This is a genomic window from Paenibacillus selenitireducens (assembly GCF_002021565.1).
In the GTDB taxonomy this organism is placed as follows: Bacteria; Bacillota; Bacilli; order Paenibacillales; family Paenibacillaceae; genus Paenibacillus_K; species Paenibacillus_K selenitireducens.
Genome location: NZ_MSZX01000009.1, coordinates 288,358 through 333,861 on the forward strand (window position 1 = coordinate 288,358; position 45,504 = coordinate 333,861).

The 45,504-nt window shown below is 41.6% G+C and carries 60 protein-coding genes, 1 pseudogene and 1 riboswitch (1 of these 62 only partly in view); of the genes and pseudogenes, 1 reads left to right on the forward strand and 60 read right to left on the reverse strand.

Going from position 1 to position 45,504, the window contains the following annotated elements; translation table 11 throughout:
• From BVG16_RS22275 to BVG16_RS22555, 60 genes and pseudogenes are all read right to left on the reverse strand, one after another.
• Window positions 1-533, reverse strand: partial view of a DUF2264 domain-containing protein gene (locus BVG16_RS22275; RefSeq protein WP_078501388.1) — the 5' portion only. The gene continues 607 nt to the left of window position 1, outside the view; 533 of the gene's 1,140 nt are visible here — the first part of the coding sequence; its start codon is at window positions 531-533; its stop codon lies off the left edge, out of view.
• A gap of 69 nt (window positions 534-602) precedes the next feature.
• Window positions 603-1,487, reverse strand: coding sequence for an ABC transporter permease subunit (locus tag BVG16_RS22280; protein ID WP_078501389.1), 885 nt, complete (start codon window positions 1,485-1,487; stop codon window positions 603-605).
• A complete protein-coding gene (locus BVG16_RS22285; RefSeq protein ID WP_078501390.1) occupies window positions 1,487-2,434 on the reverse strand; it encodes an ABC transporter ATP-binding protein in 948 nt (315 codons plus the stop codon). Before BVG16_RS22285 ends, BVG16_RS22280 begins: the two co-directional genes overlap by 1 nt.
• The gene (locus tag BVG16_RS22290) at window positions 2,431-3,543 is read right to left on the reverse strand and encodes a hypothetical protein (protein WP_078501391.1); all 1,113 of its coding nucleotides are present in this window, start codon (window positions 3,541-3,543) and stop codon (window positions 2,431-2,433) included. The genes BVG16_RS22285 and BVG16_RS22290 overlap by 4 nt, the downstream gene beginning before the upstream one ends.
• An 18-nt stretch (window positions 3,544-3,561) precedes the next feature.
• The gene (locus BVG16_RS22295) at window positions 3,562-4,089 is read right to left on the reverse strand and encodes a sigma-70 family RNA polymerase sigma factor (RefSeq protein ID WP_078501392.1); all 528 of its coding nucleotides are present in this window, start codon (window positions 4,087-4,089) and stop codon (window positions 3,562-3,564) included.
• Between the two features lie 172 nt (window positions 4,090-4,261).
• Window positions 4,262-4,849 (reverse strand): CDP-diacylglycerol--glycerol-3-phosphate 3-phosphatidyltransferase, encoded by a 588-nt coding sequence (gene pgsA / locus BVG16_RS22300; protein ID WP_078501393.1) that lies wholly within the window; start codon window positions 4,847-4,849, stop codon window positions 4,262-4,264.
• 95 nt (window positions 4,850-4,944) lie between these two features.
• Window positions 4,945-5,847: an alpha/beta fold hydrolase gene (locus BVG16_RS22305; protein WP_078501394.1), complete on the reverse strand. Its 903-nt coding sequence runs from the start codon at window positions 5,845-5,847 to the stop codon at window positions 4,945-4,947.
• 184 nt (window positions 5,848-6,031) lie between these two features.
• Window positions 6,032-6,742 (reverse strand): FAD-dependent thymidylate synthase, encoded by a 711-nt coding sequence (gene thyX, locus BVG16_RS22310; RefSeq protein WP_078501395.1) that lies wholly within the window; start codon window positions 6,740-6,742, stop codon window positions 6,032-6,034.
• Window positions 6,743-7,033: 291 nt separating this feature from the next.
• Window positions 7,034-7,384, reverse strand: coding sequence for a VOC family protein (locus BVG16_RS22315; protein ID WP_078501396.1), 351 nt, complete (start codon window positions 7,382-7,384; stop codon window positions 7,034-7,036).
• 37 nt (window positions 7,385-7,421) lie between these two features.
• Complete coding sequence (locus tag BVG16_RS22320) at window positions 7,422-7,913, reverse strand: GNAT family N-acetyltransferase (protein ID WP_078501397.1); 492 nt, start codon at window positions 7,911-7,913, stop codon at window positions 7,422-7,424.
• 18 nt (window positions 7,914-7,931) lie between these two features.
• Window positions 7,932-8,483, reverse strand: a complete 552-nt coding sequence (locus BVG16_RS22325) for a GNAT family N-acetyltransferase (RefSeq protein WP_078501398.1) — start codon at window positions 8,481-8,483, stop codon at window positions 7,932-7,934.
• 81 nt (window positions 8,484-8,564) lie between these two features.
• Entirely contained in the window at window positions 8,565-9,062 is a 498-nt protein-coding gene (locus BVG16_RS22330; RefSeq protein WP_078501399.1) for a GNAT family N-acetyltransferase, read from the reverse strand.
• Window positions 9,063-9,400: 338 nt separating this feature from the next.
• Window positions 9,401-10,033: a hypothetical protein gene (locus BVG16_RS22335; RefSeq protein ID WP_078501400.1), complete on the reverse strand. Its 633-nt coding sequence runs from the start codon at window positions 10,031-10,033 to the stop codon at window positions 9,401-9,403.
• Between the two features lie 264 nt (window positions 10,034-10,297).
• The gene (gene eutH, locus BVG16_RS22340) at window positions 10,298-11,413 is read right to left on the reverse strand and encodes an ethanolamine utilization protein EutH (RefSeq protein WP_078501401.1); all 1,116 of its coding nucleotides are present in this window, start codon (window positions 11,411-11,413) and stop codon (window positions 10,298-10,300) included.
• 19 nt (window positions 11,414-11,432) lie between these two features.
• Window positions 11,433-11,978: a BMC domain-containing protein gene (locus BVG16_RS22345; RefSeq protein ID WP_078501402.1), complete on the reverse strand. Its 546-nt coding sequence runs from the start codon at window positions 11,976-11,978 to the stop codon at window positions 11,433-11,435.
• Window positions 11,971-12,243 (reverse strand): EutN/CcmL family microcompartment protein, encoded by a 273-nt coding sequence (locus BVG16_RS22350; RefSeq protein ID WP_078501403.1) that lies wholly within the window; start codon window positions 12,241-12,243, stop codon window positions 11,971-11,973. The genes BVG16_RS22345 and BVG16_RS22350 overlap by 8 nt, the downstream gene beginning before the upstream one ends.
• A 12-nt stretch (window positions 12,244-12,255) precedes the next feature.
• Window positions 12,256-12,939, reverse strand: a complete 684-nt coding sequence (locus tag BVG16_RS22355; protein WP_078501404.1) for an ethanolamine utilization protein — start codon at window positions 12,937-12,939, stop codon at window positions 12,256-12,258.
• A gap of 18 nt (window positions 12,940-12,957) precedes the next feature.
• On the reverse strand, window positions 12,958-13,593 hold the full coding sequence (gene eutD / locus BVG16_RS22360; RefSeq protein WP_078501405.1) for an ethanolamine utilization phosphate acetyltransferase EutD: 636 nt from the start codon (window positions 13,591-13,593) through the stop codon (window positions 12,958-12,960).
• Window positions 13,594-13,603: 10 nt separating this feature from the next.
• Complete coding sequence (locus BVG16_RS22365; RefSeq protein ID WP_078501406.1) at window positions 13,604-14,395, reverse strand: cobalamin adenosyltransferase; 792 nt, start codon at window positions 14,393-14,395, stop codon at window positions 13,604-13,606.
• 128 nt (window positions 14,396-14,523) lie between these two features.
• The gene (locus BVG16_RS22370; protein ID WP_078501407.1) at window positions 14,524-14,814 is read right to left on the reverse strand and encodes a BMC domain-containing protein; all 291 of its coding nucleotides are present in this window, start codon (window positions 14,812-14,814) and stop codon (window positions 14,524-14,526) included.
• 48 nt (window positions 14,815-14,862) lie between these two features.
• The gene (locus tag BVG16_RS22375; RefSeq protein WP_078501408.1) at window positions 14,863-16,326 is read right to left on the reverse strand and encodes an acetaldehyde dehydrogenase (acetylating); all 1,464 of its coding nucleotides are present in this window, start codon (window positions 16,324-16,326) and stop codon (window positions 14,863-14,865) included.
• A gap of 26 nt (window positions 16,327-16,352) precedes the next feature.
• On the reverse strand, window positions 16,353-17,045 hold the full coding sequence (locus tag BVG16_RS33770; RefSeq protein WP_078501409.1) for a BMC domain-containing protein: 693 nt from the start codon (window positions 17,043-17,045) through the stop codon (window positions 16,353-16,355).
• Window positions 17,046-17,056: 11 nt separating this feature from the next.
• Window positions 17,057-17,710, reverse strand: a complete 654-nt coding sequence (gene eutL, locus BVG16_RS22385) for an ethanolamine utilization microcompartment protein EutL (protein WP_078501410.1) — start codon at window positions 17,708-17,710, stop codon at window positions 17,057-17,059.
• An 18-nt stretch (window positions 17,711-17,728) separates the two neighbouring features.
• Window positions 17,729-18,637 carry an ethanolamine ammonia-lyase subunit EutC gene (gene eutC, locus BVG16_RS22390; RefSeq protein WP_078501411.1) on the reverse strand — a complete coding sequence of 303 codons (909 nt, stop codon included), beginning with the start codon at window positions 18,635-18,637 and terminating at the stop codon, window positions 17,729-17,731.
• 18 nt (window positions 18,638-18,655) lie between these two features.
• Window positions 18,656-20,020 carry an ethanolamine ammonia-lyase subunit EutB gene (locus BVG16_RS22395; RefSeq protein ID WP_078501412.1) on the reverse strand — a complete coding sequence of 455 codons (1,365 nt, stop codon included), beginning with the start codon at window positions 20,018-20,020 and terminating at the stop codon, window positions 18,656-18,658.
• 29 nt (window positions 20,021-20,049) lie between these two features.
• Complete coding sequence (gene eutA / locus BVG16_RS22400) at window positions 20,050-21,480, reverse strand: ethanolamine ammonia-lyase reactivating factor EutA (RefSeq protein WP_078501413.1); 1,431 nt, start codon at window positions 21,478-21,480, stop codon at window positions 20,050-20,052.
• 132 nt (window positions 21,481-21,612) lie between these two features.
• Window positions 21,613-23,037 carry a sensor histidine kinase gene (locus BVG16_RS22405; RefSeq protein ID WP_078501414.1) on the reverse strand — a complete coding sequence of 475 codons (1,425 nt, stop codon included), beginning with the start codon at window positions 23,035-23,037 and terminating at the stop codon, window positions 21,613-21,615.
• The gene (locus tag BVG16_RS22410; RefSeq protein WP_078501415.1) at window positions 23,030-23,602 is read right to left on the reverse strand and encodes an ANTAR domain-containing response regulator; all 573 of its coding nucleotides are present in this window, start codon (window positions 23,600-23,602) and stop codon (window positions 23,030-23,032) included. Before BVG16_RS22410 ends, BVG16_RS22405 begins: the two co-directional genes overlap by 8 nt.
• Before the next feature lie 68 nt (window positions 23,603-23,670).
• Window positions 23,671-24,102, reverse strand: a complete 432-nt coding sequence (locus BVG16_RS22415; RefSeq protein ID WP_078501416.1) for a EutP/PduV family microcompartment system protein — start codon at window positions 24,100-24,102, stop codon at window positions 23,671-23,673.
• A gap of 12 nt (window positions 24,103-24,114) precedes the next feature.
• Window positions 24,115-24,468 carry an ethanolamine utilization microcompartment protein EutS gene (gene eutS, locus BVG16_RS22420; RefSeq protein ID WP_078501417.1) on the reverse strand — a complete coding sequence of 118 codons (354 nt, stop codon included), beginning with the start codon at window positions 24,466-24,468 and terminating at the stop codon, window positions 24,115-24,117.
• Window positions 24,469-24,637: 169 nt separating this feature from the next.
• Complete coding sequence (locus BVG16_RS22425; protein WP_078501418.1) at window positions 24,638-25,783, reverse strand: 1-propanol dehydrogenase PduQ; 1,146 nt, start codon at window positions 25,781-25,783, stop codon at window positions 24,638-24,640.
• A gap of 350 nt (window positions 25,784-26,133) precedes the next feature.
• A riboswitch (adenosylcobalamin (AdoCbl) riboswitch) is annotated at window positions 26,134-26,287 on the reverse strand.
• 77 nt (window positions 26,288-26,364) lie between these two features.
• Window positions 26,365-26,919 carry an NUDIX hydrolase gene (locus BVG16_RS22430; RefSeq protein WP_078501419.1) on the reverse strand — a complete coding sequence of 185 codons (555 nt, stop codon included), beginning with the start codon at window positions 26,917-26,919 and terminating at the stop codon, window positions 26,365-26,367.
• Between the two features lie 117 nt (window positions 26,920-27,036).
• Complete coding sequence (gene mtnN, locus BVG16_RS22435) at window positions 27,037-27,747, reverse strand: 5'-methylthioadenosine/S-adenosylhomocysteine nucleosidase (protein ID WP_078501420.1); 711 nt, start codon at window positions 27,745-27,747, stop codon at window positions 27,037-27,039.
• A 78-nt stretch (window positions 27,748-27,825) separates the two neighbouring features.
• Entirely contained in the window at window positions 27,826-28,566 is a 741-nt protein-coding gene (locus BVG16_RS22440; protein WP_158081756.1) for a class I SAM-dependent methyltransferase, read from the reverse strand.
• Between the two features lie 69 nt (window positions 28,567-28,635).
• On the reverse strand, window positions 28,636-29,496 hold the full coding sequence (locus BVG16_RS22445; protein ID WP_078501422.1) for an aminoglycoside phosphotransferase family protein: 861 nt from the start codon (window positions 29,494-29,496) through the stop codon (window positions 28,636-28,638).
• Between the two features lie 27 nt (window positions 29,497-29,523).
• Window positions 29,524-29,994, reverse strand: coding sequence for a hypothetical protein (locus BVG16_RS22450; RefSeq protein ID WP_078501423.1), 471 nt, complete (start codon window positions 29,992-29,994; stop codon window positions 29,524-29,526).
• Window positions 29,995-30,079: 85 nt separating this feature from the next.
• Window positions 30,080-30,433, reverse strand: coding sequence for a DNA-binding protein (locus tag BVG16_RS22455; protein ID WP_078501424.1), 354 nt, complete (start codon window positions 30,431-30,433; stop codon window positions 30,080-30,082).
• 53 nt (window positions 30,434-30,486) lie between these two features.
• Window positions 30,487-30,933 (reverse strand): DUF6678 family protein, encoded by a 447-nt coding sequence (locus BVG16_RS22460; protein ID WP_078501425.1) that lies wholly within the window; start codon window positions 30,931-30,933, stop codon window positions 30,487-30,489.
• Between the two features lie 9 nt (window positions 30,934-30,942).
• Window positions 30,943-31,371 (reverse strand): GNAT family N-acetyltransferase, encoded by a 429-nt coding sequence (locus tag BVG16_RS22465; protein WP_078501426.1) that lies wholly within the window; start codon window positions 31,369-31,371, stop codon window positions 30,943-30,945.
• A gap of 229 nt (window positions 31,372-31,600) precedes the next feature.
• Entirely contained in the window at window positions 31,601-32,044 is a 444-nt protein-coding gene (locus tag BVG16_RS22470) for a helix-hairpin-helix domain-containing protein (protein ID WP_078501427.1), read from the reverse strand.
• 62 nt (window positions 32,045-32,106) lie between these two features.
• The gene (locus BVG16_RS34065) at window positions 32,107-32,271 is read right to left on the reverse strand and encodes a hypothetical protein (RefSeq protein ID WP_408635365.1); all 165 of its coding nucleotides are present in this window, start codon (window positions 32,269-32,271) and stop codon (window positions 32,107-32,109) included.
• An 82-nt stretch (window positions 32,272-32,353) separates the two neighbouring features.
• A complete protein-coding gene (locus BVG16_RS34070; RefSeq protein ID WP_408635366.1) occupies window positions 32,354-32,566 on the reverse strand; it encodes an NUDIX domain-containing protein in 213 nt (70 codons plus the stop codon).
• Window positions 32,567-32,609: 43 nt separating this feature from the next.
• A complete protein-coding gene (locus BVG16_RS22480) occupies window positions 32,610-32,978 on the reverse strand; it encodes a DUF6508 domain-containing protein (RefSeq protein ID WP_078501428.1) in 369 nt (122 codons plus the stop codon).
• Window positions 32,979-32,992: 14 nt separating this feature from the next.
• The gene (locus BVG16_RS22485; RefSeq protein ID WP_078501429.1) at window positions 32,993-33,367 is read right to left on the reverse strand and encodes a VOC family protein; all 375 of its coding nucleotides are present in this window, start codon (window positions 33,365-33,367) and stop codon (window positions 32,993-32,995) included.
• Between the two features lie 243 nt (window positions 33,368-33,610).
• Window positions 33,611-34,166, reverse strand: a pseudogene (locus BVG16_RS22490) (N-acetyltransferase family protein).
• A 166-nt stretch (window positions 34,167-34,332) separates the two neighbouring features.
• Window positions 34,333-34,677 carry a RidA family protein gene (locus tag BVG16_RS22495; protein WP_078501430.1) on the reverse strand — a complete coding sequence of 115 codons (345 nt, stop codon included), beginning with the start codon at window positions 34,675-34,677 and terminating at the stop codon, window positions 34,333-34,335.
• Window positions 34,678-34,747: 70 nt separating this feature from the next.
• Window positions 34,748-35,206 (reverse strand): GyrI-like domain-containing protein, encoded by a 459-nt coding sequence (locus BVG16_RS22500; protein ID WP_078501431.1) that lies wholly within the window; start codon window positions 35,204-35,206, stop codon window positions 34,748-34,750.
• 38 nt (window positions 35,207-35,244) lie between these two features.
• A complete protein-coding gene (locus tag BVG16_RS22505; protein ID WP_078501432.1) occupies window positions 35,245-35,847 on the reverse strand; it encodes a class I SAM-dependent methyltransferase in 603 nt (200 codons plus the stop codon).
• A gap of 180 nt (window positions 35,848-36,027) precedes the next feature.
• Window positions 36,028-36,516 carry a GNAT family N-acetyltransferase gene (locus BVG16_RS22510; protein WP_332888802.1) on the reverse strand — a complete coding sequence of 163 codons (489 nt, stop codon included), beginning with the start codon at window positions 36,514-36,516 and terminating at the stop codon, window positions 36,028-36,030.
• Between the two features lie 207 nt (window positions 36,517-36,723).
• A complete protein-coding gene (locus tag BVG16_RS22515; protein WP_078501433.1) occupies window positions 36,724-37,242 on the reverse strand; it encodes a hypothetical protein in 519 nt (172 codons plus the stop codon).
• A 409-nt stretch (window positions 37,243-37,651) separates the two neighbouring features.
• Window positions 37,652-37,747, reverse strand: coding sequence for a competence inhibitor ComI (comI, locus tag BVG16_RS33455; protein WP_233147139.1), 96 nt, complete (start codon window positions 37,745-37,747; stop codon window positions 37,652-37,654).
• 251 nt (window positions 37,748-37,998) lie between these two features.
• Window positions 37,999-38,571 (reverse strand): histidine phosphatase family protein, encoded by a 573-nt coding sequence (locus BVG16_RS22520; protein WP_078501434.1) that lies wholly within the window; start codon window positions 38,569-38,571, stop codon window positions 37,999-38,001.
• Between the two features lie 190 nt (window positions 38,572-38,761).
• Window positions 38,762-38,923, reverse strand: coding sequence for a hypothetical protein (locus tag BVG16_RS32915; protein ID WP_158081757.1), 162 nt, complete (start codon window positions 38,921-38,923; stop codon window positions 38,762-38,764).
• 369 nt (window positions 38,924-39,292) lie between these two features.
• Entirely contained in the window at window positions 39,293-39,685 is a 393-nt protein-coding gene (locus tag BVG16_RS22525; protein ID WP_144027455.1) for a hypothetical protein, read from the reverse strand.
• A 171-nt stretch (window positions 39,686-39,856) separates the two neighbouring features.
• Complete coding sequence (locus BVG16_RS22530) at window positions 39,857-40,222, reverse strand: hypothetical protein (RefSeq protein WP_078501436.1); 366 nt, start codon at window positions 40,220-40,222, stop codon at window positions 39,857-39,859.
• 68 nt (window positions 40,223-40,290) lie between these two features.
• The gene (locus BVG16_RS22535; RefSeq protein ID WP_269845612.1) at window positions 40,291-40,626 is read right to left on the reverse strand and encodes an aminoacyl-tRNA deacylase; all 336 of its coding nucleotides are present in this window, start codon (window positions 40,624-40,626) and stop codon (window positions 40,291-40,293) included.
• A gap of 300 nt (window positions 40,627-40,926) precedes the next feature.
• Window positions 40,927-41,274 carry a DUF4181 domain-containing protein gene (locus BVG16_RS22540; RefSeq protein WP_078501437.1) on the reverse strand — a complete coding sequence of 116 codons (348 nt, stop codon included), beginning with the start codon at window positions 41,272-41,274 and terminating at the stop codon, window positions 40,927-40,929.
• Between the two features lie 159 nt (window positions 41,275-41,433).
• Window positions 41,434-41,814, reverse strand: a complete 381-nt coding sequence (locus BVG16_RS22545) for a DUF402 domain-containing protein (RefSeq protein WP_233147141.1) — start codon at window positions 41,812-41,814, stop codon at window positions 41,434-41,436.
• Window positions 41,815-41,911: 97 nt separating this feature from the next.
• Window positions 41,912-42,505 carry a class I SAM-dependent methyltransferase gene (locus BVG16_RS22550; RefSeq protein ID WP_078501438.1) on the reverse strand — a complete coding sequence of 198 codons (594 nt, stop codon included), beginning with the start codon at window positions 42,503-42,505 and terminating at the stop codon, window positions 41,912-41,914.
• A gap of 189 nt (window positions 42,506-42,694) precedes the next feature.
• Window positions 42,695-43,780 (reverse strand): CHAP domain-containing protein, encoded by a 1,086-nt coding sequence (locus tag BVG16_RS22555; RefSeq protein ID WP_233147146.1) that lies wholly within the window; start codon window positions 43,778-43,780, stop codon window positions 42,695-42,697.
• A gap of 393 nt (window positions 43,781-44,173) precedes the next feature.
• Between BVG16_RS22555 and BVG16_RS22560 the strand changes: the two genes are divergently transcribed.
• Window positions 44,174-45,382 carry an IS110 family RNA-guided transposase gene (locus BVG16_RS22560; RefSeq protein ID WP_078501439.1) on the forward strand — a complete coding sequence of 403 codons (1,209 nt, stop codon included), beginning with the start codon at window positions 44,174-44,176 and terminating at the stop codon, window positions 45,380-45,382.
• Window positions 45,383-45,504 lie beyond the last annotated feature (122 nt).

A 45,504-nucleotide genomic window follows, 5' to 3' on the forward strand; every position in this document is an offset into this window, starting at 1 on the left:
TAATCGATACGCATCGGATCCCAATCCGAACCCATTTTGTATAAAGCACATTCAATCATCGCTGAGAACAAGAGCCAGTTATTATATCCAGGCTTTCTTGTTCGCGTGGAACGTAGTGCTTCGATGACATGTTGTTGCACCTGAGGTTTTAACTTGAACCATAATTCGTTCGGCGCTCGCAGAATGGCATGAGCCAGAAAAGCCGCGTCTACAATCGGTTGGTAATCATATGAAAACACCATATAATCCGGGGATTCCGGATCTGTTCCAGCTTCAATCGACTGCCGCGCTAACTCGGCATAGGCTTCCCTGAGTTCACCTTCCCGCCCGACGGACTCACCTGACTCTAACCAAGGCGCGATTCCTGTCAGCGTCCGTCCCAAAGCTTCTAGCGGAGCATACAAGGAACGATCTTCATGACCGGCAGGCATGATCTGTTTCAATTCCCTATTTTTCAGTGCATGTAATACAGGATTTGCAATTTGACACATGGTCTCAACCCAATATAATCGATCCGAAGTTTCCATCTTCATATTCCTCCCATACCTCTGTCCACCTCAGTTTACCAGATTATGAGAGCGCTTCAACATCATTTTTCATGCTTAAAAATCTTTTTTGCCAAATCTTCGCATCCCCCATACGAATAAAACCAGCGTGTAGATGACCGTATACATAATAAACGTGGAGGAAGGGATTTGCCCCATGTCAAACATGCCTAAAGGGCTGTTCTGAGACGACATAAGTCCCCCTAGATCCTTGAAGCTGAACAATTCAGCTAACATTTTGCGTTGCAATGCATCCGCTGGCATGAGAAGCGACATGATACCCGATATATTGTTAAGCGGTTGGGCCAACGCAGCATCAAGTCGTATGGTACTGCTCACTTTCTCAATCATCCCGCCAAGCCACCCTGCTCCATATAGCATGGTCATGAAGACCCCGTTGCCAACAGCGGAGAAGAACCCTGAGCCCCACATCGATGCCGTAATGAGCAATGGGACAACGGATGCGAACAGCAGGAATGATTTGATTAACGAAGCTGGATCTTTTGGAATGGTTGCTTGGGCATTCGTGATTAGCAGGATAGCTATAAACAAGATAAGTGCATACAGCATACCGAGCGTTACATACCCTAGCCATCTGCCCAGATACCATTTCCATCGAGGAAGAGGTCGTGGCAATAACGATTGCATGACACCTTGCTCTGCTTCGCCGCTGATTACAGCAAAGGAACTAAAAATAGACAGAAACGCTACAACAAAGGCGCCAAAAAAGAATCCTAACATGAGGATAAAAGAACCGCGCATAAACCGATCAATAAGCACCTCCGTGCTATTTGGGTCAAATCGACTCGTCAGGTGTATCCCGCCAATGGTCTTAGCTATGAACCAGAACGCGATGAGGAATATCACCGTCATGATTAACGTGAGCAGCATGACCCGTTTGCGCATCATTTCTTTCCATGTCATGCCCATAATAATCATCATTACCGCTCACCTCTGTGACTCAGCCCGGAAACAGCACTCATGAACCATTTCTCTAAGCGTTCTTTTTTGCGCGACACTTCATAAAGTGTCATCCCTTGTCCGATGATTAGCGTATTGAACCATCCGACTTGCTCTTCATGCTCCATCACTACCTCCAACCATGCGGTGCCATCTGCTTCTTGCGACATCAATGTTACTTGGAACCCACTCGTATCACGAAGCCAAGAAAGCAAAAAAGGCGAGAATCCGCCGACTTTTAATTGCCAGCAAATTTTCGTCTGTAATACGTCCGATACATGCCCGGAGCGCAAAATTTGTCCATCATTCAATAATGCAATGCGGTCGCATATCACTTCAACATCTTCCAGGAGATGCGAATTCAGAAATATCGTCTTCCCTTCCGCTTTCAATTTCGCAAGAAGGGATCTCACTTCTTGGCGGCCAATCGGATCTAAAGCGGATGAAGGCTCGTCCAAAAACACAATATCCGGATCATTGATCAGCGCACAAGCGATTCCTAAACGCTGCTGCATTCCTTTAGAATAATGCTTCACCCGATCCTTACCCCTCAATCCGATGCCTACCTCTTCAAGCACTTGAGGCACGCGCTGCTTCATCACTTGTCGGTCCATCCCGCATAATTGCGCATGCAGCCGAACGACCTCTTCCCCCGTCAACCACTCTTGATATCGGTAAAGCTCGGGCAGATAACCGATACTCCTTTTGGCTTCAATGGAACCAATCGGTTCACCGAGTATAAATCCTTGTCCATCCGTCGGCGCTATCAAGCCCACGAGCATTTTGACGAACGTGCTCTTTCCTGCGCCGTTAGGGCCGAGGAAGCCGAAGGCTTCCCCTTTCCCCACTTGTATGGACACATCTCGGCAACCTCGGCCGTTATGAAACTCTTTCGTTAGCCCATCCGTTGCGATGGCGATACTGCTCATGAACCGATCAGCTCCTTGAGTTTATCCATAAAGGCTTCATGGGTTGCAAACATATTTCCGCCGTTAAACATATACAACTGACCGTCCTTCACCCATGTGCCTCTGAAATTCGTATAGTCACCGGAGGTCTCATCTTGTACAATCACTTCTGTCCCTTGAATCGTCGTCTTGGTTGTTTTATCGCCCGTAATAATCGGCATCGGGATGTCACCCGATAAGATACGGCTTTGCTGCAGGCTTTCTTTTAGATAGTCGGGTAATAATGGGAAATTGAGTACGGCATCCAATGCTTCCTCTACGGAAATGGAAGGGTCTACCGTCACTTTCGGTACGTTCAACTGACTTAAATTCGCCCACTGCTCGCCTTCCGACAAATTATAATTGACTTGTTCCGGAATTTCCAGCGTAATCGGCTTCCCATCCACGGATGTCGGCAAGAGCTTGGATGCGCCTAACTTTCGCAACGCTTTGTTAACCTCATCCACATGCAGGCTAAATGTCATCGATTGGGATGGCGAAATATAAGCCTTCGTAATTTGATTGTCTTTGACAATGGGTAACAGCGGATATCCGAGACGTTCCCCTGCTGCTTCCGGCGTGAATTCGCCTTGCAATGTACCATTAGTATGCTTGAAATCACCAAACAAATTGATGCTCTCGCTGATTTCACCATTCTCCGATATTTGATTAAAAATGTTACGGATATCACTTTCATTCACGGCCGCGACATTCTGCACTTTAAATTGATTGAAAATCGCGGCAAGAGCTTTATTGCCAACAGGCGTAGCTATGACAGCTCCCACGATGCAGCAAGCTGCAGCAAACCCTGCCCATTTGCGTCCCCGCGTCATGGGCTTCCTTTTTTTGTCACGCACATACTTCGGTTTGATTGTCGATATTGCATGGTTTTCTGAATGATCCGCTCCCGCTTCAAATGTTCCTTGTTGATCCAACTCCGTATTCAAATTCTGATTATTATCGTTATGAGCTGCCGTCCATGTCGCCCACGTTGGATTGATTGGCTCTTCTGCTAACTTTGCTTGAAATCTGTTCCAAGCTTCATCCGTCTGATGCTTGTCATCTTTAGGATGCAATGGATTGTTCGTCATCAGCTTCATCCCCCTACTTCATGATTTTATCTCGGATGGACTCATCGTCTTCACCGCGCTTTGTCTAAGTTTCTCTGTGGCTCGGCTAATCAATGTCCCCACCACCGGTGGTCTCACGTTAAGCTCGTGAGCAATTTCCGCATAACTGTACCCGGAATACCGGAGTAACAGCACCTGCCGATCCCTTTCGGGCAACGTATCCAGCCATTCTCTAACCTCTTCTTGATCCATCTTGCGTAGTAAAGCTTCCTCGCCCGACTGTAGTAACACATCACCTTCAAAATAGAGCTCCTGCTTATTCTGAAGTCGGCGTTCTCTTGCTAACTTATCCATATAGTCATATCCAACGCGTGTAAGTACACGGTGTAACCATGCCCCAACGGCAGCGGGATCATCAGGCGGATTACGGTACAGTTTAAGGAATACATCCTGTGCCAAATCATCTGCGGCTGCATCATCGCGAACAAGCGCAACTAATTTTCGCCTTACGATGGGATAGTGTTCATAAAATATACTTCGAAATGGGTTGGATTCCGGAATTTTCACTTGGTAAAGCCTCCTTTCGGCTGCAGCTATAAGTAAGACGGACGATCTTCTCGTTTTGTATCACATGCCTATCATTTTTTTAAAAAAATATGAAACGCCGCATGATGGCTGGAACCTCAATGGAAGTTCAAGCATCATGCGGCGTTCATCATATTGAACACCATACACTGGATTAAGAATCAAATTTGAGTATGCGATAATTGTTTTTGATGTAGTTATAACCTGAATACAACGTCACAATGACAGCTGCGTACATCAGAATTTGATCGATAGGCACCTGCGTAAAGTAACTGAAGGGACGATTCTTTAACATGACGGCTGCAATCGCAACGACTTGAAGCACCATTTTAATTTTACCGAATCGATCGGCTTGTAAAGCAATCTTGTGTGAAGAGGCCACAACCCGAATGTACGTGATCACAACTTCTCTACCGATCATAACGAACGCGATCCAGGCATAGATGAAATGCTGATTGACCAGTAAGATTAGCGCTGAAGTAACCAATAATTTATCTGCTAATGGATCCAATAGCTTCCCAAGATTCGTGATCTGATTATATTTCCTTGCAATATAACCATCTAATTTATCCGTGATTGACGCGAGTATAAACACAATCGAGGCATAATATATGCCGTAAGATTGTAGATGCTGAACAAGTGTAGATTTCTCAATGAGCCAATCCGGATAGATCGGAAACAGCATGATAAAAAGAGGAATGAATAATATACGAACGATCGTGATTTTATTCGCTAAATTCATAGGCTTCCTCCTTTCTGATGAATCCTTCACATCGCGTAGAATTCGGCTTGCATATAGCATATCAAAACTTAAGTCTAAACGAAAATCCATCGTGATTAGAAGGGCTCTTCACACAAAAATTGTTGAATTTTCATGTTCACAATGTCTGGGTTTTCTAGGTTAAGCAGATGACCTGTTCCTGGAATCACTTCCGCCTTCAAATCGATGCCTAATTGCGTCGCGCGCTGAAATGCCGCATTGTAGTCACTAATCACTTCCTGATCCCCGAGGAGCAGAAGGATGGGCATCGTTAGCTTGTGGAATTCATCGTCACCGTAAACGCCAGGCGGTACTCTCAATGAAAGAGTACCATATTTGAAGGCAGCATGAAATTGGTTTACCAATGCCTTGTTCAGTTGATGTTTGGATAACCATTTGATAAATAGGAGGACATGCCACTTGATTGGGATCGCTGACATCGCAATAATTCGATAAATGAATGTATTGTATAATGGCACAAACGTGGACGCAGGACTAAGCAGAAACAGCTTATTTACTTTATGTGGCGCATGAATTGCGTAATTGACGGCCAGAAATCCTCCATAAGAAATCCCGCCGAGGACTGCAGATGAGACTCCTAACGCATTTGTTACTTCATCTAACCATTCCGCGCACGCTTCCCGATTCGCAGGCAAGATGCTGGGTGCGCTTTTATTCAAGTCTCCGATAAAATCAATGGCATAGACTTTATACTTCTGGGCTAGCGGTTGAATATTGGGGTGCCAGACCGTAGAACTAAATCCCATCGCATGTAACAAAACCATCGGTTCTCCATCCTCAGGCCCACATGTCACGACATGAGTTGCTCCAAAACGAGTGGGAACATATTCAGTCGTATAGGGAACTGGCCATAACGAAAGACTCTGGTCGTATGCCGATTGATATTTCAGCTGTTTCTGTAAGGTTTTAAAGTGCATTGAGTTTGAGGTGATCTGCGTCTTAATCCCGTTAGTATCCATTCTACTCCTCCTGATTTACAGGTTATGATAGGCAAACGTTCCGGTTCTTATAGGCGATTAATTCGTGAGAAAGCCAATCCTCGTTGCCGATAATCTGTCTGCGTCATAATATCAGGTTCGACGTAACCTCCGCCTATATAGAAGGTGTTACATGCACTAACGAACCCCGATTCCTCTATGTGAATTAATCCCGCTTCACTAATAATTCTTGGATTGAGGCTGGATACAATGGTTTACTTAATTCTAATATGGCTTTGGCATAATCTTGTATTTCTTTCTGGGCATCATGTTCTAGTCTTTGATTTAGAAAATGGCATACGGATTGCAATGATGCCGTCCAATACCATCTGACATACATGCCGTAGGAAGGTAAAAAGAGCCTTGCTTGTTCCGCGCACAATCCCGCTTCTATTGCCGATTCATACTTTTGAACCCCTAACTCGATGTACTCTATCAATTCTTGAGTCAGTTGGGTCCCCACTTCATTTCCTAATACTTCACCGCTGCCTTGCTTCGAATTCTCTGGCTTGCTTCTCCACTCGTCTGAATTTGGTATGTAGAATGTCGGTTCCTCTGTAATATATCTGCGACTCGATTCATTCCATGCCTCAAGACTATCTCCCGTTCCTTCCGCATGCGCAGAACCAATGACATACTTCCACCATTGTCGAGCTACCATGAGCGGAGCGTAGATTTCATACTGTAACATGACATGTCTAAAAGGTGAGGTATGACCCTCTCTAGCGAGGAACTTAATAAGGCGAATATCTTTATCGGAAAGCTCATTGGATTCCTTGGCATAAGAAACGCGTGCGGCATTGACGACGCTCAAATCCGATCCCATATGGTTTACAAGTCTTACATACCCTTTATCTAGCACTTGATATAATGTCATTCAAATATCCTCCTTGATATGGATCCTCAGCATTCTGCCTCATCAACCCTAGTTTTCGATTCGAAATTACTCTTTACCTCCGCAAGAATCAACTTATGCCCTTCTTTTTCAGCTCATCGAGAATTTTCACGAGTACAATCCAAATCGCCCTTAAATATCCGATAACAAAGAAAAATCCGAGTAATATCACGATCAAAAACATGCCCTATTCACCTCACTTGGGGTCTCCATTTCTTATCTAAAACCCCGTAATTTCATCTAACATGAACTCATGATTGATAAGCTGTCTTATTAGACGTGCGCTAGGATATTGATTAGCTTCCCAAAAGGATCACGTACATAAAACCTACGAACTCCCCACGCCTCATTTACCGGCCCATATTCGATCGGAATACCAGCACTCTTCATTCGTTCCAACGCTTCATCGACATTGTCGACTTCAATGGATATATCAGGTGTTGGCGTATCTGAGCCCCCTTGTGACGCAAAGCTTATTTGTATGCTCATTTCTTCATGTGATCCATATGTTGCAATCCAACCTTGATCCATTAGTAACTCAAGACCGAGCACATCATGGTAGAATCTCTTCGCTGCCATAACTTCAGGAGTTTCGATGTTCGTGACGATACGTTTAACTTTCATCCCAAACCTCCAATTCTACAGAAATCATTTTTCATGCTTACATTTCTTTTTCTAAAACGTAACATTCATTTTGCAAATTCCTAGGGTCTCGGATCTTAACAATTTTAAATCCACATTTATTGACATAAAAATGATGATTTCTTTTGGAATACCCTGGGGTTTCAGTGATCCATTTTTTTGTATTCGGGTACTTCAGCTCGATAAATCTCCATATTTTCAGGCCTATCCCTTGATTATGTTCGATGGGATCCACATATAAATTCCCAAGGAAATTCTCGTTATTTTCGTTGATCCATACAATGACGGAACCCATTAACTTACCATTTAGCAAGACTTTATAGGATTGCGCTTGTGAATCTAATGCCCATTTTCGAAGGAATTCCCCTGTATCGTATCCTTCAGGTCCTCCTTTTTCCAAGCCAAGAAATTGTTTCGTATCTTGATCAAAGGCACGTGTCATGATCTCCGTTAATTGCTCGATATCTTCTTCAAAGATGGGTTGGAATTCTAAGTCTTCATATACCTCCATATCCATACCTCCCAAAAATTAATCGAACTTCAAATAATCGGTCTTTATGATCGAAAAAATAGCAGCATCTACAAAACTTTCCTTCTCATAAAAATAATCTTTTAATAACCCTTCATAATTAAATCTCGATTTTTCCAACACCTTGCGTGAACTAATGTTATCCGAATCAATGAGTGCCTCAATTCGGTTTAATCCAAGCTCTTGAAACCCATATTTAATTACAGAATGTAACACCTCGGTCATGATTCCCTCACGCCAATATTCAGGTGTTAATTCATATCCAATCTCAGCTTTGAAATGTTTCTTTGACCAATTATGAAATCCACATGTCCCAATAATCCGGTCGGAGGGTTTAAACGTGATTCCCCATCTTATCCCACGTTGTGTTTCAAATTTTTCATTCCAATTATGAATTAGAGCTTCTGCTTGTTTCGGATCTGTGAAACTCTGTAAATCATAAAACTTTGTTACCTCATCTTTTGAAAAGTAATGATAAAGATCATCGGTATCTTCGATTCGTAATTGACGGAGTATCAATCTTTCTGTTTCAAGTACTGGATAATTAGACATAGGTTTGTCCTCCCTTTGTAAACGATGGTTAGCTGAATTGTGGATTATGTCCTGATTCTTGATCGTTACTCTATTTCACTACTACTTTCTTCTTAAGGTGTAATAGACTAGATTGTCTCTTAATTCTTCTTCACGTGAAAAACCCATCTTATTGAGCAGCTGTTGCGATCGGACGTTATCTTGTTCAACTGTCGCTTCTACGAGATTAATTTCCATCACATCAAAACCAATTTTAATCATCTCCGTTAAAGCCTCTTGCATCAATCCGAGTCCCCAGTATCTACGAGATAAATCAAAACCAATTTCTGCTCTTGCATCGATCCCCTTCACCCAACAATGAAATCCACAGGTACCAACGAATTCACCATTTGTCCTATGGAAAAGGCCATACCTACAACCCGAATCATCCATATGAAATTGAATGATTTCCTCTGCTTCTTTCATATCTTTGCAAGGCTCTATATCCATAAACTGCGTTACTTCAGGGTCAGAAAAGTGTCTAAAGACCGACTCACAGTCCGATAAATTCAGTTCTCTAAGGAATAATCTTTGGGTCTCTATTTCTGGAAAATAGTTCATATAAAATTCATCCTTTTGTTTTTGAGTGTTCATTCTGAAGAAGGATACTTATTGCCAATTTGCTTGGACACTCCCTCTCCAAATAAGTTTCTTAAATGGTATTATAACCCAGTCCCTCCATTTCTGCTTTAACTTTATTCACAAAACAAAAAAGCTGCAGCGCGAATGACATTCATCCGAATTGCAACTCAGTAATGGAGGGTAAAAACGGTTTATCCGATCCTCCCTATTCCCAAACAATACTATTTTTTCATGATTCATTTTTAAATCTCTTTAATAATTGAAGTTCTTTCAGATCGATCCTTACATGTCCATTCCTATTCTACATGCACGTGAGATTAGCCTAATAAATCCATTATTTCGTTTGCATAGGCACTCCAATTCTTACTATCAGTACTTATTTCTATGGTTGGAAGGACAGAAAAACTAGATTGTTTACGTAGTTCTGATTGGGTATGTATAAATTCATCTGCTGACTTTCTGATTTCTTCTTCTGTTTTGTTCGTCCATTCGTGAGGTGTTCGACTTTGCATTCTTTGCTCTACGTTCTCTGAAGATACCGTTAATAATACACATTTAGCCCCAAGGTTTAGCATTTCATTTTCTAGAGATTCGATTTCATAGGAAGATTCTGTGGGAAATGCCACTCTGTGATTCAAATGAAATCTTTCCAGTATAAAAAATAATCCTCTCGATGCCCGAGATGCATCTGGACCGAGATATGTTGCCCATTCGTTTAATTGACGCAACATGCTAACCCGTTCTTTCAATAACTGAAGATGTTCATTACGATTCAAACGTTTAAACTCGCCATGAACATTGTTTAATACTTGGGAATAATGTTCACTAAGAACAATGATACTGCGCTCCGATGTTTCGTCTTGTGCTTGAAGTAGCTTTAGAGCTTTTAAAACAGACGTTTTTCCAGCATTTGAATACCCTTCTAGAATAATCCCTCTGATGTGGCTCACTGTGAAAACCTCCAACTAACCATGATTTGAAATCAATTATACTAAATATTATTATTCGGTTATTCACTTTATTTAAAGCAGCCATTAACTATTTTGTATTCTTTCCAATCCAATATACCTTCCAAGGTCTTTATAGGTGTATGAAATGTATCTTAATTTCAGATATAAAAAAAAGAGGTCAGTCTCCGAAGAGACCGACCTAATGGAAGTTGTGAGAGAGATAAAAATAGAGATTTCATTAAAAGTATATACTACGAATTGTTCTTACGCGCTCTGCTTCTGCTGCGCTTCCTGCTTTGGTTCTGCCATCATTTTTTTGGACAGATATATAGCAACGAATATTGCTGTGACGCCGCCAACCAATTTCCCCACAATCATCGGGAAAATCATTTCTTTGGCAACCCCTGCTGTAAATCCAAGGTGATCCCCGAATACAAATGCGGCAGATACCGCAAACGCGACGTTAATCACTTTACCACGACTATCCATATCTTTCATCATTCCGAACATCGGAATAACATTGGCTAGCGTGGCTACTAATCCCGCTGCTGCGACCTCATTCATGCCTAGCATTTTACCCATTTTCATCAACGGTTTGTTGAACACTTTTGTAATCACGAAGACCATCGCAAAGGCGCCAGCCAACACAATCGAAATATCTCCAACAATCTTGATTCCTTCATCAATTGGAGCAAGGCCAGGAATGATCGTGATGTCTGTAAGCTGCTGTACAATACTAGCCGCGAGTCCCAACGTTGCCACCATAACAATGAACTTTCCGAAGATGGTAAAGCCCTTGATCATGCCTTGTGGAAACCGCCATAAACCAAGCACGATTAGAGCAGCAAATAGGATGATCGGCACGAGGTTAGACAAAATCATGGTGATCGAGTAACCAGCAACCAATCCCCCTACCAAGCATCCAATCGGAATCGTGACGATACCAGCAAGCACGCCTGTCGCCATAAATTTATGATCTTCTTTCTTGATGATGCCGAGTGCAACCGGAATGATAAACACGATAGTCGGACCCAACATAGCGCCTAGGATAACTCCGGCAAACATACCTGCATCTGGACTATTAGCTAACTCTTGTGCAAGTGAAAATCCACCCATATCGTTCGCTAACAGCGTCGTCGCAAACATCGCCGGGTCCGCTCCTAACGCGGTATATAATGGGACGACAACGGGACTTAACAGCTTGGCCAATACAGGGGATAGCGAAATAATCCCTACCATCGCCAGTGTTAGCGACCCCATGGCCATAATCCCTTCATCAAATTGATGACCTAATCCAAATTTATACCCAATGCATTTATCGATGGCACCCAAAACCATGAAAATAACCATGATGTAAATGATAATTTCATTGATTTCCATATGTGATGCAACTCCATTCTCATTTGAAGTGGTTTATTATTTCTTCAGCTGGGGATGGTATCACGGAATAATGAACAATTCGTTTATCATCCATGGAAGATAAAATCACCTTCATCCCATGCTCCACGTCGCTGACTGTCCCTGTAAACACGGCGAGGAATTTCCCGCCAATCGCCATGCCGAGGTTCATTCTTTTGACATGGATATCGCTTTGTTTCAAGGCGTTGTTTAATGCAAAAATACCAGAAGATACCGTAGATGTTTCCAGTATTCCAATTGCTTCTACAGGCTGTAAGGAATAGCGCTTTTTCAACGCATCAACGATCTCCGAATGAACACCATGCAGTACAAAATCACTGATTCTGAACTCGTTCGCTTCTGTCTTCACGAAGTCCATCGCTTCCTGAACGTCCGCGGTATTCCCGCTGATGATAATCAAAAACTTCCCTGGACAAATGGGCTTCAGATGATGCACCTGCACAGATGAGATTTTCAGCATACGATCGGCGGTTTCATATCCTTTGCTGATGCTCCGTAGTTCGACGACACCGATCGCGCTATTCATGATCGATCTCGAGCGAGTCAACGATGCCCACGATAACAGCGTCAACAGGCGCGTCTGCATTTGCTAGCGATATTCTTGCAGCGCTCCCCTTCGTGACGAGAACGGTGTCGCCAATCCCTGCTCCCGCATTATCCACGGCAACAAAGTATTCTCGTTGATTTTGGTTATCATATGAGAACGGTTTCACGACCAGAAAGGTAAGTCCGTTTAGCTTCTTGTCTTTACGGGTCGCCCATAAGCTACCCACAACTTCTCCTACGATCATAAGCTCACCTCATTATCTTCTGTGTACATGCATCTGCTGCATTCTTATATAATCCTGTGCAAGCGGAGTAATAATACTGTTCCGATTAACCACAATCTCTCTGATGTTGCGGAAGTGGTATTTTTTCATCTCGGCTTCCGTAATCACTTTCTGAGACAGAACTTCTAATCCAGCGGCAGCCGGTGTGGATTCCACATGAACATCTGCCGCCTCTTCCTTGTCCAGACAAGCTAGAAGTAGATCCATGGTTGAGACCAATCGAATGCCGAAGCTGCGGAGTTTGTCCACATATCCTTCATACTGCTTGTACAGCATGACAGGCGCTGTAGACTTATATTTCTTGAAGACCAAACCTTCCTCCAAAACGACAACCTTTTTACCTTTTAGAAGCATCGTCAAAAGGAAACGTTCCCGATGGCCCGCACTTATGCCGTTGGCCAGATTGGCTAACAGCTGAATGCATATCTTCGGAACAACAATGAGCTCGCAGTCTCTGATGCTCTCATCGTAATACTGCACGTCATAATGTTCGTTCAGGATATTCGCCAGTTCAGGCATGGGCTCCGCTGATAGAAGAATCGCTTGCTGTTTGACAGTGGGCGTCGTTTGAGCTGCCTGACGCTGCTGCAATCGCTTATAGATTTCCTCCGTCATCATCTGAATGAATGCTTCCTTATCTAGACCTTCCATGTTCATTTTTTCACACTCCTAGACCTAGATACTCTTTTTCAAAATTTTACCCTTCGTACCTTTCACAAATCCGCAAGCATTGGCTTCGTCATAATCGATATGCATATACGTTTCGTAGTTCGGGCTGACCCGTACCATTACGTCGTCAAAGATTAGCGACCGATTACTCATGACCTTGACTTGTACGATTTCGCCATTCACCAGACCATATTTCTCCGCGTCTTCTGTCTTCACGTGGATATGGCGTTGTGCCGCGATCAGACCTTGATCCAATCGAATCATATGGGAACCGGATGCGATCACGATACCTGGGGTTCCATCCACTTTCCCGCTTTCTCTCACCGGCACGGGTACACCTAGTACGACGGCATCCGAATGCGAAACTTCAACCTGCGATTCCTTGCGTTCCGGTCCGAGTATAACGACATTGTGCAATGAGCCTTTAGGGCCGATCAGCGTGACGCGCTCCTTACATGCGTATTGTCCTGGCTGGGATAGATCGCGTGCTTTCGTTAATTGGTACCCTGTTCCGAACAAGGCATCAATGGCTTCACGATTCAAGTGAACATGCTTGCCTGACGCTTCGATTTCAATGTACGTCTCTTCTTGCACGCGTTTTATCACTTCATTCACGATGTTTTCTAGTAGTTGATTATCCAATTTCTTCACCTCATGAGTTGTAGTGTCCTACACGAATTCGAAACATGATGATCCAGAATAACGATGAGAGACGGTTGAGCGTCTGGATGATATCTTCACGCTCCACGCTGCCATGTTCCTTTTTAAAGGCTTGGTAAGCTAATAATTCCGTTTCTCTCGTCGATGTGCGCAACGCATTTATGACAACAACCGCTTCGCCCATATCATAGCTGGGTTGAAAATGTTCCAATCCAAAATACTTCTTGGGAAAATGGGATTGTTCGCGCAATTCCTTAGGCGACATCCCTAGCAAATGAAAATCGTCTATGCTTTCACTGAGTACTTCACAGCGTACGATTTTCCGAACAAACAATAAGATCTCTTCCAAATCATCGACCAACTTGGCCATATTCAGCTTGGAGCAGCTAATCTGCGCCTCCAAAATTTTCGTTTCCAACGAATCCAACTTGCCACGAAAAATAATTCGTGGATGATCTTTAAAAACAAGCATGTTGCCATATAAATGGGTCATGTGCTCTGGCTTGTTCTCTAAAAAACCGCCGTACATCGTGCGATAACGTTTTTTTCCTTCTACGGGTTCCTGCTCACTGTCCAAATTTTTGGTAATTTGAAGCTTAACTTCCTTTTCAGGTGTCGGAGCATCAGGTGCTACCAGATAACGAAGCTCAATCTTATGATCGTTCAAGAAGCTTTTGGCCGACGGAGTCAGAATCACTCCTTTAGGAACTTCGTATACCTTTATATCTTTCAGTTCTTGATTTCTGAACTGTTTGCGTAATTCGTTTTCAGTGATTACAGCCATGTTTTCACATCCTTCTACCCTCGGGAATGATCCGAGCCTCTCTGCAACATGCACCTAATCGACGGACAGTGAGATGGATGCGGTACACGCCGCATCCATCTTGTCCTTAATCTCTGCCCTGAATGTTATTATTCAGCTGATTTTGTCTTAGGAAGAATTGCATCTACTTCTGAATGTGGTCTTGGGATCACATGCACAGATAGCAATTCACCCACGCGCTCTGCCGCTGCCGCACCTGCGTCTGTTGCCGCTTTTACAGCACCTACGTCGCCGCGAACCATAACTGTTACAAGACCAGCACCGATTTGCTCCTTGCCGATTAATGTAACGTTTGCTGCTTTCACCATTGCGTCTGCTGCTTCGATTGCTCCAACTAAACCTTTTGTTTCTACCATTCCTAATGCGTTTGCGTTTGCCATTGTAAAATTCCTCCTAGGTATATGTTAATTTTTGGGGGTAAACGTTTTTTACATTTCTGCTAAAATTCTTTTGACAATCATGTTGATCAATTGCTCTGCATTGGCAGGATCGATCACTTCTTCTTTTGTTTGCGGTGCTTGTTCTACTAAATCTTCCAGTTCCTTCAAGCCATAAGCCACTCTTCTGATATTCATCAAATTGAGCGGGCTAATGTTGTCGGATGTCGAGCTGCCACCTACTGCGCCACAACCAAGCGTCAATGCAGGAACCAGCGCAGTTGTTGCGCCGATGCCACCCAATGTGCCGGATGTGTTCACCAACAGACGGGATACCGGCTTCTTCAATGCGAACTGACGAACGATTTCTTCATTTTCAGAGTGAATGACCATGGTATGCCCTGCGCCTTCACCATTCAGAATCTCGATACACCGTTCACAAGCCGCTTCCCAGCTATCTTCGGTATAGAACGCTAAGATAGGGGCTAGTTTCTCACGAGAATAAGGTACGTTATGACCAACACGAGTCTCTTCGGCCAATAATACGCGCGTGCCCGCTGGAATTTGGAGATTAGCCAGCTTTGCAATGTGATCCACGCTTTTTCCCACAATTTGCGGATTCATCGTGCCGTTAGCCCGCATGATGAATTTGCCTAGTTGTGCAGCTTCTTCCGTAGACAAGAAATATCCGCCTTGTTTTTTGAACTCAGCAACGACCGCGTCCTTGCTGCACGCTTCTACGACAACCGATTGTTCTGAAGCGCAGATGGTGCCATTGTCGAATGTTTTGGAATCCATGATCCGTTTGACCGACAATGGAATATTAGCACTCTTCTCAATGAAGGCCGGACCATTACCGGGGCCTACACCAATTGCTGGTGTACCGGATGAATACGCAGCTTTAACCATTGCCGTTCCGCCAGTTGCTAGGATCAAAGCCACATCTTTATGCTTCATTAATTGGTCGGTTCCTTGAATGGTCGGAACGGTCATCACAGCAATAGCTCCATCCGGGCATCCTGCTTGTTTTGCTGCTTCATTGATGACCTTCACCGTCTCCAAGATGCTTTTCAAAGCATTCGGATGCGGGGAAAATACGATGCTGTTCCCTGTCTTGAGCGCAATCAACGTTTTATAGATAACGGTTGATGTCGGGTTCGTCGATGGAATCAATCCAGCAACGACACCGACTGGAACAGCTACTTCCATAATTTTGTTGACTTTGTCTTCCTTTAGGACGCCAACAGTTTTCATATCCTTCATTGATTCATATACTTGCTTTGAAGCAAATGCATTTTTGATGATTTTATCCTGCCAGCGACCAAATCCCGTTTCTTCATTGGCCATTTTCGCTAGCTTTTCGCGATGTTCGTAACCCGCATCGGCAATCGCTTTGACAATCTTATCGATTTGTTCCTGCGACATCTCTGCTAGTTTGGCTTGTGCCTCTTTTGCATTTTTAATCAGGTTACGGACTTCTTGAATGGATCTTAGGTCTTTATCCAATGCTTCCATCTATACTCCTTCTCTCCATTATGTTTTTACATACGTGCTTTTTTGGTATTCGAGGTGCGATTTGTTGGTTTGGCAACAGGTTTCCTGCTTTTCATGCCAGATGTTGCATTCGGCGATCCTGCCTGTTCCTGGGCCTGCTCCTTCGGCAAATCAAAGGCTATGATTTGACTGGTGCTTTTGTTAACGGCTTGCACAGGCATCTCGGATACGTCAGCCACAGGCTGATCGACGCTGATTTCTCCAACATCGGACTTCGCTGTATCTTTTTCTTTGCATACAGCGTCAGCTTTCTCTTCTACAGAATCAGCTTCCACTTCTATAGCATCGTCTTTCACATCAACGCTATCTGCATTCGCGCCATAGGAGTCTTTTGGTACCGCCACTTCTGCTGCTTCTGCTGTTTCTTCTGCGGTTTCTTCTGCTTCTGCTTCAACGTCATCGTTCATCGAATTGTTCACGATAGACGCCGTCTCCTCGTGCACTCTGGCAATCACGTGACGAGCCCACAGAACGTTCATCTGTGCTGCTGTTTCTGCACCCGCCTCCACAGCAGCCTGCACCGCGCCAACATCGCCTGTTATTTTGACGGTGACTAATCCGCCGTTAATGATTTCCAGGCCAACACATGTAACACTTGCCGTCTTCAAGGCAGCATCTGCTGCGGCAATTGCCCCCAGATACCCTTTAACTTCAACAAGGCCTAACGCTTTATTTTTCATAGCCATCTACCTTAATAACTCGTCGGGTTATCTGCGACGAATTGTACGGCATCGGCAAATGCATCACATGCAGCCTGGCAAGCAGACTGGCTGCCCGTCAATAAGGCGCCGGCAAAGTTCGTTTCAGATGGTGGGCCAAAGAACGCGGCAACGGTAACATCGGCAGCCTTTAATGCAGAATCCAGCGCATACATCGCTTCAAGTGGCGGGGCAATGAGATAGGCAAGCGCTTCTCCTTCTCTGATGCCTGCCGTCTGAGACAAATAACTGCCTGAACGAGAGACACAATGAGCAAAATAAGTGATGCTGTTATCTTCATTGGCACTTACAAAATGCGCTCCGTTCTCGATGTAATCCACAGCTGCATTTAGTCCGCTGCGTACATCCGCGGGGTTTGGCCCGGCCAAAATCCCGATAACTTCACCCGCCAATTTTGTGGAAGCATTGCCTGCTCCGGCATACATACTTCTTGCGTACACAACATCCACGTCAACCATTTTGGTAGCTTCGTCCAGAGCTGTATAGGTGACATCATCACAGTCAGCAGTAATGATTCCCAAGCTTTTATGGTGCGGTTTTAGATCCAGCTTCGCCGCCATATCCGGACTTACATTGGAAATGAGCTTTACGCCCAATACGTTTGCATGAATCGGTTCGTTTCTCATACGGGCCTCCTTGCGTTCCTATAGTTTCAAATCAATACCCGATGCTTTTCGGTCAATCATCGTCTTAATCAACTCAGCGATATGTGCTCCCGCTTCAACCGCTGGCGTTCCGCCGGAGTGAATGTTGGAAATAACCGTCCGTCTCGCTTCCGGCATCCCTACAGTAGGCTTGTAAGCGATATAAGCACTCATCGATTCAGCCGTGACAAGACCCGGCCGTTCTCCTACCAATAGACAGACAACATCTGCTTCTGTTGCTTCTCCGACCATATCCATGGAAGGAACGCGGCAATGCTTGACGAACAAAATATTTCCAACCTCAATGCCGTACATCTTAAGTCCTTGTGCAATGGCCGGCACGATATCGCGTAGATTGGCTTCAATGGCGGCGGAGCTTAATCCATCTCCGACCATGATCTGCACCTTAGCCTTATTGGTGGTATGCTTCTTCATATATTCGATCGTGTCAGAGGAGAATTGACGACCCAGGTCTGGGCGTGTAATGTATTCATCCTTGTCACGGCACATCGTCTCTACCGCCACCAAATTCATTTCTTTTACAAAATCCTCGGACACGTAAGAGAACACGGCATCCTGCGCAGCAGCATGGTCAGCACGGAAACGCAGTGACGTAAATGTTTTATAGCGCGGTCCTGCACGCCACACCCCAAGCCGAGCCGGTGTCTTTTCTTTCATTTTCAGATAACCTTCGCGATCCTCGGGATCCGGAACTAGCAACAGCTTGCGAAGATCAACCTCCGTAATGTCATCCAGACATTCGCCGCTATCCTCTACTACTTCTGGTTCCGTAGGCCGATTCGTCTGGGCAGGCTCGGTAAGAACCGACTCCGTTGCTTCCTCTGATTTGTTTCCTACCATCTCCATGAGAATGGATTCAATCATCGATTTCAGGTCTTTCTCTTCCATATGAGCTTCCTCCCTTCCTTACTTGAGAAACACAGATGCGTCTCCGGCTTTTTTAGTCAACTTGCCATTTTCAATGAATCCCATTTTCTCCATCCATTGTTCGAACTCCCGAATCGGACGAAGACCCAACAATTCACGCAGCGTTGCAGTCTCGTGATATCCAGTCGTTTGATAATTCAACATGACATCGTCGCCATGTGGAATACCCATGAAGAAGTTGCATCCTGCTGTGGACAGCAATACCGCCAGATTTTCCAGATCGTTCTGGTCAGCTTTCATATGATTGGTGTAACAAGCGTCGCATCCCATGGAAATGCCCGATAATTTACCCATGAAATGATCTTCCAATCCGGCACGAACCACTTGCTTCGCATCATACAGATACTCAGGACCGATGAAACCAACCACGGTATTCACGAGGAACGGGTTATATTTCTTAGCAAATCCGTAGCAACGTGCTTCCATCGTTACTTGGTCGATCCCGTGATGGGCTTCGGAAGACAATTCGGAGCCTTGACCCGTCTCGAAATACATGACATCAGGACCTGCTACCTGTCCGTATTGCAGCACGAGCTGCTGAGCTTCCGCGATCGTGGCAGCATTGAATCCAAAGGCTTCATTCCCCTTCTGTGAGCCTGCGATCGATTGGAAAATCAAGCCTGTTGGCGCTCCCCGCTTCACAGCTTCCATCTGTGTCGTGACATGCGCCAGGACACAAGTTTGTGTTGGAATCTCCCATTTTTGTCTGAACTCTTCGAACCGTTTCAGGACACGCGTGACACTTTCCACGGAATCATCCACCGGGTTGAGTCCGAGTACCGCATCCCCGATACCAAAGGTCAAGCCTTCCATCAGAGAAGCCATGATGCCATCAGGATCATCTGTCGGGTGATTCGGCTGTAGACGAGCCGATAATGTACCTCGTCGACCGATCGTCGTGTTGGCAGTTGCCGTAATACTGATCTTACTTGCCCCATACATCAGATCGAGATTGGACATAAGCTTGGCCACGGCCGCAACCATCTCGGCGGTAAGTCCACGGGACACGCGCTTGATGTCCGATTCGGTCGTGTTATCATCCAAAATCCACTCGCGCAACTCTTCAACAGTCCAGTTTTTGATCTCACTATAGATAAGTTCATTGACCTGATCTTGAATAATGCGAGTAACTTCATCCTGTTCATAAGGAACCGCTGGATTGTTGCGTAAATCTGACAGTTTAATCTGAGACAGGACCACCTTAGCGGCTACGCGCTCTTCAGACGATTCAGCTGCCAGTCCGGCAAGCTTGTCCCCCGATTTTTCTTCATTTGCTTTTGCCATGACTTCCATCAGCGTCTGAAATTGATAGGTTCGACCAAACAATTTGGTTTTTAAAATCACAAAAGCTCCTCCTTTCGAGCACCACTTTATTAGTTAAATACAAGCGTTTTAATGACGACGGGCAATACCTTACCGCCCGCGATCGGCTTGCCGATGTCAATATAGTCGCCGTTGTCTACGTGCACACTATCGATGCAGACAACATCTTTCTTATAGTCAAGCCGTGCATACAACGTCTGTCCTAGCACCTTGGCCATATCGTGACGAACGATCACGATGAGCGGATACTCTTTTTCAAGCAACTCTGCCATTCCTTTGTGTAGCCCATTGGCATACTTCTGCACCTCCTGGAAGCTGGGATTCTTTTTCCCTTCCAGTGCAATCGCCACTTTCTGCAAATCATTATTCAGCTTAAACCAGTTCAATTTGTCAGAAATAGCGCTTGCTAGCACCTCAGCGCTTCCCGATTCGTCCGCCATTGAGAGCTTCAGAATCGGAATATTCTTGATCGGAAAGCTCTTCTCCGTATAGGTTATCGTGCTCCCGCTGATCTCTGTCGTATGGGAACCGGCACCCACGACGGTAGCTCGAATCGTTTCCACCGCTGTTGCCACCGTCATGAGCTGCGTCATGGAAGACGAAGCAATGGCTCTTCCTAACAAAATCCCGATATCTCCAAACTGGAAAACATCGTCCACTGAATCTTGGTAAATGTAGTCAGCGACCCCTCCGGAGAAGGAAATGCACGGAATGGCGCGATCCAGCTTCAGCCCTTTGTTCGTGACGATGATGTCATAGAAGTCGCCTGGCGGTCGGAGTCCGACGCTCTCTTCGAGCAGCGCAACCATTTCCTGAAGGATAGGCTCAAGATCGGTCGGTGTTACCTTCTGCCCGAGTGTCAACGGAATATCTCTGCGCGCAATGAGCTGTTTGATTTTAGGTGCGATATAGGTAATCTCTCGTGTCACCTGATCTACCCTAATCAGACGACCTCCAATGTCGAGACATCCTGTATCCAGTAATTCGCCGCTAGAGAACAATGCCAAATTGCTCGTACCGCCTCCAATGTCGATGTTCACAATGGAAGTCGAATGTTCCTTGGAGTACGTATGGGCTCCGGCACCTTTGGCAGCAATGATGCTTTCCAGGTCTGGACCGGCTGTCGCAACCACAAAATCTCCGGCAAATCCGCTTAACGACAGCAGAACTTCATTGGCGTTATCTTTTCGAGCCGTCTCACCCGTAATAATAACGGCACCTGTTTGAATCTCTTCTTTGCGAATGCCGGCTTTGCGGTACTGCTCTTGCACGAATGTCTGGATTTCCCCAACATCAATCCGGTTATCCTCAAGTACGGGCGTGAAGCAAATATCACTTCGATAGACCACTTCTTTATCTGTTATGACGAGACGCGGCACCGAAAAAGAGGAAGCCATATTCTGAATATGCAACTTGGACAGCACGAGTTGGGTCGTAGATGTCCCCATATCGATGCCAACACTAAGTAGTTCTTCGTTCATTTCACACACCTCCACTCCATGAATACTTTCATGTAAACAAAAAGGCTTAAAGTTATGTAAACTCCCGATTTACAGGAATTTATAACCTTAAGCCTCATTGCTTACATGACTACTTCTTTGTAGCCCGATTATTTATTTTTTGAAGGTAAACGTAACGGTTGTCCCGCTCGGATTGGATGATATTGCAAGCTTCCCTTTGAGCTTGTCCTTCACATAGCTGCGAACTATAGATAATCCCAAGCTGTTGCGCGAACATTCTTCTACAGGAAACCCGATCCCGTCATCCGTCACTTCCACGGTAACCAATCCGCCTTCAAGAAGCGCATGTACCGTAATATTGCCGTCGGAGCAGTCACCGAAGGCATGCTCATAACAATTTTGCAAGAGTTCATTCACAATCAGCGCAATTGCTACCGTGCGATCGCTATCGAGATAAATGCTTTGTGCTGCTTTGATTTCTATATTAATACTTTTGCAATCGACAAAACATCGTTGAATATTAGAAGCAATCAATCGAATGACATCCAGTAAATCCACATGAGCTTCGATCTCCGTAGACAGCAACTCATGCGTAGCCGCGATGGCGAGCACCCGGCTCACGCTTTCGTTCAAGCATTTTTTGGCTTCCGGGCTTTCACTCTGCCTACCCTGGATACGAAGCAGCGACGCCACCGTCTGCAAATTATTTTTCACCCGGTGATGGATTTCGCGGATGGCCACCGACTTGGAGACAATTTCTGCTTCCTTGTCTTTGATTTCCGTCACATCATGCAAGATGACGCCTACGCGAAAATCCCGCTCCTGAATAAACAACCGTTTGACCTGATAATAGTAGCCGGCTACCTTCACATCTGTCCTCAAGGAACAGGAAGGGGACGTAGAGTACTCCTTGATCACGCCCGAGAAAGTCGTCTGATCCAGCGACAGGTTGTCATAGTGCAGCCCCTGAATATCTTCCAAATAACCAAGCTGCCTGTAATAAGCATCTGCCTTCTTGTTCTTCAGCCTTACGAATCCGTACTTGTCGAAGATAAGGACTGCATCCTCCAGCTGATTAATAATGGTATCATTGAATCGCAGCATAGCGGTCAACGTTGAAGATATCTCGCCATCTTCATATTCTGTGCTGGTCACATCGAAGTGAGCTTGAATATTGGCGCTTACATCTTTTTCATAGATGATTACCGCAATGATACCCTCTTGATTTTTGATCGGATACACGGTTTGTCGGACGAGATGGTTTTCTTGCGTTTTGGCGACAAGCCCCTGTGACATGATTCCCGTCTCCAGCGTTCTTAGCACGCCGGGTTCGTTCTCGCGCAGAGCCCGCTCTCCGCAGACCGACCGCCGATAAAGCGATTTGTCCGAGCTCGGACGGTAATGATACACCACGACAGCCTCATTAACCACACTGGATAGCACATCGATGAACACATCATCCTGGCCTTTAGACATTTCAAAGGATTCGGCAATTTCGGTCAGCCGCACGATATCCGCTTCAGCCAACGTCGTATGCTGTTTGCACAAACGTGCAATCTTGCCTTTGTAATTAATCATAGGACACGACGATTGTTGTTGCGATTTCCATCATCGGACACCGTCGATCCATACTAAGTTTGCGTAGGGTCTGATAGGCCTCCTCTTCGGTGCAGCCGTTTTCCTTCATCAAGATCCCTTTCGCTTTCTCAACCGCTTTTCGTTCTTCCATCTTTTGAGTCAGCTTCGAAAAGTTTTGTTCCAACTTACGTATTTCCTTGCCTTTGGCAATCGTTACTTCCACCATAGGTATCAACGATTTTTCGTCGAGCGGTTTCACCAGATAACCAATCGCACCAATAGAGGATGCTTTTTCAATCGTCTGTTTGTCACTGAAAGCGGTTAAAAGAATAACTCCGCCAGCCAGTTGCTCTGAAATGATTCGTTTACCCGCCTTCAACCCATCCAAGATAGGCATTTGAATATCCATGATAACCAAGTCAGGCAGGTGCTTCTTACATAACTCGATGGCCTCAAAACCATCTGAAGCTTCACCTACTACTTTGTAGTCCGCTTCTTCAAGCATCTCACGAATATCCATTCTTGTAATAGGTTCGTCATCGACTATTACAATTTTTCCATTCATGTGTCATGCACCTCATTGTCTGCGATTTTTGCATGTATCTTGTGAAAACTCTACCAAATCACGTATATCTAACCTTCCAAATAGCCCTGCAGCTCTGTTAGTCCTACATTTTCCATGGAAGAAACCTCAAAAATGCGTTCTACACCAGCTGCTTGTAAATACTCTCTCGCTCGCGTGATGTTTTCATCGACTTGGGCGAGTTCCACCTTGGTTACAATCCCAATGACTGGTTTGGCGAACATCGTCGCGAAAGCTGGAGGAAAATAACTTTCTTCCTTCGTGCAATCTTGCACAAGCCCGATCACATCTGCATCAACGCTCGTGACCATCAGCATCTTGTACAAATAACGGTTCTCGATGCATTCTCCCGGCGTATCAATGGCTTGATCGAAATTCTCGATGGCTTGCGTCTTTTTGTAGGCAATTTCCTGACCGTGCAACCTTTGGCACAACGTAGTCTTGCCTGAGCCGGTACTGCCGGCAAATATTATTTTTTTCATAGTATCTTTCCCCTATGTTCTCGTAATCTTCGCTGCCGAAAATCCGAGAATGTTCTGCAAGCCAAGCAGTACTTCGCTAATGGCGGATTCTACAGAAGATACATCCCCCGTAACGACAAGGGAGCCGCTGAAGCGATCTACAAAACCAATCTGTACACCCGCCGCTTTTGTCGCGATGTCTGCCCCAATAATGGAAGCTTCGCTTGGCGTAATGGTCATAATGCCAATAGCATCTTTTGCATCAGCGCCCAGTCCCAACTTCTTGTAAATATCCTGATTGGGGTTCGCAATAATGTGCGCTAGCGTTACCTGCTTCCCAGGTACATACTCTTGAATGACGCGTTGTTTTTCGTATTGTTGGTCCATAAAACATCATCCCATCTTATGAAAAAAACGTAAAATAGCTGAAAAAAAATATAAAGACCCCTTAAAAGTTCACGTGGAATTTTTAAGAAGCCTCTTCGCTTTAACTATTCATCAACACGCCGTTGTGTTAGCTTCATTATATTTATATCTACATGATTCGTCAATACAGTTAACCTAATTGAAACATTTTGTTCAATATTTCGATAACATCCGCTTCGGTTGGAACACGCGGATTGGTAGCGGTACAACCATCACGCAGCGCTCCCTCGGCAATTGCCGCTCTCATCTCTTCTAAGATGTTCTTATCTACGCCGCAGTCCCGCAGCGTTTCCGGCATGTTCAATTGTTTCTGAAGCTGCTTAATTGCCTGCACCAGGCTGCGTACACCACTCCGCGCATTTGAAGCCGGCAGACCTAGGATCTTCGCAATATCAGCATATCTTGCAGCCGTTGCATTATACTCCTCTTTACCATATCCCGGCTTATAATCCGCATTAAATTCGATCACATGCGGCAATAGCAGCGAGTTCATACGCCCATGGGCAATCTTAAATTTGGCTCCTGCCACATGCGCAATGCCATGGTTAAGCCCGAGCGAAGTGATGTTGAACGCCATTCCTGCCATGCACGAAGCATTATGCATTTTTTCGCGCGCTTCAAGATCGGCCCCGTTCTTATAGGCTCTTGGTAAATAAGCAAACACCAATTTTATCGCCTTCTCCGCCAAGGCATCGGAAATATCGTTCGCTTTGGTTGACACAAACGCTTCAATCGCATGCGTTAACACGTCCATCCCTGTATCGGCGGTAATGAAATCCGGAACACTCTTCACCAGTTCAGGATCTAGAATCGCTTCCTCCGGCAGCATATCATCGGATACAAGCGGATATTTGATGTTTTTCGCTTTGTCGCTGATGACCGAGAAAGACGTTACTTCAGAACCGGTCCCGCTGGTTGTTGGAATCGCTACGAACGGAATATCTTGCTGATTCAGGATTTTCTTCGCGAAAATCTTCATCGCCTTGGCCGCATCGATCGCGGAGCCTCCGCCGATAGCAATGATCAGGTCGGTCTGAAACGTTCCAAGCGCCTCGACACCTTCGGTTACAACTTCAACCGGAGGATCCGGTACGATGTTACTAAAAACGTACTGTTCATTGCTTTCATGCAGCCTTTCGAACAACAGATTGATCATCCCTGATTTCATCATGAACGGATCCGTAACGATGAAGATCCGCTTGTTTCGCCATTCTAGTAAGCGATCCAGTGCTCCTTGCCCCAAATAAATGTCGGTTTTAAAAGAAATTTTGTCCATGTATGGCACCTCCAAGTCGTAATTGGCAACAAAAAAAGAGACTTTTAAAAGAATAAATTCCTTTAAAAGCCTCTTTGCTTGTTATATGTACACGGCATTGTGTAACTTATTATTATTATGCAGTTGACTACCCTCACTGTACACCTTTATCCGGATACTCGTCAACTGTATTTTATATAGAGAAGATACACATCATTGTGTATCCTATTCTTCGGCATTGAAGAACTTTCCTGTTACCTCATGTACAACATTGTACTTGTTCGGCGCCATCGCCTGGTCCTTCCGACATTCGCCGGAATTACCTGATCACACAAAAAAAGCCTAGAAGGCGAGAATCGTCACACTAGACTTGTAAACCAGCCACTTTCGCCTCGAAATGGTTAGTTTTCTCAAAGTTTCTAGACAAACGACCTGACTTAAGACTGATCCTACAGTCTATTACAGTGGCGGGACCGCGTTGGATTTGCACCAAACTTCCATTGTCTAAAACTTTTGTATTGTCGTATGACTTGAATGATCATCATTCGAATTTATTATAGCATATTAAAATGGGATGGCAAGATTAAAATTCTTGTAAGGGTCTATCTGATACCACAGGCTTCTTCGATGATGTACGTACTCAAGTAATCTGTTCGCAGAGCTTCATCATCTTCAATCACCGAATCTATCACCAATGCAATTTGCTGGATCATTTTGCCCGCTTCAAATATACAATGATGATGGAAACATCGCTTATCTTTCAGCATTTTATCTATACAGCTAGGAATATTGGCAGCAACACCGAAGTTCTCTGGATGTAATATCCAACTTATCTCTTTCCAGTCCAGAATCCCTTCGTCCGTTTTTTTCGGCGTTTGATAGACTGCCTCTTCAGGTAACTCAGCTAAATATAAATACAACCCACCGCATTCATTCTTTTCCAAAATCGTCCACGTTAGCAGTCCCTTGAATTGTATGTTTGGGGAATCGATTTGTGTTTCCTCATAGATTTCACGCAATACAGATAACCTAGGATGTTCATTTTTCTCTAGTTTTCCACCTACTCCATTCCAACAGCCCATCCATGATGGAAACTCTCGATTGAGCAATAAAATTTTAGTCCCTTGCTTAATAAAGCATAAATTATATTTAATCATTTTTTGTCTCCTCTGTGTTCAATGAATGACCCTCATATGTGTTTTCGATACTGCTGGAAAAATCATTGCTTCGATATTCTCTCTTCACAGATAATTATCGCAAAAAGAAAACCACTCTCAAAGACATTTTATTTCCTGCCTATAGTCTAAAAAATCGATTAATAATTTGCATGCGTTTGTACAAGCCATTTGTTTAAATCGATTTTGATCATTTATCGTATTTGTATTTGCTTTATCTGATACGGATTTTAGACCCATAAAATCTATTTGGTTCAGGTAACAAACATGAGCGAAGGCTGCCATTTCTTGATCTACTGCAATTGCTGCAAAGTCTGCCATCAGCTTGTAACTTAACTCATCATCGCGTATTCGTTGATCACCAGATACAAATGTTCCAAAATATACTCGATTAGTCATCGTTTTTGTAAATTCTTTAAACGTAGAAATGATCTCTTTCGTTGAATATATCATGCTGCTTCTTCCCAGGTAGGCATCAAGCGGGTCATTGGAGATCCCGGCGTCTGTTACATCATGTTGTATGGATTTATCTGCAACAATAATATCTCCACCGCTAACAACTTCTGATAGCCCTCCGCAAATTCCCGTCATATATATTTCGTCTGGATTATAATTTGTTATCAAAAGCTGCGTACAACTTGCCGTCTTCACCTTTCCAACGCCAGATACGACCGAAATTATCTGTAAATTTGCGAATTGATGCGTATGAAATGTCCAAGCAGCAATTGACTCCGTTTTAATGGGTTTGTATTGATTTAACAAATATTCAAGTTCCGGCTCCCACGCTGCGATTATACCAATTTTCTTCATATAGACTCCTTTATTTACGATTTACCCGGATTTCCGAAAACGTTTCTGTGCTACCCACCTTCATTTTTACAAACGTACTTATCTATATTTCGGTTGACCTATCCATACTTCTGTACTATACCTCACGGTGATGACGCCATTCGTCTCCAGCTGATGAAATCGCTGCGCATGTGCTTTCTGAAATGCTTCGAACCAATCTTCACTTTCATCTGGTGATTCCATACCGGAGATCACTGCTCCCCAATATTCATCCCATGTCTCGATATGCTCTTGTTTAAACAGATATCTACTTGGTGTTGAATCTCCATAGAAATATTGGACTGGCTCTTGATGCCTCGTCGCATTTAATCGTTTATTGTATTGATCCATGTTACATACACGCATTGTGTCCCGCAAAAAATTACTGTTATCATCATAGGAGAAGATAGCTAACATTCCAGTCGGTTTAAGTATTCTTTTAAATTCTTTCATTGTATCTTCTGGTTTAAATCGATGATATGCATTAGCGGCAACAATTAAATCTATCGACTGGTCAAGAAGCCTTGTGTCCTCAGCTACTCCAGCTATGTATTCGATATCTTGTCTCTCCCCAATTAATTCATGAGAGATCTTACGCATTTCAAATTCGGGTTCTATAGCAAACACTTTCTCTACATTGCCAACAAAATGCTGCGTGAGAAGTCCCGTTCCTGCACCAATATCTGCGACTACACCATGACTTACATCCGCTTTTTCAATGACAAATGTACTGGCTTCTACTGAATAAGGCAGTCGATACTTGGCATATTGTAGGGCTTTATTGCGTGTCATTTGATTCATAAGTAGGCTCCTTTGCATGGGACTAATACTCTCCAGGTCACGGACAAGATCGCCTTCATGGAGTCGCTTTTATAGTAAGTTTTCATTTAAGTGAACACTGCTCTTCAATATGCTTTTTACTCTGCGAGTTGAGCTATCCGTTTTAGGTAGGTAGCCATTTCTATGTAGTATTATCCAACGCAGACAAGCTATTGCCTCAAATAATTCTAGCTCTTCTTTTGTATATACATTTTCAGATAGATATGCAGAACGATAAATGGAACCCTGTTTTTCCCCAACATAAATCCGAATTAAAACAATCGACCAAGCTATATCATACCTCGGATCACCAAGTTGTCCGTTCGTCCAATCTATGATTGTGTACTTCCCCTCTGCCTCCAATATATTACCCAAATTAAAATCACCATGAATAATACATTCTTGCTTCATAACCGTACTTTCAACAAGCTGAACAAGCAGATTCTTAATGTCTAGATGTTCTTCAATTCCAGGATAAAAATAGCGAATAAAATCATGTTTTGGAAGCGCTCCATTCAAATCTTCTAAAGAAACTTTATGTATATTCATTAATATTTTTGCAAGTTGCGTAAGCTTGGACGAGTTCAATTTATGAATAGGTGTTCCATCAAAACTGGTTAATAACACCTGATTATTGTTCTTATCCACACCCCATCCAAAAGGCTGTGAAACGGATAACCCTTGGTCATATAGAACTTCTAACAACTTATACTGCAGCTTAACATCCGGCTTTGAAGTCTTATTCCAAACCTTTAATACAAAGCTTGTTTCATCAGTGCAAATTTTTGTCACTTCTGCTTCAAGGCCAGAATCCAAGGGGATGTAGGTTAAGGAAGAACTACCTTGTTCAATCAGGGAATCAATTTCGTCGCATTTTGCCAACCAGTTAATCTCTCTCATCGGATCCGTCATAGCTTCTCTTCCTTTCGCGAGGATTTCTTATTTATCTACATGATGAATTTGATGGTACGTTTTTAGACTGATCGGAATATGTCCAACTGCCAATATTAAACTACTGAGAAATAATATAGAGGAGTGTAAAATCACCGCAGCACATAAAAAATATAGAATCGGGCTAATCGCCAAGGGGACTGGAATTCCGAACATGGGTGCAAAGAGCAATTGATAATCTCTATTTCTTTTAAAATATCGTAACCATCCAGAATAATACAACAGCAGAAAAACTACCATTCCACTGAAAGATATCCATTCATGTTGTTTATCGAGGTGCATTCTTGTGAAAATAGGGAGTACCATCACACCCACTCTCCCCATCCCTTCAGCTGCATGGTAGATGAATTTACTTTTATTGAGGACATGGATCGGGACATTCCTAGGCGGCAACACAAAGAATAATAGATTGGGCAAAAAAACGGCAATAGGGATAATTAAGCTCATAAAATGAAACAATTCAGTTACCCCCTAGCGATTATCGCATCAAATAATTACAATATTCTATGAAGTACTCTACTTCTTTAAGTAATTCTCAAAATTTTTAATATTCTTTTCTTTGTTGTGTCGATTCTTTTAACCAGTCATTTAAACCATTTGTATTTACAAATACTTCGTTACCTATCTTAATTATTGGAAACATCATTCCTGTAAAAGAACCCGTTGCTTTTAACATGGATTCTTCAGTAGAAATAATAGTTTTAACCTGTGATTCAGTTATGTTTAAGTATTCAGCTGTTTCTTGAATAGTCATTAAAGGTTTATCGTGATTTACAATTTCGTGGGAATTACTTATTTTCTCCTTTTGAAGATCGCTATTAATTAAGAGGCAACCTATAATAATTGCAATTCCTAAAATTATGGAACTAATAATATTGCTGTAATTCAATGGTTTCAAAGGATTAGCCTCCAATTATTTAGATCTTGTCGTATTCAGATAACGTAAAGCATTCACGAATTCGAGGGGGAATTCCCTAAAATGAGTTGTCCGGGATCAGCAATATATCCATATATGAAATATGAGTCATTGTCTAATCTGTAAGGAATTCTAAGATCTCTTAATATGGAGAGGAATTCTTTAGATATATCAATTACTTCAGGTTTTAGCAGCTTTCCCTGATGCCTTAAATATCTTGGTCTGACTCTTATCCACTCAACAGCGTAAAAAGGTATAAGTCCCTCTATCCAATCACCATGATACCAAACGTCATTCTCAAAATGTTCAGGTGAGGGTACCTCATTCAATACATACTTTGCCTGATATGGAGGAGGAAAAGACAATGTATTTAATACAGCGCTCTGAAGCCGTTCCCACTTCGTATTATTCATGATTGAACTTAATTGCTTCTCAGTAACTACATCGATGACTCTTTTTTTGTGCTCATCCGTTATGCTCATTCTTTCACCTTACTCTAAGACTTTTTTCAGATAATATCGTTTATGATTTTTGGGGCAATCATCCAGTACACCATAGATCTCATAGCCATGCTTCAAATAGAAATCTAATGCTTGAAAATCAAATGTCTCTAAATGAATTAATTCTACTTCATATTTCCTAGCAATCGTTTCCACATCGGTTAATAGCTGTGATCCTAATCCACTCTTTCTGAATTCTTGCTTCACCCACAGGGCGTCAATGAATAAACATTTCCATGCGTAATCAAAACAATTGATTCCAGCGATTATATTCCCATCTTCATCTTTAATATGCTTATTAATTTCAGCAAATGGAACTTTGGGTTTAAAAGATACGTTTGATTCGTTATATTCAACAATCTTCTCTTCAATAAAGTCAATCTCTGTTTTAGTGCTGCTAACGATAGAATATGAACTCATATGAATCACCTATTTTCCTTTCTGTTGTTTTTCTAAGAATTTAAGATAACGTTAATCAATTTGCGAATCTTCATTTACTTTAGAGCATTAGCGACGCCGCTCCTCGTAGAGTTGTCTGCCCGATTCCACTTCCTAGAAATACATAGATCTGACTGAGGAGATTAGATCGAAACATGAATATCGTGTTGCCAGGTGTCATTTAAGTTCCAAGAATTAGCTATATATCATTTTAAGGTCTATCTACTGGATATCCGTATTGTTCTCTATATTGTTTTCTTTCTTCCGTAAAATCCCACCATTGTTTATTACTATCACGATTACTTGCATAATGTACGACTAATCTAAATTGATCTTCCACACACGGGTCAATCCTGATTCCATGTAATTGTTCAAGTTCTTCAATTAGAAACGCCCCGTCTTTTCCAACTAAATCATCTAAGGCGTAAAAACCTAATTGCATTAGATCCTGTGCAAACTTTGGGCCAATAGACGGTATACTCTGAAATTCTGTTAACGCTTTTAGATCCCTTGCTCTATGAACTGAAATACTTAATAACGAGCTCAACTGATGTATTGAATATTCTTTTATCTCACTCGTTTTTATTTTGCATTTTCTTAAAGCCGATCTCTCAGATATAGTCAAATCTAGTTTTGGTGTTTTATTATTTTTCATTGAAATGAACCACCTTATTTACGAAAATGGTGTTATCGGATATCGTCGCTTCGTTAGACTATTTAATATGTTTTTCTAATAATCATACGACTTTGTTCATCAAGATTCTTTTTTTCTATGATTTCTAAAATACCTTCAGGGTATAATGGTTTCGATGCTAATTCATCTATTGATTTCCATATTAATTGAATTCCTTCATGTTCTTTATGCCATTTAAAATCTAGCATATCCTTATCATCCTGTAATCTGCACCAATGGAGTAATGTACAATCATGTCTTTGTTTTCCGTCATACTCAACAACACTTTCATTAACTGACTACAGCTAAAGTTTCAACTATAATAGATAAATCAAACTCTTCAATAAGTTCCCTAGATATTGCTTCACCTGCTGTCTCTCCGAATTTCACGGCTCCACCTGGAAATCTATAAAACGACTCTTCTCTGTCACATTGTACTAAAAATCTTCTGAAATCTTTATCATATATGATTCCTTCTGCTCTCAATAATGGCTTTGTCATCATTGCTCCTTTTATGTTTCTACAGATTTTAGGAGAAGTAGTACTATCAATCTTTTAATTCTTTCAACCTTAATAATATCTTCGCTATCGTCCCATTTAAAATAACATCTATAAATAATCCCTCACTAAATCTATCTCCTCGAATATAGCTCGTCATCAATTTCCTAAGTGTTTCTAAGTCTACATTCATTAAGTTGTCATCTATACGGTTTCCTACGTCTTTATAAACCTTATTGTCATTTATCCATTGACTCCAATCAAAAACCATTAAATCGCGAAAGCTCATAACTTCTTGGGTTTCACATTTATATCCATCTATTTCATTGTAAAAAATACTATTGGGGTTCTGAAAAAACTCCAGGTACTTGAGTAATTTATTCATCTCTATATTTGTTATTACTGAATTATATGCCATGGACTACGCCTCACTCATGGATTAATATTTTGATAGAAATTTATAATGTTTCCATCGGGGTCTCTAAACCAAAAAGAGCGTCTTCCCCATGGATAGGTCTCAGGTAGTTTTACGAATATTACATTTGCGTTGCTTAGCCGGTTAAATTCTTTATCAACATCATCTACTTCGATTTCAATCGTGCAGCTACCATACCCAGCATTCAGAGTACTTCCTGGAGCCATGTTCTCCATTCCTAGTTTTGAAAATATATCGATATGACTACCTTCTAATAAAATTCTTGCATTAATTTCATCTCCTACAGCCTCTGCTTGCAGAATCTCTTTGTAAAATCCCGCTAGATAAGTTACATCTTCAGTTATCAAGCAAATCCCATTAAATTTCATCATATCTTCTCCATTTTGTTAGAAATTCTACAAAGTTATTATTGTATTCATGGTTACCGAGGTTTCACATAACGTATTACGTATTCACGAATCCGAGAAACTTAAGGCTCCGGAGGAACCGGCCACAACGTGGTTAGGTTAGTAGGGTTGTCCACTTCCAATAAACATGGTAATGCTCTCATTGCTTTCCGTGATTTTCAGAGTATTGCAACCATGGTATTTGCCCAGTCCTGAATAATTACGCCATTATAATTTAAAGACGATCGGTATGTCACTTGTCCTTTTTCTCCAGATCATGTGATGATTTCTTTCACCCCAAAAATTCTCAAACAAATAATCAGGCTCTCCAAATTTCTTTTTCCAAATCTTCTGCGCGTTACCGTATCCACTATCAAGGCAAAATTCTTCTATTCCTCTATTTCTTAAGGTCAGAAGCATTACATTAAATAGCAATCTTCCTATTCCTTGTTTCTGATAATCGGGAAGTACAAATACAGTTCCTACCTCGACCAACTTTTTCAATGTGCCATGCGTGCATTCGTTAATTAGGTTACTGGATGGACCATACTCAATGGTTCCGATAACTTGGTCATTCGTGACTGCAAGTAAAAAAACTTGTCCGCTCCATTACTTTCAAAATCTATATCGAGAGACTTTTTTTAGCCTCAATTTCCATTTCTATATCATCTAGTAAATCTGATAAATTCTCTTTAGCAAATGTATCTACAATAACGTTCCTAAAAAATTGATGTAATTCCTCAGCATCGTCAAGTCTCGGTCGCCTTATTTCTACGTTGCACACGAAACGCCCTCCTAAAGATTTGAAATAAATTAAATAATTTACATAGAATTTAATCATTATATTTATTAAGCTGATTTCATATTTTTCTTTTATTTATTTTCATCAAGTCTTACTAGTTGATTCATTTCCATTGATCCTTCATCAGTGATTCATATTAGTTTTCCATCTAACTCTTCACAGCAATAGCATCAATTTGAATGTTGAATCCAATATCACTATTGAATACTGTTCTAGCTGGATATGGTTCTGTAAAATAGTCTTTATAAACCTCTTCCAACATCTGCGGGGTTATCTTTTCGTAATTCAAAATAACCGTTACTTTAACTACATCTTTAAGGCTTGCCTCGACTTTCAATAATACCTTTTCAAGATTTTTTATGGTTTGTCCAATTTGATCTTCAAAAGCAACATCTAAATTGTCTGGTCCTTGGCCTGCAACAAAGATAGTTTTGTCGATTATCACGGCATCTGAATAGGCTAATGGAAGCCCCGATTTAATATATTCTTTCATCACACACCACTTTCAATTCGTTTATTATTATTTGCGTTAATCAGTGACTTGTCTAAACAACTCCCAGAATCTATTTAATTGTGTCATACAGATCTACCTCAATATTGTTTATTTCCTTATGTCCCCACTCATCTGAAATCTCCAGATGCCAGGATTTCTGCAATCTTTCGAGTTTATTTTCTTCGATCCAATGATGTAGTTTTTCATATGTGTTTCTAATATCAGAATATGACCCGTTATGTCTTATGACAGCATATTTTTGTTTAGGGACTACTACTGAAACCATGCCCTCTGGAATCTGTATACTTGTATTTACTTCAACACAAACCCAGTAACCATCTTCCTCTTCTGAGAAATCCCCAACAAAAAATGCCCCAATAAGTCTTATTGGCCTTACAACGTCATTAATCTCGTTCAACCTTTCTTTAAGCACAAGAGAAGCCTTAGGGATTTCATTGACATATTGGTCACCAGGACACACCACTCTTAAACCAACTAACTTCATTTCATTGAGTTCGACTACTTTCACAGGAATCACCCTCTCGCATTTTTTTCGAGATACCTCCATTATTTCTTGCCAATAATAATTGTTGCATATTTACTATCAGTCTCCTGAATCGATTGAATTTGAAAACCAGTTGATAGAAAAAGACGAACATATTCATCCAATTCAATCGGGTAAAGCTTTATCTTCCTACTACCATAATCAAACCACTCATCATCTTTACTTACCGATAAAACAAATAATCCGTTATCCTTAAGCGAATTGTAAATATTAAGCATCGTTTTCTCTTTATCTTCTATGTGCAAAAATGTCAATACACTATACGCTAGATCAAAAGTACCGGGGCGAATAAAATCATTAATATCTGCCATTACTAGCTCTATGTTTGAAAATGCACTTAAATTAGACCTAGCTCTATCCAGAGTCTTTTTTGAGATATCAATACCAACAAGAAACTGACAACCTGCATTTAAAACCGAGTTAGCTAACCTACCTGTTCCAACCCCAACCTCTAATACGATTTTATTGTCAGCTTTTAGTGCATCAAAAAAAATTGGACCATCCCATCTATTCATATAAGCTTGTAATAATGGAGGGTCTTGTAATGGATCATTGCCCTCATCAATCAGCATTTCATAATGCTCGAGAGTGCTAGTAATCTTCATGAGTATACCTTCCCCTTTTTAATAATGTTTTTATATCTCTATGCCCATGTCGTATAACGTTGTTGTATCTATGAACCCGGATAAGATTAAAGGAGCTCAAGCGACTGGATCCGACGGACTTAGCTTCGTAGGATTGTATGCTGGCTACACTTCCCTGCCACTCACTTCTTCGAATTACAATCAGGAAATCATTAATTCCATTTGTATTGCAATTTTTTTTTTGTCGTCTTCTAGTTTTGTTATTCTTATGTCGCATGGTTTAAATCCATTTTTATAATAAAATGCTAATCCTCTTGAATTAGTATTGTGACAAGATAACAGCAATTTCTTAATACCATACTTTTCTTTAGCTTTATTTATCATTACGTTCAACAGGACTTCTGCCGTGCCACAACCTCTATACTTTGGTGATACAATTACATTCCCCAACCAACAAGTATCCTCTTCAATGCCATATAAATTAGCATAGGCAATTAAATCGCCCGTGTATTCCTGAACTATAACTGTCGGTTCAACACGATTCTCAAGTAGTTCTATTATTTGGTTTGGAGATAGAGGGAATTTAAATTTTGGACTTACGTAAAGTAATTCTTCTACTGATTGTGGAAACATACAGATTGCTTCTAAGTCTTCATTCGATAAGGTTCTATAGGAGTAAATGATTTTCATCTCCTTTTGTTTGATTTTGGACGGTTTCGTTTAACGTTTTTTACTTGACGAAGTTCGTTTCCCTTTGAAAGCTCTTATCTTAGGGGAATGGATGTGGCTGACTGATAAGGCATCCCTACTGATAAACTTCAAATACATCCTCTTCTTCAGCTTCGGTCGGACCAACCGACGATGCCGCTCAGCGTGAAAACGGTGATATGTGACGTCTCAATTCTTCATTGAATTTGCTGAGGCTATCAGTTCTTGTTTATCTATCTTTGACTGCCCTTGATAAAGGAAATATACAAATCTGTATGTTAAATCATTCTTTATCCACCATAGAGTTTGGGCAGTACCATCTTCTTCATAATATCCTTTAATATTATTGTTCAAATTTAGACTTTCTTTACCCAATGCAATATTATCTTCATTATAAATCTTGCGAGTTTCTTCAAATGTAATAATTAAATTATAGAGTTGGTTCTTTTCTGTATTTCTATAATGAAATACTACTTCCTTAAACTTCCCATCTTTACTATCATATGATTCTAATGACGCCGTTTCATTTGTTATATTAATAGGGATATAAGTCGGATTCTCCGGAACAAAAATTAGTTTAGATTCGATAAACTTAACTGACTGTTCATTAAAATGTTCATAATTTTTAGTTAAGGGTTCAGAATTATTCATACAGGATGTAATAACAAACAAAATAGATAAAGTAATTAAGTATTTTATTATCTTCATTTAGGTCCCCTTATTGAGATTTCACATAACGTAGTTGTGTTCCCGAACCCGAAAGGCTCAAAGGAGCGCAGCGACTGGGTCCGACGGACTTAGCCTCGCCGGGTTGTCTACCAGATTCCCCTTCATTGAAAAACCTTGAGCAGACCAAGAAGCAGACGCAACGCAGTAGGATAACGGTGTTATATGATGAGATACCTTCTTCGAGTATCGTTAAACAGCGCTCTTTATTATTATTTAACTTTTATTCAGTTTCTGTTTTGATACATGTTTTCAAGTGTGTTATTATATATTTATTAAAGACCAAGTGCGACAAACACTTGGTCAGTACAATTGGCTTGGATGGACTAATCCCTTCTAAGTCTTAGAGGAATAAAATCCCACCTTCGGCGGTCAACCATTGGGTGGGATTTTACTTTTTCTTGTTGTTATTATTAATGTAGGTTAAAAGTGCAAGGATGAACATTCCAAATAGGAACATCATCGTTATTGCATCTTTTACTTCCATGGCTTCACCTCCTTTCGAAGGGAAACCATACCCACCCAAGATTCAATTGTTATCTATATTTTACCTTTCTTCCCATCTGCGCACAAGTGTTCTCATAGATTTGAATTTGTTTTTTATGATTATTATATTCTGCATCACTTTCATATTTGTTGTGTTCCTGAACCGATGGCTTAAAATGCCTCGGACAGACCTAGACACTGCGGGAACACGGTGTTATATGAAGTCACACCCTTCTTCGATTTACATTTAAATCAGTCTTTCCATAATCTCTTTGTTTCTATTAAATCTTCATCATCGAATTCCATCCTATATATATCGGGTTTCGAAGTCTGTATTAAAAAATCAAAATCGTATTTACTGTCAAAGTATCCCATCATCAATGTCATTACCATGCCATGAGTTCCTATTACGACTTTCTGTCCTTTATACTTCTTTAGAATTTCTTTCAAAGCTGCTACAGAACGATTCTGACAAATCGTACTAGATTCCCCTCCAGGTAATAAGAAATTCGAGTCAGAAAACATCTTCTTTACAGTTGGATACAATTCCTTATCAGCCATAACCTTGTCATCACTTAAAAAAATCATTTCTCTTAGTTCTTCAAAAACTAATATCTCTTTATCAAATGACTGAGCTAATTCCTCAATTGTTAGGATAGCTCTACGATATGGACTTGAAACGTACGTATCTATTCCCTCATCTATCAATAATTCAGTTACTTTGTTGGCATCCGACCTTCCTTTGTCAGTAAGCCCTCGTGTTCTCTCATTTCCTTCTGTTTTTGGTGATTCGCCATGCCTCACCATGTAAATATAAGTTTTCATAAAAACCTCCGTGGAATACACTCAAATAATAAATAGCTGTGACTTCTTATAACCTTTTCTTGCATTCAGGAACCCAAGAACCTTAAGGCACGTAGTGCTGACCGCTGCGCGGTAGGTTCGCGTGGTTGTCCGCCTTCTTCAACTTCTCCGAAATTCCCCCTAGCGATATCGAAGCAACGTTAATATGGTGTTATTGGGTGTTTACGCCTTCTTCGAGGTATTTACACATAGGTTTTGAATGTACCTGATTCTCCGAGAAAATCTTTCCTTGTCGATCAGAATCATCAGGAATATTACCAGGCTGAGTTGTATGAATGGTTTTATCTTCAAATGGGTTATATTTATTATCCATGTCATACCTCCAGAAAAGTATTTGATGTTTATACGATCTAAATCGCTTTTTGTTTCCAATTATGGAGAAAATGGAGAGTGCATGATTAATGGGGATTTTAATTACTCATTTGTCCTTGCTTACTTTCATCTAACGTTCTTGTATCACGAATCAGGGAAGTATAAGGGAGCATCAGCGACCGGGTCCAACGGACTTTGCTTCGCAAGGTTGTTCCTCCTCTGCTTACCACTTCGACGAACCAAGGGCAAAGCCCGCAGCGTAGATACGGTGTTATATGATACAGGACACATCGTAGTCTTTCCCCTTAAAAACCAACCATAGCTCGATACCCTCCACCTTTATGGAATTGATTTATTTCAGTTACTTCACTTATATATCCCTTACGATATCAGGTTCTGTTATATCAATATTATTATTTCCTTTATACATTTCCTTAGGAGTAAATACTGTAAGAAGTAATTCTTCTCCTGGTTTAATATTTAGTTTATTATTTTTAGCTTCGATTTTAAAATCATTTCCTCTAGTCTCGTTTACAACTTTAATAGGAAAACTTAAATATACATTATTCTGTACTATAATTTGTCTAGATTTGTTCTGTAATCTTAACGTATACAGTATTCCGTTAAGTTCTTCTTTCTGCTCTTTTAATTCCAATCTTATGTTGGCAATATCCTCAGAAGTAACTTCTTTATTATTACTACAACTTACGATGGTTATTAAGCATAAGATGACAATGAAAATAAAAAATAGTTTTCTCCCCACTTCCTGAATCCCCCCAAAAAATATATTGTCCGGTTGCGACGTGGTTAGGTAATGATGGGTTGTCCCCTGGATCTTCTTCTCTGCTTCATACTCCTCGGGGGACCTAGAGAGCGACAGCGATATGCGTGAATGCGGAGTTAGCTGATGTACCTGATTCTCAATCAAAACATTTTATGAGATCTTTATTTGTCCTTCTGCTACTCTTATTAATAGTGAATTGATCTTTTCAATTACTTCATCTATATTTCTAGTTTTAAAAAGTAAAATTGGCTTTCCCCAGTTATTTGTTAGTGTATCCATATCCTCTGATTGCTTGACAAGCGTTAATGTATATTTGCCATCAATATTGTGTGCAGGATACCAACCCAAATCTAAAATTACGTTATAATGCAAATTCGACATTTGTAATATGTCTTCATTTAATTCCCATAGCAAGTCACTTTCTTTCCTAATATCATCGAGATCAACCCTACAAAACGTATTAAAGTCAACTTTCCAACCAGATGGAATTTTCAATGCTACTAATTCTAATTTCATCCTAATCATACCTCTTAGAGTTTTTAGATTTTTTAATATCTATTCATGTACTTCAGCAAACATTTTACTTAACGTATGTATCCAATTACTTCATTTAAATTTTCTATATCCTTTGGAGAAATCTTTAATGTCGTCTGTGGTACACCTGTGCCCCCATAAACATATGGAAATCGATATAATTCTCTATCAATAATTGTAGGTAAGCCTAGATTAATTAATGATACGCTTCCAATCTTACTCCCAGTAACTTGTTCAACTTCTTGTGGTTTGGCCAATTTAATCTCTTGTACCTCTAATAGCTTTTTTAATGATTCCAATCCTACACGCCCATAGTCACCTGAAATGATCAGTGAGTAATAGCCTTTTTCTGTCTTTAAAATCAAAGTCGGGGCAGTTTGTCCAATTTAAATACCAAAATACTCTGCGCCTTCTTGAGCCGTATTAATTTGTTTACTATGATTTATGATTTCATAATCAACTTGGTGATTCACCAGAATTGCAATTAACTTATCCATAGTCTTCCTACTCTCTTCTGGATTTTGTAGCGAGTGCAACGAAGCAGAAAAACGCTGTTATACGATGTCAGTGTCTTCTTTGTAAGAATCTCAATTTTAGTTATCTTTAACTATTGTGTTCCTTTAGCTTAAGTGCATTTCTTCACGATACCATTAAGTCATGCCCATCAGCTTGAAATATTCTAAGTACTAGAAAAGAAAATACACTAATGTTACACCAAGGACTAGTACTATAAGTGAAACAACATATTGTTTTGAACCCTTTCGATAATTCCAATCTATAAATGACTGAAAGCCCAGTGCCGTGATTATATATAACATCCAAAACCACTTCATAACATCACTTTGTGAGTTATCTGTAACAATAATAACAATGACAGTAATAATTCCAATGAGGGCAAATATAATCTTACCCGAGAAACTAACTTCCTTTCCCTCCTCAGTAAGTTCTTCTTTTTCACTTCCAATAATCCATATTCTCAAAATTAAATGAGAAAACCAGAGAATTATACATATAAATCCAATTGCAATCCCCATTAAATCCCTCCCTAATAATACAGAGTATTAATTCGTAATCCTACTTCGTTGGCTGAAAAGTATCTATGAATTATTGGCTAGTATATATTTTTCTGAAGTATGTTACTTTGGGTAGACTAAGGGGGCTTGCCTCCAGTGTAGATACGGTGTAATTGGATGTTAATACGTTCCTTGAGAAGCCATCAAAATGATTTCAAAATGTTTCAGACTGTTCTTAATAATAGCGTTTTCTTTTGCGTTGATTTCTTTAATTAAATCATTCATTACGCTTTTTGCCAGTCTATAGTCATCTTCTTTAATATGATTATTATTTAAAGCCTCTTCGAGCTCATCTTCATCCTTTATATTGAAATCCCCATTAGGAAAAACGACTACATCTAAATAAAGATCGTCCCAAAACGGTATTCCTTGTTCACTAACCCCAATACTCTTGGATATATCCACATATGCGTTCATTTTTTTGCAATAAAAAGATTGTGCAAACTTGTGCCTAAATGTTCCGGTTTTCCATTCGTCAAATATAAATACTCCTGCCAACAATCAAATTGATTCGAATTCATTTGGTTTACAGACTCTTGCATAATCGCACTTATACCATCTGTTGCAACATGTTCGATCTTATTCAGTGAAAACTGACTCATAAAACTTTCCATTTCAGTTGGGGTTGAGCAAAAAAACATCCATCATCTAAGTATCCATCCGTACCTAATACAGTAATCGGTGCTTGTTGTATAAGTACTTCAGGATTCCGCTTGATTTTATAAAGATAAGCCCCAGCGCGATTAACATATGCTACGGCAATCGTTCCTCCAGGTTTTAGCACTCTTAGGCATTCCTTCATACAAGTCTTCCATTCTTCCAAATTGCTTAGGTGATAAAGCGGTCCCATGCAAAGCACAACATCAAATGAATGATCCTCAAAACCTTCCATTGCCATTACGTTTCCTAAATAAGCGGTTATCCGAGACTCAAGATTTAAATCATTCGCTTTTTCTTGGATTAGTTTCACATGCTTAGGCGTTAAATCTAATGCCGTTAACATATGTCCCTTCTCTGCAAGATGAAATGAATATCGTCCTGTTCCAGCGCCAGCGTCCAGAATACTACTTCCTGGAATCATATAAGGATCCAAAAACCTTAACGTTAATAAAAATTCAGTCCGATGATAATTGTCCTTCATTAGTCTCCCGTCTTCGTCATACCTTTCGTAGTAATCAATGATATCTTTCATGAAAATCCTCTCCCTTAATTTTGCTGATTTCCAATAACGTTGTTATATTCCCGACCAGTGATTGGCTTAAGGGACGCCAGCTACGTGTCCGACGGACTTAGCCAGTGCAGGGTTGTCTACCTGAATTCGCTCCCCCGAATTATCTTCGGGCAGACCAAGGGGCGTAACCCCTGCAGCGTAGATACGGTGTTAAGTAATTGGATTGTAATCGCCGTTAAAATGAAATTGGTAGTCATTGGCGATACGGATATAGCCAAGAATGCAACGCCACCTATCCCTGTAGAAAACACTGGAGTAATTCTGATTATCTCTATTCCCCTCTGCAACTTGTATTTCTTTATCGTCACATGCTAAAACAATGCCTATATGATCGTGTGAGTCATCCGTCAGCAATTTTTCGTAGATCACGATATCACCGCGTTGAGGAATAAACCCCTTCTGCCCATCAAAACAAAGAAATCCGGTTTCAGGTAACTGCGCCCACTCTAACCAAGCCCCTACACCAGCTAAGCGATAATTACCATTCGGGTATCGAATCGGCATTTGAAATCCAGCTTGCATACAACAGTGATACACGAATGCAGCGCACCAATTGCTCTGTAATACTTTATAGATACCTTGATCAGGCCAATATTTACAGATTTCTCGATATCGTTCATCTCCCGGTATGCCAATGATGTTCTCACTCCCGAGTGCTTCGGCAATATCAGCCAACTTGCTGCGTCTGTCTGGGTTTTCGAGAATCCCTCTTTTGTCACTGTAATCCATCTCGTCCGAAAAATCTTCTGGAATTGCCAATTCACGAAACACATTCCGGAGTCTACTGGCATCCTGCTGCGAAAAGATACGGCGCGTATTCTGAAAGTACAACTGCAGCACATAAGCATCCTTGACGATTTCTTCATATGGACCATGGACCCTACTTCTGTCCTCTTGATGGAAGATTGCTTTTAGAATTGTGGTCAGCTCTTCTTTGGTAAATATATTCATTTCTCTTAATAGAGGTCTTAAGGTATCAGCACTGTTCGGACCAGGAAATTCATTTATTCCAGTTTTATAGAAATAATAATCGTGAAGTAATCCTATGATTGCTGCCAATTCCTGATTTTGACCTCTTTTCTTTGCAAGCATTGAGGCAAAGGTGGACACTCCGTTCAGATGAACACACGCTTCCTGCCTCTGGAGTACGCTAACCATTGACACGATCATTTCTTGAACAAGTACACGAACACTGTCAAGTCGCTTATTTGCTTTTGTTCCCATTCGTTCACTCACTGTCAAATCTTTGCCTCCTCACTTCTACGAACCCGAGAGGTTTAAGGCGCATCGCGCCGGCTCAACGGACTTAGCCTCGCAGGGTTGTTCGCTGATTCAACTTCCCTTTCTACCACTTTTCACGAACCAAGGGCGTAACCCGCATCGTAGATAAGGTGTTGGTATATTAAGCTCATCCCAGTTCATCGGGGATGAGCTTTTCTTTTATACTTAAAAGATTAGCACTGGGTTAAGAACGAATGTGGTGTTGGGACTTAGATCTCGTCACATAAAGTGTTTCAGCCCTAGCAATGTTCATACCCCGATTTAGCTGGTTGGGCCTAGAGCCCGTATCACCGTGCCAACCTGTGGAGAGCATTTGTTTTGGGTCCTAGTGTCATCCAAGGAGGTCATATGAATCAACCTGTTTTAAGTATCGATATTGCGAAGGGGAAGAGCGTTGCCGCTGCCTTCACTTCCTATGGCGTACAAGTGAAAAAGCCCTTCTCTTTCTCCCATTCACCTGATCATGTTTCGTCATTGCTTTCAGTTCTTGTTCAGCTTGAAGAATCTACAACGCTGCGACCAACTGTCGTTATGGAGGCGACTGGTAATTATTCGAAGCCTATTGCTTCTTTCTTTTTCTCGCACGGGTATCCCGTTTTCTTGTTAAACCCCTTAACGACTCATGAGCTCAAAAAGCGCTCTACTCGTAAGGTAAAGACCGATCCTATTGATGCAATTCGAATTGCTAATGCATTCTATTTAGGGGAAGGTACGCCAATCATGCCAATGGATGAAAAGGTCACTGAACTACGGTTTCTCTGTCGCCAACATGCCCAATGGAAAGCTCTTCTTGGTGAAGTTCAGCTGCAATTCCGTTCCATTCTGGATTTGGCTTTTCCGGGCTATGACAAGGCTTTTCAGAACATTTTCAACCCTTCATCCATTCAGCTTCTCACTAAATTCCCTTCCCCCTCAGCTTTACTGACTGCGGACAAAGAGGACGTATTAACCATTCTTATGCTGAATCGAAGAGGTCGTACTTGGAATGAAGATAAATACGCGCAGCTTCTGGGAATTGCGCGGAGTAGCCTTCCTGATCCGTGTGGATCTCAGGCGCATATATTTGCAATGCAGAATTTCATAGGGTTATTCAAGGCTTACCAAGAAGGAATTACAGCACTCGAAAAACAAATGGAATCCTTAGTTCAAGAATCTTCTGCCTACCACCTACTACGATCGATCCCTGGGGTGGGGCCGATTACTGCGGCAATGATTCACGCTGAAATTGGGGACATAAAAAGGTTCCCTTCCGTGAAACAGTTGACCGCTTTTGCAGGGCTGGATTCATCTGTTTACGAGTCAGGAACCTTTAAAGCAAACCAGAATCGTATCTCAAAACGGGGCTCTGCATATCTCCGTACAGCGCTCTACCAAGCAACAGTTGGGGGTATCTCAAAGCAAATCCACGGCCCTCGAAATCCGATTCTATGGCAATATTACCAGCAAAAACGACTTGAAGGCAAACCTGCCAAAGTTGCCATTGTGGCGACTTCAAACAAGCTTTTGCGCATGATTTACGGAATTTTGAGTAACGACGCGCCCTTTCAGAGCAAATAACGGATATTAATAGTTATATTTTACCATTAACTCGCTTCTTGCAGTAGGCTTATTTGAGTCTGCATTCTTTGGAGTTCTGAAATCTTAAATCTGTTGAATCTTGACTTTGATTAGCTGGTTTA

Bases quoted from the DNA above. Each gene is read 5' to 3' on its own strand.
- BVG16_RS22280 (WP_078501389.1), bottom strand. From the start codon at position 1,487: ATGATGATTATTATGGGCATGACATGGAAAGAAATGATGCGCAAACGG.
- BVG16_RS22285 (WP_078501390.1), bottom strand. From the start codon at position 2,434: ATGAGCAGTATCGCCATCGCAACGGATGGGCTAACGAAAGAGTTTCAT.
- BVG16_RS22290 (WP_078501391.1), bottom strand. From the start codon at position 3,543: ATGACGAACAATCCATTGCATCCTAAAGATGACAAGCATCAGACGGAT.
- pgsA (WP_078501393.1), bottom strand. From the start codon at position 4,849: ATGAATTTAGCGAATAAAATCACGATCGTTCGTATATTATTCATTCCT.
- BVG16_RS22305 (WP_078501394.1), bottom strand. From the start codon at position 5,847: ATGGATACTAACGGGATTAAGACGCAGATCACCTCAAACTCAATGCAC.
- thyX (WP_078501395.1), bottom strand. From the start codon at position 6,742: ATGACATTATATCAAGTGCTAGATAAAGGGTATGTAAGACTTGTAAAC.
- BVG16_RS22315 (WP_078501396.1), bottom strand. From the start codon at position 7,384: ATGAAAGTTAAACGTATCGTCACGAACATCGAAACTCCTGAAGTTATG.
- BVG16_RS22320 (WP_078501397.1), bottom strand. From the start codon at position 7,913: ATGGAGGTATATGAAGACTTAGAATTCCAACCCATCTTTGAAGAAGAT.
- BVG16_RS22325 (WP_078501398.1), bottom strand. From the start codon at position 8,483: ATGTCTAATTATCCAGTACTTGAAACAGAAAGATTGATACTCCGTCAA.
- BVG16_RS22330 (WP_078501399.1), bottom strand. From the start codon at position 9,062: ATGAACTATTTTCCAGAAATAGAGACCCAAAGATTATTCCTTAGAGAA.
- eutH (WP_078501401.1), bottom strand. From the start codon at position 11,413: ATGGAAATCAATGAAATTATCATTTACATCATGGTTATTTTCATGGTT.
- BVG16_RS22345 (WP_078501402.1), bottom strand. From the start codon at position 11,978: ATGAATAGCGCGATCGGTGTCGTCGAACTACGGAGCATCAGCAAAGGA.
- BVG16_RS22350 (WP_078501403.1), bottom strand. From the start codon at position 12,243: ATGATCGTAGGAGAAGTTGTGGGTAGCTTATGGGCGACCCGTAAAGAC.
- BVG16_RS22355 (WP_078501404.1), bottom strand. From the start codon at position 12,939: ATGAACATGGAAGGTCTAGATAAGGAAGCATTCATTCAGATGATGACG.
- BVG16_RS22365 (WP_078501406.1), bottom strand. From the start codon at position 14,395: ATGGCTGTAATCACTGAAAACGAATTACGCAAACAGTTCAGAAATCAA.
- BVG16_RS22370 (WP_078501407.1), bottom strand. From the start codon at position 14,814: ATGGCAAACGCAAACGCATTAGGAATGGTAGAAACAAAAGGTTTAGTT.
- BVG16_RS22375 (WP_078501408.1), bottom strand. From the start codon at position 16,326: ATGGAAGCATTGGATAAAGACCTAAGATCCATTCAAGAAGTCCGTAAC.
- BVG16_RS33770 (WP_078501409.1), bottom strand. From the start codon at position 17,045: ATGAAAAATAAAGCGTTAGGCCTTGTTGAAGTTAAAGGGTATCTGGGG.
- eutL (WP_078501410.1), bottom strand. From the start codon at position 17,710: ATGAGAAACGAACCGATTCATGCAAACGTATTGGGCGTAAAGCTCATT.
- eutC (WP_078501411.1), bottom strand. From the start codon at position 18,637: ATGGAAGAGAAAGACCTGAAATCGATGATTGAATCCATTCTCATGGAG.
- eutA (WP_078501413.1), bottom strand. From the start codon at position 21,480: ATGAACGAAGAACTACTTAGTGTTGGCATCGATATGGGGACATCTACG.
- BVG16_RS22405 (WP_078501414.1), bottom strand. From the start codon at position 23,037: ATGATTAATTACAAAGGCAAGATTGCACGTTTGTGCAAACAGCATACG.
- BVG16_RS22410 (WP_078501415.1), bottom strand. From the start codon at position 23,602: ATGAATGGAAAAATTGTAATAGTCGATGACGAACCTATTACAAGAATG.
- BVG16_RS22415 (WP_078501416.1), bottom strand. From the start codon at position 24,102: ATGAAAAAAATAATATTTGCCGGCAGTACCGGCTCAGGCAAGACTACG.
- eutS (WP_078501417.1), bottom strand. From the start codon at position 24,468: ATGGACCAACAATACGAAAAACAACGCGTCATTCAAGAGTATGTACCT.
- BVG16_RS22425 (WP_078501418.1), bottom strand. From the start codon at position 25,783: ATGGACAAAATTTCTTTTAAAACCGACATTTATTTGGGGCAAGGAGCA.
- BVG16_RS22430 (WP_078501419.1), bottom strand. From the start codon at position 26,919: ATGATTAAATATAATTTATGCTTTATTAAGCAAGGGACTAAAATTTTA.
- mtnN (WP_078501420.1), bottom strand. From the start codon at position 27,747: ATGAAGAAAATTGGTATAATCGCAGCGTGGGAGCCGGAACTTGAATAT.
- BVG16_RS22440 (WP_158081756.1), bottom strand. From the start codon at position 28,566: ATGAATCAAATGACACGCAATAAAGCCCTACAATATGCCAAGTATCGA.
- BVG16_RS22445 (WP_078501422.1), bottom strand. From the start codon at position 29,496: ATGACGGATCCGATGAGAGAGATTAACTGGTTGGCAAAATGCGACGAA.
- BVG16_RS22460 (WP_078501425.1), bottom strand. From the start codon at position 30,933: ATGAGCATAACGGATGAGCACAAAAAAAGAGTCATCGATGTAGTTACT.
- BVG16_RS22465 (WP_078501426.1), bottom strand. From the start codon at position 31,371: ATGAGTTCATATTCTATCGTTAGCAGCACTAAAACAGAGATTGACTTT.
- BVG16_RS22470 (WP_078501427.1), bottom strand. From the start codon at position 32,044: ATGAAAAATAATAAAACACCAAAACTAGATTTGACTATATCTGAGAGA.
- BVG16_RS34065 (WP_408635365.1), bottom strand. From the start codon at position 32,271: ATGCTAGATTTTAAATGGCATAAAGAACATGAAGGAATTCAATTAATA.
- BVG16_RS34070 (WP_408635366.1), bottom strand. From the start codon at position 32,566: ATGATGACAAAGCCATTATTGAGAGCAGAAGGAATCATATATGATAAA.
- BVG16_RS22480 (WP_078501428.1), bottom strand. From the start codon at position 32,978: ATGGCATATAATTCAGTAATAACAAATATAGAGATGAATAAATTACTC.
- BVG16_RS22485 (WP_078501429.1), bottom strand. From the start codon at position 33,367: ATGATGAAATTTAATGGGATTTGCTTGATAACTGAAGATGTAACTTAT.
- BVG16_RS22495 (WP_078501430.1), bottom strand. From the start codon at position 34,677: ATGAAAGAATATATTAAATCGGGGCTTCCATTAGCCTATTCAGATGCC.
- BVG16_RS22505 (WP_078501432.1), bottom strand. From the start codon at position 35,847: ATGAAGATTACTAGCACTCTCGAGCATTATGAAATGCTGATTGATGAG.
- BVG16_RS22510 (WP_332888802.1), bottom strand. From the start codon at position 36,516: ATGAAAATCATTTACTCCTATAGAACCTTATCGAATGAAGACTTAGAA.
- BVG16_RS22515 (WP_078501433.1), bottom strand. From the start codon at position 37,242: ATGAAGATAATAAAATACTTAATTACTTTATCTATTTTGTTTGTTATT.
- comI (WP_233147139.1), bottom strand. From the start codon at position 37,747: ATGGAAGTAAAAGATGCAATAACGATGATGTTCCTATTTGGAATGTTC.
- BVG16_RS22520 (WP_078501434.1), bottom strand. From the start codon at position 38,571: ATGAAAACTTATATTTACATGGTGAGGCATGGCGAATCACCAAAAACA.
- BVG16_RS32915 (WP_158081757.1), bottom strand. From the start codon at position 38,923: ATGGATAATAAATATAACCCATTTGAAGATAAAACCATTCATACAACT.
- BVG16_RS22530 (WP_078501436.1), bottom strand. From the start codon at position 40,222: ATGAAATTAGAATTAGTAGCATTGAAAATTCCATCTGGTTGGAAAGTT.
- BVG16_RS22540 (WP_078501437.1), bottom strand. From the start codon at position 41,274: ATGGGGATTGCAATTGGATTTATATGTATAATTCTCTGGTTTTCTCAT.
- BVG16_RS22550 (WP_078501438.1), bottom strand. From the start codon at position 42,505: ATGAAAGATATCATTGATTACTACGAAAGGTATGACGAAGACGGGAGA.
- BVG16_RS22560 (WP_078501439.1), top strand. From the start codon at position 44,174: ATGAATCAACCTGTTTTAAGTATCGATATTGCGAAGGGGAAGAGCGTT.